Annotated in this window: 50 protein-coding genes and 1 pseudogene (1 of these 51 cut by a window edge); 36 read left to right on the top strand and 15 right to left on the bottom strand. The window is 72.4% G+C overall.

The features are described 5' to 3' along the window. Positions 1–242 precede the first annotated feature (242 nt). The 6 genes from ACZ499_RS16880 (at position 243) to ACZ499_RS16855 (ending at position 6372) form a co-directional block, all read left to right on the top strand. A complete protein-coding gene (locus ACZ499_RS16880; RefSeq protein ID WP_468675740.1) occupies positions 243–1673 on the top strand; it encodes an NAD(P)H-hydrate dehydratase in 1431 nt (476 codons plus the stop codon). A 514-nt stretch (positions 1674–2187) separates the two neighbouring features. Continuing rightward, positions 2188–3141: a L,D-transpeptidase family protein gene (locus ACZ499_RS16875; RefSeq protein ID WP_468675739.1), complete on the top strand. Its 954-nt coding sequence runs from the start codon at positions 2188–2190 to the stop codon at positions 3139–3141. A gap of 41 nt (positions 3142–3182) precedes the next feature. After that, positions 3183–4325 carry an alanine racemase gene (gene alr, locus ACZ499_RS16870; protein WP_468675812.1) on the top strand — a complete coding sequence of 381 codons (1143 nt, stop codon included), beginning with the start codon at positions 3183–3185 and terminating at the stop codon, positions 4323–4325. Positions 4326–4351: 26 nt separating this feature from the next. After that, positions 4352–5563, top strand: coding sequence for an alpha/beta fold hydrolase (locus ACZ499_RS16865; RefSeq protein WP_468675737.1), 1212 nt, complete (start codon positions 4352–4354; stop codon positions 5561–5563). Next, positions 5535–6041, top strand: coding sequence for a tRNA (adenosine(37)-N6)-threonylcarbamoyltransferase complex ATPase subunit type 1 TsaE (gene tsaE, locus ACZ499_RS16860; protein ID WP_468411273.1), 507 nt, complete (start codon positions 5535–5537; stop codon positions 6039–6041). Before ACZ499_RS16865 ends, tsaE begins: the two co-directional genes overlap by 29 nt. A gap of 151 nt (positions 6042–6192) precedes the next feature. Next, a complete protein-coding gene (locus tag ACZ499_RS16855; RefSeq protein ID WP_468675734.1) occupies positions 6193–6372 on the top strand; it encodes a hypothetical protein in 180 nt (59 codons plus the stop codon). A 74-nt stretch (positions 6373–6446) separates the two neighbouring features. Here ACZ499_RS16855 and ACZ499_RS16850 read toward each other — a convergent pair whose 3' ends face one another. Further along, the gene (locus ACZ499_RS16850) at positions 6447–7031 is read right to left on the bottom strand and encodes a hypothetical protein (protein ID WP_385544787.1); all 585 of its coding nucleotides are present in this window, start codon (positions 7029–7031) and stop codon (positions 6447–6449) included. Positions 7032–7164: 133 nt separating this feature from the next. Between ACZ499_RS16850 and tsaB the strand changes: the two genes are divergently transcribed. The 8 genes from tsaB to ACZ499_RS16810 all read left to right on the top strand — a co-directional run bounded on the left by tsaB (position 7165) and on the right by ACZ499_RS16810 (position 13173). Further along, positions 7165–7818, top strand: a complete 654-nt coding sequence (gene tsaB, locus ACZ499_RS16845) for a tRNA (adenosine(37)-N6)-threonylcarbamoyltransferase complex dimerization subunit type 1 TsaB (protein WP_468675731.1) — start codon at positions 7165–7167, stop codon at positions 7816–7818. Between the two features lie 17 nt (positions 7819–7835). Then, the gene (gene rimI, locus ACZ499_RS16840) at positions 7836–8309 is read left to right on the top strand and encodes a ribosomal protein S18-alanine N-acetyltransferase (protein ID WP_371657042.1); all 474 of its coding nucleotides are present in this window, start codon (positions 7836–7838) and stop codon (positions 8307–8309) included. Beyond that, positions 8309–9415, top strand: coding sequence for a tRNA (adenosine(37)-N6)-threonylcarbamoyltransferase complex transferase subunit TsaD (gene tsaD / locus ACZ499_RS16835; RefSeq protein ID WP_468675729.1), 1107 nt, complete (start codon positions 8309–8311; stop codon positions 9413–9415). Before rimI ends, tsaD begins: the two co-directional genes overlap by 1 nt. Further along, complete coding sequence (locus tag ACZ499_RS16830; RefSeq protein WP_385544796.1) at positions 9412–9678, top strand: hypothetical protein; 267 nt, start codon at positions 9412–9414, stop codon at positions 9676–9678. The genes tsaD and ACZ499_RS16830 overlap by 4 nt, the downstream gene beginning before the upstream one ends. 61 nt (positions 9679–9739) lie before the next feature. After that, the gene (locus ACZ499_RS16825) at positions 9740–10600 is read left to right on the top strand and encodes a polysaccharide deacetylase family protein (RefSeq protein WP_468675728.1); all 861 of its coding nucleotides are present in this window, start codon (positions 9740–9742) and stop codon (positions 10598–10600) included. 288 nt (positions 10601–10888) lie between these two features. Further along, on the top strand, positions 10889–11245 hold the full coding sequence (locus ACZ499_RS16820) for a YciI family protein (RefSeq protein WP_468675726.1): 357 nt from the start codon (positions 10889–10891) through the stop codon (positions 11243–11245). Between the two features lie 81 nt (positions 11246–11326). Then, positions 11327–12571 (top strand): RNA polymerase sigma factor, encoded by a 1245-nt coding sequence (locus tag ACZ499_RS16815; RefSeq protein WP_468675724.1) that lies wholly within the window; start codon positions 11327–11329, stop codon positions 12569–12571. Positions 12572–12684: 113 nt separating this feature from the next. After that, positions 12685–13173 (top strand): VOC family protein, encoded by a 489-nt coding sequence (locus ACZ499_RS16810; protein WP_468411288.1) that lies wholly within the window; start codon positions 12685–12687, stop codon positions 13171–13173. Positions 13174–13220: 47 nt separating this feature from the next. On the opposite strand, the gene ACZ499_RS16805 is transcribed toward ACZ499_RS16810, so the two are convergent. Next, positions 13221–13904 (bottom strand): imine reductase family protein, encoded by a 684-nt coding sequence (locus ACZ499_RS16805; RefSeq protein WP_468675721.1) that lies wholly within the window; start codon positions 13902–13904, stop codon positions 13221–13223. A 54-nt stretch (positions 13905–13958) separates the two neighbouring features. On the opposite strand from ACZ499_RS16805, the gene ACZ499_RS16800 reads away from it, so the two are divergent. Together ACZ499_RS16800 and ACZ499_RS16795 are read left to right on the top strand one after the other, a co-directional pair. Then, entirely contained in the window at positions 13959–14588 is a 630-nt protein-coding gene (locus ACZ499_RS16800) for a hypothetical protein (protein ID WP_468675719.1), read from the top strand. A 46-nt stretch (positions 14589–14634) separates the two neighbouring features. Beyond that, positions 14635–15000 carry a hypothetical protein gene (locus ACZ499_RS16795; protein ID WP_385544814.1) on the top strand — a complete coding sequence of 122 codons (366 nt, stop codon included), beginning with the start codon at positions 14635–14637 and terminating at the stop codon, positions 14998–15000. Here the strand turns inward: ACZ499_RS16795 and ACZ499_RS16790 are convergent. Both ACZ499_RS16790 and ACZ499_RS16785 read right to left on the bottom strand, forming a co-directional pair. Next, positions 14984–15406 carry a hypothetical protein gene (locus ACZ499_RS16790; protein WP_468675717.1) on the bottom strand — a complete coding sequence of 141 codons (423 nt, stop codon included), beginning with the start codon at positions 15404–15406 and terminating at the stop codon, positions 14984–14986. The two genes, ACZ499_RS16795 and ACZ499_RS16790, sit on opposite strands and share 17 nt — an antisense overlap. Positions 15407–15410: 4 nt before the next feature. Further along, positions 15411–16625 carry a class I SAM-dependent methyltransferase gene (locus ACZ499_RS16785; protein ID WP_468675715.1) on the bottom strand — a complete coding sequence of 405 codons (1215 nt, stop codon included), beginning with the start codon at positions 16623–16625 and terminating at the stop codon, positions 15411–15413. 83 nt (positions 16626–16708) lie between these two features. On the opposite strand from ACZ499_RS16785, the gene ACZ499_RS16780 reads away from it, so the two are divergent. Beyond that, a complete protein-coding gene (locus ACZ499_RS16780; protein ID WP_468675713.1) occupies positions 16709–17653 on the top strand; it encodes a polysaccharide deacetylase family protein in 945 nt (314 codons plus the stop codon). Positions 17654–18337: 684 nt separating this feature from the next. Here ACZ499_RS16780 and ACZ499_RS16775 read toward each other — a convergent pair. Then, the gene (locus ACZ499_RS16775; RefSeq protein WP_468675811.1) at positions 18338–19759 is read right to left on the bottom strand and encodes an FtsW/RodA/SpoVE family cell cycle protein; all 1422 of its coding nucleotides are present in this window, start codon (positions 19757–19759) and stop codon (positions 18338–18340) included. Positions 19760–20152: 393 nt separating this feature from the next. On the opposite strand from ACZ499_RS16775, the gene groES reads away from it, so the two are divergent. Both groES and groL read left to right on the top strand, forming a co-directional pair. Beyond that, on the top strand, positions 20153–20461 hold the full coding sequence (groES, locus tag ACZ499_RS16770) for a co-chaperone GroES (RefSeq protein ID WP_344075001.1): 309 nt from the start codon (positions 20153–20155) through the stop codon (positions 20459–20461). 114 nt (positions 20462–20575) lie between these two features. Then, positions 20576–22204 carry a chaperonin GroEL gene (gene groL / locus ACZ499_RS16765; protein WP_468411298.1) on the top strand — a complete coding sequence of 543 codons (1629 nt, stop codon included), beginning with the start codon at positions 20576–20578 and terminating at the stop codon, positions 22202–22204. Positions 22205–22355: 151 nt separating this feature from the next. Here the strand turns inward: groL and ACZ499_RS16760 are convergent, their stop codons facing one another. The 3 genes and pseudogenes from ACZ499_RS16760 to ACZ499_RS16750 all read right to left on the bottom strand — a co-directional run. Continuing rightward, positions 22356–23048 (bottom strand): ester cyclase, encoded by a 693-nt coding sequence (locus tag ACZ499_RS16760; RefSeq protein WP_468675711.1) that lies wholly within the window; start codon positions 23046–23048, stop codon positions 22356–22358. Positions 23049–23152: 104 nt separating this feature from the next. After that, positions 23153–24181, bottom strand: coding sequence for a hydroxyacid dehydrogenase (locus tag ACZ499_RS16755; protein ID WP_468675709.1), 1029 nt, complete (start codon positions 24179–24181; stop codon positions 23153–23155). 62 nt (positions 24182–24243) lie between these two features. Beyond that, positions 24244–24879, bottom strand: a pseudogene (locus tag ACZ499_RS16750) (carbohydrate ABC transporter permease); the annotation flags it as partial. Positions 24880–24943: 64 nt separating this feature from the next. On the opposite strand from ACZ499_RS16750, the gene ACZ499_RS16745 reads away from it, so the two are divergent. Beyond that, positions 24944–25324 (top strand): hypothetical protein, encoded by a 381-nt coding sequence (locus ACZ499_RS16745; protein WP_468675707.1) that lies wholly within the window; start codon positions 24944–24946, stop codon positions 25322–25324. Here the strand turns inward: ACZ499_RS16745 and ACZ499_RS16740 are convergent. Both ACZ499_RS16740 and ACZ499_RS16735 read right to left on the bottom strand, forming a co-directional pair. Then, positions 25287–26060 carry an SDR family NAD(P)-dependent oxidoreductase gene (locus ACZ499_RS16740; RefSeq protein WP_468411302.1) on the bottom strand — a complete coding sequence of 258 codons (774 nt, stop codon included), beginning with the start codon at positions 26058–26060 and terminating at the stop codon, positions 25287–25289. The genes ACZ499_RS16745 and ACZ499_RS16740 overlap by 38 nt on opposite strands. Positions 26061–26109: 49 nt before the next feature. Beyond that, positions 26110–26790, bottom strand: a complete 681-nt coding sequence (locus tag ACZ499_RS16735; RefSeq protein WP_468675705.1) for an MOSC domain-containing protein — start codon at positions 26788–26790, stop codon at positions 26110–26112. A gap of 82 nt (positions 26791–26872) precedes the next feature. On the opposite strand from ACZ499_RS16735, the gene ACZ499_RS16730 reads away from it, so the two are divergent. Beyond that, positions 26873–27769 carry a LysR family transcriptional regulator gene (locus tag ACZ499_RS16730; RefSeq protein ID WP_371654245.1) on the top strand — a complete coding sequence of 299 codons (897 nt, stop codon included), beginning with the start codon at positions 26873–26875 and terminating at the stop codon, positions 27767–27769. Between the two features lie 205 nt (positions 27770–27974). On the opposite strand, the gene ACZ499_RS16725 is transcribed toward ACZ499_RS16730, so the two are convergent. Next, the gene (locus ACZ499_RS16725) at positions 27975–28307 is read right to left on the bottom strand and encodes a WhiB family transcriptional regulator (protein WP_468675702.1); all 333 of its coding nucleotides are present in this window, start codon (positions 28305–28307) and stop codon (positions 27975–27977) included. Positions 28308–28713: 406 nt separating this feature from the next. Here ACZ499_RS16725 and ACZ499_RS16720 point away from each other — a divergent pair, with 406 nt between their 5' ends. The 4 genes from ACZ499_RS16720 (at position 28714) to ACZ499_RS16705 (ending at position 33163) form a co-directional block, all read left to right on the top strand. Beyond that, entirely contained in the window at positions 28714–29325 is a 612-nt protein-coding gene (locus ACZ499_RS16720; RefSeq protein ID WP_003948568.1) for a response regulator transcription factor, read from the top strand. Positions 29326–29580: 255 nt separating this feature from the next. Further along, the gene (locus ACZ499_RS16715) at positions 29581–30156 is read left to right on the top strand and encodes a sigma-70 family RNA polymerase sigma factor (protein WP_371654246.1); all 576 of its coding nucleotides are present in this window, start codon (positions 29581–29583) and stop codon (positions 30154–30156) included. Positions 30157–30401: 245 nt separating this feature from the next. Continuing rightward, positions 30402–31907: an IMP dehydrogenase gene (gene guaB, locus ACZ499_RS16710; RefSeq protein WP_468675699.1), complete on the top strand. Its 1506-nt coding sequence runs from the start codon at positions 30402–30404 to the stop codon at positions 31905–31907. Between the two features lie 131 nt (positions 31908–32038). Further along, a complete protein-coding gene (locus ACZ499_RS16705; RefSeq protein WP_468411310.1) occupies positions 32039–33163 on the top strand; it encodes a GuaB3 family IMP dehydrogenase-related protein in 1125 nt (374 codons plus the stop codon). Positions 33164–33257: 94 nt separating this feature from the next. Here ACZ499_RS16705 and ACZ499_RS16700 read toward each other — a convergent pair whose 3' ends face one another. Both ACZ499_RS16700 and ACZ499_RS16695 read right to left on the bottom strand, forming a co-directional pair. Continuing rightward, complete coding sequence (locus ACZ499_RS16700) at positions 33258–33743, bottom strand: hypothetical protein (RefSeq protein WP_385546962.1); 486 nt, start codon at positions 33741–33743, stop codon at positions 33258–33260. A 109-nt stretch (positions 33744–33852) separates the two neighbouring features. Next, the gene (locus ACZ499_RS16695) at positions 33853–35097 is read right to left on the bottom strand and encodes a nucleotide sugar dehydrogenase (RefSeq protein WP_468675698.1); all 1245 of its coding nucleotides are present in this window, start codon (positions 35095–35097) and stop codon (positions 33853–33855) included. Positions 35098–35316: 219 nt separating this feature from the next. Here ACZ499_RS16695 and ACZ499_RS16690 point away from each other — a divergent pair, with 219 nt between their 5' ends. Next, entirely contained in the window at positions 35317–37023 is a 1707-nt protein-coding gene (locus tag ACZ499_RS16690) for a glycerol-3-phosphate dehydrogenase/oxidase (protein WP_468675696.1), read from the top strand. Here ACZ499_RS16690 and ACZ499_RS16685 read toward each other — a convergent pair. Then, the gene (locus tag ACZ499_RS16685) at positions 37020–38117 is read right to left on the bottom strand and encodes a serine hydrolase domain-containing protein (RefSeq protein ID WP_468675695.1); all 1098 of its coding nucleotides are present in this window, start codon (positions 38115–38117) and stop codon (positions 37020–37022) included. The genes ACZ499_RS16690 and ACZ499_RS16685 overlap by 4 nt on opposite strands. A 248-nt stretch (positions 38118–38365) precedes the next feature. Between ACZ499_RS16685 and ACZ499_RS16680 the strand changes: the two genes are divergently transcribed. The 8 genes from ACZ499_RS16680 to ACZ499_RS16645 all read left to right on the top strand — a co-directional run bounded on the left by ACZ499_RS16680 (position 38366) and on the right by ACZ499_RS16645 (position 52893). Continuing rightward, a complete protein-coding gene (locus ACZ499_RS16680; protein ID WP_468675692.1) occupies positions 38366–40369 on the top strand; it encodes a serine/threonine-protein kinase in 2004 nt (667 codons plus the stop codon). 106 nt (positions 40370–40475) lie between these two features. After that, positions 40476–43577, top strand: coding sequence for a protein kinase (locus tag ACZ499_RS16675; RefSeq protein ID WP_468675689.1), 3102 nt, complete (start codon positions 40476–40478; stop codon positions 43575–43577). A 178-nt stretch (positions 43578–43755) separates the two neighbouring features. Next, complete coding sequence (locus tag ACZ499_RS16670; RefSeq protein ID WP_468675809.1) at positions 43756–45345, top strand: serine/threonine-protein kinase; 1590 nt, start codon at positions 43756–43758, stop codon at positions 45343–45345. Positions 45346–45498: 153 nt separating this feature from the next. Continuing rightward, complete coding sequence (locus ACZ499_RS16665) at positions 45499–47070, top strand: serine/threonine-protein kinase (protein WP_468675687.1); 1572 nt, start codon at positions 45499–45501, stop codon at positions 47068–47070. Positions 47071–47162: 92 nt separating this feature from the next. Next, complete coding sequence (locus ACZ499_RS16660; RefSeq protein ID WP_468675686.1) at positions 47163–48827, top strand: serine/threonine-protein kinase; 1665 nt, start codon at positions 47163–47165, stop codon at positions 48825–48827. 129 nt (positions 48828–48956) lie between these two features. After that, positions 48957–50573, top strand: coding sequence for a succinic semialdehyde dehydrogenase (locus ACZ499_RS16655; protein WP_468675684.1), 1617 nt, complete (start codon positions 48957–48959; stop codon positions 50571–50573). A gap of 54 nt (positions 50574–50627) precedes the next feature. Next, on the top strand, positions 50628–52451 hold the full coding sequence (locus tag ACZ499_RS16650) for a GMC family oxidoreductase N-terminal domain-containing protein (RefSeq protein ID WP_468675682.1): 1824 nt from the start codon (positions 50628–50630) through the stop codon (positions 52449–52451). Between the two features lie 316 nt (positions 52452–52767). After that, a complete protein-coding gene (locus ACZ499_RS16645; protein WP_468675680.1) occupies positions 52768–52893 on the top strand; it encodes a hypothetical protein in 126 nt (41 codons plus the stop codon). A 324-nt stretch (positions 52894–53217) separates the two neighbouring features. On the opposite strand, the gene ACZ499_RS16640 is transcribed toward ACZ499_RS16645, so the two are convergent. After that, complete coding sequence (locus ACZ499_RS16640) at positions 53218–53505, bottom strand: chorismate mutase (protein ID WP_468675679.1); 288 nt, start codon at positions 53503–53505, stop codon at positions 53218–53220. Between the two features lie 308 nt (positions 53506–53813). Between ACZ499_RS16640 and guaA the strand changes: the two genes are divergently transcribed. After that, positions 53814–55400, top strand: a complete 1587-nt coding sequence (gene guaA, locus ACZ499_RS16635; RefSeq protein WP_468675677.1) for a glutamine-hydrolyzing GMP synthase — start codon at positions 53814–53816, stop codon at positions 55398–55400. A gap of 181 nt (positions 55401–55581) precedes the next feature. After that, positions 55582–56270 carry the 5' portion of a class II aldolase/adducin family protein gene (locus ACZ499_RS16630; RefSeq protein WP_468675676.1) on the top strand. The gene runs 127 nt beyond the window's last position, so 689 of the gene's 816 nt are visible here — the first part of the coding sequence; its start codon is at positions 55582–55584; its stop codon lies beyond the right edge, outside the window.

Genomic DNA, 56270 nt, shown 5'->3' with positions numbered 1-56270 from the left:
CTGGTCCCGTTTTTTTTTTGTGTTTTGTGTTTTTATCCACCCCTTCCCCCCCCCCCCTCCCCACCCACGCGGCGGGGGGGGAACTGCGCGAGCAGCCCCCACCGACCCGCAGACGAACCCCGCACCCCCCGGAGGGCTCCGCGGGGAACTGCGCGACCAGCCGCCACCGACCCTCAGACGAACACCGGGCCCACTGCATCGCCGGGGTGGCACGAGGGAGCGGGATTCGGAAGGGTGGACCCATGCGTATCGCCTATCGCGTCGAGACTGTCCGTGCCGCCGAGCAGGAGCTCATGGCCCGCCTCCCCGAAGGCGCCCTCATGCAGCGCGCCGCCGCCGGTCTGGCCGCTGCCTGTGCGGGGATTCTCGGGCGGGTGTACGGCGCCCGCGTCGTCGTCCTCGCGGGCAGCGGCGACAACGGCGGTGACGCGCTGTACGCCGGGGCCCGGCTGGCCCGGCGCGGCGCGGGTGTCAGTGCCGTGCTGCTCGCCCCCGACCGCGCCCACCCCGACGGCCTCGCCGCGTTCCGGCGCGCGGGCGGGCGGGTGGCGGACGACCCGTACGACGTGCTCGCCGGCGCCGACCTCGTCCTCGACGGCATCACCGGCATCGGCGGCCACGGCGGTCTGCGCCCCGACGCCGTCCCCGTGACCCGTGCGGCCCGTGGGTCGAACGCCCTCATCGTCGCCGTCGACCTCCCCAGCGGGATCGAGGCCGACAGCGGGGAAGTCCTGGGGGAGGCGCTGCACGCCGACGCGACCGTGACCTTCGGCGCGTACAAGCCGGGCCTGCTCGTCGACCCCGCGTACGCGTACACCGGCGCCGTCCGCCTCGTCGACATCGGCCTCGAACCCCACCTTCCCTCCGTACCGGACTGCGAGGCGCTGCAGCACGCCGACGTGGCGCAGCTGCTGCCGGTGCCGACGGGGGAGAGCGACAAGTACCGGCGCGGGGTCGTCGGCATCGTCGCCGGGTCCGCGCGCTACCCCGGCGCCGCCGTGCTCGCGGTGGCGGGCGCGCTGCACGGCGGGGCGGGGGCCGTCCGGTACGTCGGGGACGCCGCCGACGACGTCATCGCCCGCTTCCCCGAGACGCTGGTCTCGGCGGGGCCCCCGGCGAAGGCGGGCCGCGTCCAGGCCTGGGTCGTCGGCCCCGGCCTCGGGGACGCCCCGGGGGTCGAGGATGTCCTCGCCGCGGACGTTCCCGTGCTGGTCGACGCGGACGGGCTGCGCGGCCTGGACCCGGCGGCGGTACGGGCGAGGACCGCGCCGACCCTGCTCACCCCGCACGCGGGGGAGGCGGCGGCGCTGCTCGGGGTGAGCCGGGCGGAGGTGGAGGGCGCACGGCTCCACTCCGTACGCGAACTGGCCGACCGGTACGGCGCGACCGTCCTCCTCAAGGGTTCGACCACGCTCGTCGCCGATCCGGGCGGCCGCGCGCCGGTCCGGGTCAACCCGACGGGTACGCCCTGGCTCGCCACGGCGGGCAGCGGCGACGTCCTCTCCGGCCTGGCGGGCTCCCTGCTGGCCGCGGGCCTCTCCGCCCGGGACGCGGGCTCGGTCGCGGCGTACCTCCACGGCCTGTCCGCCCGCCACGCCGCGAACGCGGCCCCCCTGACGGCATCGGCCGTCGCCTCGTCCCTGACGGACGCCTGGCGCGACGTCTACGCCTGATCCCCGGGCGGCCGGGTTCGTCTGCGGGCCGGTGGGGGCTGGTCGCGCTGTTCCCCGCGCCCCTTCTTGGCCCGGTGTTCGCCTGCGGGCCCGGTGGAGGTTGCTCGCGCCCACGCGGCGGAGCCGCGCAACGTCACAGCCCCGCGCCCCTGGAGGGCGGGGCCTGCGACCCCTGCCCATCGCCACCGGCCGCCCCCAACCCCCCAGGGGCGGGGGAACTGCGCGACCAGCCACAGACAGCCCGCAGACGAACGGGGACCGGGGCGGAGCCCCGAAGCGGGGTGCAGGGGCCGCAGGCCCCGCCAAGGGTGCAGGCCCCGCCAAGGGTGCAGGCCCCGCCAAGGGTGCAGGGGGCGTAGCCCCAGTCCGGGGTCCGGGGCGCAGCGCCCGGGAAAATCACCTCACCCCCCACCCACCCCCGGAGGGTTCGGGGAAGGGGCGGGGTGGGGGAAACAAAGCCCGCCCACCCGCGCGGCACCCCCCACACCCCACCCCCCACCGCTTCGCTGACCCCATGAGCGAACGACACCCCCGCCCCGGCCGACGCAAACGCACCGCCGTCCACCTCGCCCTCGCCCTCGCCGCCTCCCTCACCCTCTGCGGCGCCTACCCCGTCCCGCCGCACCCCGGCCCCGGCCCGAGCCCCGCCGCCCCGGCCCCCGCACCCCCCACCCCCGGGAGTCCCGTCCCCGCCGACTCGCTCGTGCCGGGCGAGCCGCGGGCACCGGGGCAGGTCGCGTATCTCATGGACACGCCCGACCAAGTGCTGCCGCCGCTCGTCTACGAGCCCACCGCCGCCGAGGAGGCCGTCGAGCCCGCGGCGCCCGCGGCGGGTGTGGAGCGGATCGTCGAGTACGTGCCCGGCAACGAGGTCGGCACCGCCGCGTGCAGCCGGCAGGCCGGGCCGTACCAGCGGCAGGTCGAACGGTGGCTGAAGCTGGCGGCCGACGGGAAGCAGTCAGCCGCCGACTGCGCCGCGATCCGCCGCTTCCAGACCGATCACGGCATCCGGCCGAACAGCGGCTTCGCCGGGCCCGCCACCTGGGGCACCATGCGGCTGCTCTCGGCCCGGGCCAACCCCAACGCCGCCGGCCGCTGCCCGGTCCGCAAGAGCCGGATCGCCTGCGTCGACCTCGACCGGCAGCTCATGTGGGTGCAGAACCGTACAAAAGTCACCTTCGGGCCCGTCGTCATTCGCAGCGGGCGGCCCGGGTACGCCACCCGTACCGGCACCTACCCCGTCTACTGGCGGCACAAGAACCACTGGTCGACCATCTACCACGCGCCCATGCCGTACGCCCAGTTCTTCAGCGGAGGGCAGGCGTTCCATGCCATTTACGACAACATCTACTCCACCGTCGGGTCGCGCGGATGCGTCAATCTGACCTACTCGGACGCCAAGCGGCTGTGGGGCGCGCTCGCCAAGGGTGACCCGGTGCACATCTGGGGGCACAGGCCCGGCGCCTGAGCCGGGGGCTCAGCTCTGAGAGACTGGGCGCGATGACCGCGATGACTCAGACAGTGCACACGCGAGCCCGCGCCGAGATCGATCTGGCCGCCCTGCGCGCCAACGTCCGTGCGCTGCGCGCCCGTACCCCCGGCGCGCAGCTCATGGCTGTCGTGAAGGCGGACGCGTACGGGCACGGCGCCGTGCCGTGCGCCCGGGCCGCGATCGAGGCGGGCGCCGCCTGGGTCGGCACGGCCACCCCGCACGAGGCCCTGGCGCTGCGCGCGGCCGGGATCGGCGGGCGGATGCTCTGCTGGCTGTGGACGCCCGGCGGGCCCTGGCGCGAGGCCATCGAGGCCGACATCGATGTATCGGTGAGTGGGTTGTGGGCCCTGCGGGAAGTCACCGAAGCCGCTCGCGCCGCCGGGTGCGTCGCCCGGGTCCAGCTCAAGGCCGACACCGGGCTCGGGCGCAACGGGTGCCAGCCCGCCGACTGGCCCGAGCTCGTCCAGGCGGCCCTCGCGGCCCCCGAGGTCCGTGTCACCGGCCTCTGGTCGCACTTCGCCTGTGCCGACGAGCCCGGTCACCCCTCCATCGCCGCCCAGCTCACCCTCTTCCGTGAGCTGGTGGCGTACGCCGAGAAGGAGGGGATCGAGCCCGAGGTGCGGCACATCGCCAACTCCCCGGCCACCCTCACCCTCCCCGAGGCGCACTTCGACCTCGTACGGACCGGGATCGCCATGTACGGGATCTCCCCCGCGCCCGAGCTCGGCACCCCGGGCGACTTCGGGCTGCGGCCGGTGATGACGCTCGCCGCGTCCGTGGCGCTGGCCAAGCAGGTCCCGGCGGGCCACGGCGTCAGCTACGGGCACCACTACGTCACCGAGCGCGAGACGACCCTCGCGCTGGTTCCGCTCGGCTACGCGGACGGCATCCCGCGGCACGCCTCCGGGCGCGGGCCCGTGCTCCTCGGGGGTCGGGTGCGGACGGTGGCGGGCCGGGTGGCCATGGACCAGTTCGTGGTCGACCTCGAAGGGGACACCGTCGAGCCGGGCGCGGAGGCGGTCCTGTTCGGGCCGGGCGACCGGGGCGAGCCGAGCGCCGAGGACTGGGCGCGGGCCGCGGACACCATCGCGTACGAGATCGTCACCCGGATCGGTTCGCGAGTGCCGCGCGTCCATCTGAACGAGAATTCCGACAGCTGAACCCGCGGACCACAAGGAGCGGCACGGTGAGCGAGACCAGCACGGGGGACGTGGCGCAGGCGGCCGTGGGCAGCTGGCGCCTGGCGGGTCTGGCCGGGGCCGCGATAGGCGTGGTCGCGGCGGGGGCCGCCGCCGGGGTCGCGGTCGAGCGGCTCACCGTCGGGCGCGGCATGCGCAAGAAGGCGCGCCTGGCGCTGGACGCGGCGGGGCCGTACGGCGCGCTGCGCGGCATGCCGGGGTGCGCGTACTCCGACGACGGCACCGAGCTCTACTACGAGACCGACGAGGCCGAGCCGTCCGCCAAGGTCAACGGGGCGCGCAAGCGGCGGCTGTTCGGCCGCAAGGCGCCCGCGCCCGTCACCGTCGTCTTCTCGCACGGCTTCTGTCTGAGCCAGGACGCCTGGCACTTCCAGCGGGCCGCGCTGCGCGGGGTCGTCCGGACCGTCCACTGGGACCAGCGCAGCCACGGCCGCTCGGCGCGCGGTGAGGCGCAGGCGCAGGGCAGGCCCGTCACCATCGACCAGCTGGGCCGCGACCTCAAGGCGGTGCTCGACGCGGCCGCCCCCGAGGGGCCGCTGGTGCTCGTGGGGCACTCGATGGGCGGCATGACGGTGATGGCGCTCGCCGACCAGTACCCGGAGCTGATCCGCGACCGGGTCGTCGGCGTCGCCTTCGTCGGCACGTCCTCGGGCAGGCTGGGCGAGGTCAGCTACGGGCTGCCGGTGGCGGGGGTGAACGCGGTGCGCCGCATCCTGCCCGGCGTGCTGAAGGCGCTCGGCTCGCAGGCGGAGCTGGTGGAGCGGGGGCGGCGGGCCACGGCCGACCTCTTCGCCGGGATGATCAAGCGGTACTCGTTCTCCTCCAAGGACGTGGACCCGGCGGTGGCCCGGTTCGCGGAGCGGATGATCGAGGGGACGCCGATCGACGTGGTGGCGGAGTTCTACCCGGCCTTCGACGACCACGACAAGGAGGCGGCGCTCCAGGTCTTCGCCGAGGTGCCCGCGCTCGTCCTGGCCGGCGACCGCGACCTGGTCACGCCCAGCTCGCACAGCGAGTCCATCGCGGACCTGCTGCCCGACGCCGAGCTGGTCATCGTCCCGGACGGCGGGCACCTGGTGATGCTGGAGCACCCCGAGACGGTCACCGACCGGCTGGCGGACCTGCTGGTGCGGGTCGGGGCGGTGCCGGAGGCGACTAACGTTGGCACGTATGGAAGCACCGCACAGCCAGGCCACTGACGCCACGACCCGGCTCACCCTCGACTCCCCCGCCGAGATGCAGGAGTTGGGCCGCAAGATCGCCAAACTGCTCCGCCCGGGCGACCTCGTCCTGCTCACCGGCGAGCTCGGCGCGGGAAAGACGACGCTGGCGCGCGGCCTCGGCGAGGGCCTCGGGGTGCGCGGCGCGGTGACCTCCCCCACCTTCGTGATCGCCCGGGTCCACCCGTCCCTGACCGGCGGCCCGGCTCTGGTGCACGTGGACGCGTACCGGCTGGGCGGCGGTCTGGACGAGATGGAGGACCTGGACCTCGACGTCTCGCTGCCGGACTCCGTGGTGGTCGTGGAGTGGGGCGACGGCAAGGTGGAGGAGCTCTCCGACGACCGGCTGCACGTGGTCATCGACCGGGTGGTCGGCGAGACGGACGACGACCGCCGGGTGGTGACCGTGGCCGGTCTGGGTACGCGGTGGTGGGGAGCCGGGATCGAGGGCTTGTAGCCGCCGTGGCCGGGCGGGGCGCGTGGGAGACGTACGTTCCGACAAGCCGTCGGTAAAATGTTGCGCGGGTCCCGCCGGGCGTGGTCACATGGTAGGAGAGACCTGGTTAGGTCTACCTAACCACGCCTTCTCCAGGAGCCGGGAGGCCGCCATGACCGTATCGGAGCGCGAAGCGCAGCCGCGGCGTACGCAGGGTGTGTCCATGAGCGATCTGCTGGCCTCCTGCGCGGCAGCGAGCGCCGTCTCGACCCCGCCGAAGCGGGCGGAGCCGGATGCGACCGAGTCGCCCGAGGCGGCCGAGGAGAGCGGCGCACGCCGCGACGCCGCCTGACCCGTATCGCTCTTTCGGGTGTTTCTGACGGTATGGACGTCAAGGCGTGGGCACGGGGGCCGCTGCCGTGCGGGCTACGGCACCACGACGATCTTCGAGCCGATCGTGGCGAACGTCCACAGCGCGTTGCCGTCCTCGCGCTTCATCCGGATGCCGCCGGTGCGCTTGCTCGGGTCCGGGCTGGCCACCTTGCCGTTGACGGCCGCGCTGAAACCGATCGTCACGGAGTCGACGGTGGCGAACCGTACGACGTGCTCGATCTGCACCCCGTCCGAGCCGGGGACGGACGCGGCCCGTGAGGTCACCGCGTAGTTACCGGGCTTGGGGCTGACCGTCGACGGCGTGACCTCGAAGGTCTTGGGCGCCAGGCCCTTGAGCGTCTTGGTGCCGACCAGCCAGACGCGCTTGCCGCCCAGCGAGTACACGACGCGCGGGCCGACGCCGGAGTTCTCCGGCAGCGCCGTCACGTTCTTCGCGGGCACCTTGCCCTTGGGCGATGCCGCCGCCGAGGAGCTCGGGGCGGGCGAGACGGTGACGCCGGGCGCGGCCAGATCGGCCGCGGAGGGGGCGTTCGCCGACGCCTGGTAGGCGAGGAAGCCGACCGCCGCGAGTGCCGCCGCGGTGAGCCCGGCCACAAATCCCGAGCTGCTCCTTGCCACCTGACTCGCCCCTTTCGTACGTACAGGCTTGCGGATCTACAAGCCTGCGGTCATATCTGCGGCTGACGGTAGCAGCCGGGGGCGGCCGGGGCGGGACGCCGTGCCCCCGGCGCCGTGGCCGTAGGCTGTTCGCGTGCTCTTGCTCGCCGTTGATACCGCCACCCCCGCCGTGACCGTCGCCCTGCACGACGGCACGGACGTCGTCGCCGAGACCAGCCGGGTGGACGCCCGCCGCCACGGGGAGCTGCTGCTGCCCGCCGTCCACCAGGTGCTCGCGGACGCCGGGCTCACGCTCGACGCCGTCACGGACCTGGTCGTCGGGGTCGGCCCCGGCCCGTACACGGGACTGCGCGTCGGCCTGGTGACGGCCGTGACCTTCGGCTCGGTGCTCGGGGTGCCCGTCCACGGCCTGTGCACGCTCGACGGCCTCGCCTACGCCTCCGGCATCGAGGAGCCGTTCGTCGTCGCCACCGACGCGCGCCGCAAAGAGGTCTACTGGGCCCGCTACGACGACTTCCGCACCCGCGTGAGCGAGCCGTCCGTCGACCGCCCCGCCGACATCGCCGAGCAGGTCGCCGGAGTCCCGGTGGTCGGCGCGGGCGCGGTCCTCTACCCGGAGGCGTTCCCGGACGCCCGCGGGCCCGAGCACCAGTCGGCGGCGGCGCTCGCCTCGCTGGCGGCGGAGAGGCTGGCGGCGGGCGCGGAGTTCCTGGCGCCGGTGCCGCTGTATCTGCGCCGCCCGGACGCGCAGGTCCCCAAGAACTACAAGGTGGTCACTCCCCAGTGAGCGTCGTGCTCCGTGAGATGCGCTGGTGGGACATAGAACCGGTGCTCGCGCTCGAACACGACCTGTTCCCCGAGGACGCCTGGTCGGCGGGGATGTTCTGGTCGGAGCTCGCGCACGCCAGGGGGCCCGGCGCGACCCGGCGCTATGTGGTGGCGGAGGACGGCTCGGGCCGGCTGGTCGGCTACGCGGGCCTCGCGGCCGCGGGCGGCCTCGGTGACGTCCAGACCATCGCCGCGGCCCGCGACCAGTGGGGCACGGGCCTCGGCGCCCGGCTCCTGACCGACCTGCTCAAGCACGCCACCGCCTTCGAGTGCGACGAGGTCCTGCTCGAAGTACGGGTGGACAACAAACGGGCCCAGAAGCTCTACGAGCGCTTCGGCTTCGAGCCCATCGGATTCCGGCGGGGCTACTACCAGCCGGGCAACATCGACGCGCTCGTGATGCGCCTGATCGTCCAGGAACACGACCGAGAAACAGAAGAGACTGACTGATGGCTGACGAACCGCTGGTACTCGGCATCGAGACCTCCTGCGACGAGACCGGCGTCGGCATCGTGCGCGGCACGACGCTGCTCGCCGACGCCGTCGCGTCCAGCGTGGACACCCACGCCCGGTTCGGCGGCGTGGTGCCCGAGATCGCCTCGCGCGCGCACCTGGAGGCGATGGTCCCCACCATCGAGCGCGCCCTGAAGACGGCCGGGATCTCCGCCCGGGACCTCGACGGCATCGCGGTGACGGCCGGGCCGGGCCTGGCGGGCGCGCTGCTCGTCGGCGTCTCGGCCGCCAAGGCGTACGCGTACGCCCTGAACAAGCCGCTGTACGGCGTGAACCACCTGGCCTCGCACATCTGCGTCGACCAGCTGGAGCACGGGCCGCTGCCCGAACCCACGATGGCGCTGCTGGTCAGCGGCGGCCACTCCTCGCTGCTGCTCGCGCCCGACATCACCGCGGACGTCCGCCCGATGGGCGCGACGATCGACGATGCGGCGGGCGAGGCGTTCGACAAGATCGCGCGCGTGCTCGACCTGGGCTTCCCCGGCGGCCCGGTGATCGACCGGCTCGCCAAGGAGGGCGACCCGGCGGCGATCGCGTTCCCGCGCGGTCTGAGCGGCTCGCGCGACCCGGCGTACGACTTCTCCTTCTCGGGGCTGAAGACGGCCGTGGCCCGCTGGATCGAGGCGAAGCGGAACGCGGGCGAGGAGGTGCCGGTGCGGGACGTGGCCGCCTCCTTCCAGGAGGCCGTGGTCGACGTCCTGACCCGCAAGGCCGTACGGGCCTGCAAGGACGAGGGCGTGGACCACCTGATGATCGGCGGCGGCGTCGCGGCCAACTCGCGGCTGCGGGCGCTCGCCCAGGAGCGGTGCGAGAAGGCGGGCATCCGGCTGCGGGTGCCGCGGCCCGGTCTGTGCACGGACAACGGGGCGATGGTGGCGGCGCTCGGCGCGGAGATGGTGGCGCGCAACCGGCCCGCCTCGGACCTGGACCTGTCGGCGGACTCCTCGCTGCCGGTGACGGACCCTCACGTGCCGGGCACGCAGGGCCACGCGCACGACCACGACCACGTGCACGAGGTCAGCAAGGAGAACCTGTACCCGTGACGGTCGCGCTGATGTGGGAGGCGCGGGCGGTCCAGGGCCGCGGCGGGGAACTCCTCGCCTGGGCCCGGGCCCAGCCGCTGCCGTACGAGCCGGTGCGCCGGGAGGTCTTCGCGGCGCCCCAGGACCGGGTCCTTGTGATCACCTGGTGGGAGGCGTCGTACGACGCGGAGCTGCCGGAACTTCCGGAGCCGGATGGGGAGTTGGTGACCCGGGCGGTCCACCGCTGGCGCTTCGAGTCACTCGGAGTGGAACCTCGGGCCTGAATTCTGCATCGATCTGTACGCAGAGGGCGTATCGGTCGGCGGTTCGGGGTTGGTTCACACAGTGGGTAAGAAGAGCGCGGCAGCGGCGGGACTGGTTCTGTCCGGGGTGCTGCTGGCCACGGGCTGCTCGTCGTCGGACAGTTCCGGGAGCGGCCCGGCCAGGACCGGCGGCAGCGGTACGGCGCCCACCCCCTCCGCACCCGCCTCCGGCCCCGCCCAGGGCGCGGAGGACGGCGTCGCGAGCGCGGCCGCGTACCGCAAATGGGGCCTCAAGCCGCTGCCCGCGGCTCCGGCGCCGCCCGCGCAGAAGCCGGTGAAGGCGAAGCCCGGGGAGGTCCCGGTGATCAGTGACATCCCCACGAAGCAGAAGATCGTCTTCGTGACGTTCGACGACGGGGCCGAGAAGGACCCCAAGTTCGTGGAGATGATGCGGGACTTGAGGATTCCCTTCACGATGTTCCTCACCGACGCGGCGATCAGCAGTGACAAGGGCTACTTCAAGCCGCTCCAGCAGCTCGGCAACGCCGTCCAGAACCACACCTTGACGCACCCCAACATGCGGACCGAGACCGGCTCCCAGCAGCAGCACCAGATATGCGGCCAGCAGGAGAAGCTGACCAAGGAGTACGGCAAGGCCCCCCGGCTCTTCCGGCCCCCGTACGGCAACTGGAACGAGGGGACGCGCGCGGCGGCCAAGGCCTGCGGGATCCAGTCGATCGTGCTGTGGCGCGAGTCGATGCAGATCCAGAACATGCAGTACCAGCGCGGCGACAAGAAGCTCCACCCCGGCGACATCATCCTGGCCCACTTCCGCGGCAGGAGTGAGCTCAAGGGCCACACGATGACCGAGATGACGGCGAACATGCTCCGCCACATCCAGGAACAGGGCTTCGCGGTGGCGCGCCTGGAGGACTACGTCTAGGGCCTGTCCGGCGGATCTGGTCGCCCGCGAGGTGCCTGCGTCTTTCGGTCCTGGTGACCCCGCGTCCCAGACAAGATCCGCCGAACAGGCCATAGGCCTGCGACCTGCTGAGCGGCCCGTCGTGCGGCCGGCCCGTCGTGCGGCCGGGCGGCCGGGCGGAAAAAAATCTTCGGAAGAAATCCGCGGGTCGTGTCGAATCCGCGTCCGGCCGTTCGACGTATGAGTGAGAGGCGGGGAACAGCCCCGCAACGACCCTTCCGGACTTCCGGACGTTTTGAGGAGAACACCATGCCGCGCTACCTGTCGATGGTCCGCATCAACGAGGCCGACGCCCCCGCCGAGGGCCCGAGCGCCGAGCTGATGGAGCGGATGGGCAGTCTGATCGAGGAGATGACCAAGGCCGGGGTCCTGCTCGACACCGCCGGGCTCACCCCCACCGCCCAGGGCACCAGGGTCACCTGGTCGGGCGGGAAGCTCTCGACGACCGATGGGCCGTTCACCGAGGCCAAGGAGGTCGTCGGCGGCTACGCGCTCATGCAGTGCAAGGACAAGGCCGAGGCGATCGAATGGGCCAAGCGGTTCCTGACGATCCACGAGGAGCACTGGACGGTCACCTCCGAGATCCGCGAGATCTTCGAGGGCTGAGCACGGCCGAGCGCCCTTCGGGCCGCTGTGCTCACGGCCGCCGATTGCCGACGCGCCGCTCGGATGCTCTGATGACTGCCCGTGAGCACAGAAAAGGACGCGGTCGAAGCCGTCTTCCGGATCGAGTCCCCGCGCGTCATCGCGGCCGTCGCCCGGATCGTCCGGGACGTCGGCATCGCCGAGGAGCTGGCGCAGGACGCGATGGTCGCCGCCCTGGAGCGGTGGCCGGAGACAGGGGTACCGGACAACCCGGGTGCCTGGCTCACGGCCACCGCCAGGCACCGGGCCGTCGACCTGGTGCGCCGCCGCGAGGCGTACGCGCGCAAGCTCGCCGAGATCGGCCGCGACCTCGACGAGGCGGTGGCGGAGCCGGAGTTCGCGGCCGCCGAGGACCCGGACGCGATCGACGACGACCTGCTCCGGCTGATCTTCACCGCCTGCCACCCGGTGCTCTCCACCGAGGCGCGCATCGCCCTGACGCTGCGGCTGCTCGGCGGGCTGACCACCGACGAGATCGCCCGCGCGTTCCTCGCCCAGGAGTCGGCCGTCGCCCAGCGGATCTCCCGCGCCAAGCGGTCGCTGGCCGGGGCGGGGGTGCCGTTCGAGGTGCCGTACGGCCCGGAGCGCGCCGCGCGGCTCGCGTCCGTCCTGGAGGTCATCTACCTCGTCTTCAACGAGGGCTACTCGGCGACGGCCGGTGACGACCTCGTGCGCCCGGCGCTGTGCGAGGACGCGCTGCGGCTCGCACGGGTGCTGGCCGGGCTCGTGCCCGAGGAGCCCGAGGTCCACGCGCTGGCCGCGCTCCTGGAGATCCAGGCGTCGCGGACGCACACGCGCACGGACGCGACGGGCGCCCCCGTGCTGCTCGCCGACCAGAACCGCTCCCGCTGGAACCGGCTCCTGATCCGGCGCGGCTTCGCGGCGCTGACCCGCGCGGGCGAACTCGGCGGCGCCCCCGGCCCGTACGCGCTCCAGGCCGCCATCGCCGCCTGCCACGCACAGGCCGCCTCCTACGAGGAGACCGACTGGGCGGCGATCGCCACGCTCTACCGGCGGCTCGCGGCGATCGCCCCCTCCCCGGTGGTGGAGCTGAACCGGGCGGTCGCCGTGTCGATGGCCGAAGGCCCCGGGGCGGGCCTCGCGATCGTGGACGCCCTCGCCGCCGACCCGGCCCTGCGCGGCTACCACCTGCTGCCCAGCGTCCGGGGCGACCTGCTCGAACGCCTCGGGCGTACGGAGGAGGCCCGCGCGGAGTTCACCCGCGCGGCGGAGCTGACGCGCAACGAACGCGAGCGGGAGCTGCTGCGGGCACGCGCGGCGGGCTGAGATCCGGGCGGCGGAGGCGGGGCGCGGCGATGAGTTTCGGGGGCGGCCCCGGTCTACCCTCCAGACCCGCCGGCACCCGCGCCGGAGGGGCCGGTCGAGAGGGAGGCACCTCCATGTCCGCTCAGAAGATCACGACGTTCCTGTGGTTCGACGACCAGGCCGAGGAGGCCGCGAAGTTCTACGTCTCCGTCTTCGGCGGGGACGCGCGGATCGTCGAGACCACGCGGTACACGGAGTCGTTCGGGGACCAGGCGGGCTCGGTGATGACGGTCGTCTTCGTGCTGGCCGGCCAGGAGTACACGGCGCTCAACGGCGGCAAGCAGGACTGGTCGTTCAACGAGTCGATCTCGCTGTCCGTCGACTGTGAGTCCCAGGAGGAGGTCGACGACCTCTGGGCCAAGCTGACCGCCGACGGCGGCGAGGCGGGGCCGTGCGGCTGGCTGAAGGACAAGTACGGCCTGTCCTGGCAGATCGTCCCGCGCGCCATGCGCGAGATGCTCGCCTCGGACGACCGGGCGGCGGTGGACCGCACGGTGGGCGTGATGATGAAGATGGGGAAGCTGGACGTGGCGGCGCTGCGGGCGGCGTACGAGGCGAAGTAGGGGCGCGGGGGTTGCGCAGGGTTGAGGGGCCCGGAGTTGAGGGCCGCTCACGGCCGGTGCAGCAGCTCCACCACACCGGCCAGGCCCTCGTCGCCGTGCCCGTCCGCGACACGGCGGCGCATCAGCTCGAAGAGCGGGGCGAGCGGTTCGGTGCTCACGCCCTGGGCGCGGCCGAGCTCGCCGAGCGCGTCGTGGGCGACCTGCATGGCGAGGTCGGATCCGGCCGCCGGGTACGCGCCCTCGGCGGCCTGGGCCGCCATCTTCGGCAGGGCGCCGGTCATGGCGTGCGGCCACGGGACGAGCAGCGCGGTCGTGAACTCCTCCACGTCCGCGCCCGCCGACCGCACCAGCGCCGCCGACTGGAGGAACCCGGCGAACATCCCGTATATGCCGGTGAGCAGCGCCAGGTCGCACAGCGGGGCCCGGCCCGCGTCGTCGCCCGGACAGACCGCGCGGCCGGACACCTTCAGCACCTCGCGGTGCGCCTCGAAGGCGGGGGTGGAGCCGCTGTAGAGCGCGAGGGCTTCCGGGCGGCCGATCATCGCGGGGACGGCCATGATGCAGCCGTCGAGGTAGTCGGAGTCCAACGCCGGTACCTTTTCGGCCAGTTCGCGGGCCCCGTCCGGCGACCCGTTGGTGAGGTTCACGACGACGCGCCCGCGCAGGGCGTCCTGGGCGGCGTCGACGAGGGTGTGCACATCGGCGTACCCGAGGACGCAGAAGACCACCACGCGTATGGCTGAGTGCGGGGGTGAGCTCCCGGGGGCGCCGGTAATCTCATGCTCATGTCACCCCGCACGCCCCTGCCGCCACCCCCGCCCCCGGTCGAGATCCGTGCCTGGCCCGACCGGGACGCCCTGCTCGTGGACCGCGCGGGTGTCCTGAACGACCTGGTGGCACGGCAGTTGGGGCCGGGTCGGATCGCGGCGCACTGGGGCTGGGCGGTGCTGCTCGCCACCGGCTGGGCGTTCGTGGGGACGGCGGTCATCGCCTTCACCGAGGCGCTGGACGTGCTGTCGATGCTGTTCGGTGTGATCTGCCTGGTGATCGGGCTGGGCGCGGTGGTGCCGACGGCAGTGGCGATCGTGGCGGGCCTGCGCAAGGACGCCAGGATCCGCCGACTGCTCGCTCAGTGGGCCGAGTTGGACCGCCACCCGGCGACCGACGCCGGGCTGCGCGCGCCGGGGCTGAGCCTGGCGTGGCTGCTGCCTGGCGGGCTGATGTGCGCGCTCGGCCTGTTCGTGTGCGTGACGGTCCCGGCGGCGGCGCGGCCGGGCCACGACACGTACGGCATGGTGGTCCTGACGATGGGCCTGGGCCTGGTGTGCTGGCTGACGGGCCTGATCGCCGTCACCAAGGCGCTCGCCCACCGCCGTTGGGCCCTACGTCTCCTGCCGCCCGCGCACCTATCCTGAACACACGTGCGTACGCCGCACGGTCTCCGGGGGAAAGGCGGCAAAGATGGAATGGTACTGGTGGGTCCTCATAGTCTTCTGGATGGGAGGCTTCGGCTGGGCGGCCGACACGGGCCGCACGGCCCTGCGCACCCGCCACGAGCGCAAGCTCGAACGCCTGGAAGCGGCCAAGCGGGAACGCCTCGCCCTTGAGGCGGCCCACCGCCCCCCGGAGCCGGTCTGCGGCTGCACCCACCACCTCGCCAAGCACGACAAGCAGGGCAAGTGCCACGAGCGCGTCGAGGTCCCGGTCGCGTGGGACGAGTCCAAGCACCCGGTCCGCTACGAGTCGGGCCAGTGCAACTGCCAGCAGTACGTGGGGCCGCAGCCGCTGTCCCAGGTGTTCGCGGAGGAGCTCACGGACTTGGCGTAGGCCAGGACCACCCCTTCCAGGGTGCCGACGGCCCCGCCGTCTCGTCGCCGGGCTCGGGCCCACGCCGGTCGGTCACCGCGCTGTCGGTACGGGGCACGCGTGCTTCCGCAGGGTGTCCCCGCCGGGTCGGTGTCTTCGGCGGCCGACGACAGCTTTCCCGGAATTCCTGGGGAGCGCCGTCGACGGCGTTGTGCTCCAGGAGGTCCCCGAGGACGTCCAGCAGGGCCGCCGGGGTGCGGACGGGGCAGTTGTGGCTCGCTGTCTGCGAGGTGGCGATCAGTCGGCCGTATCGGCGGATCTCGTCGTCCAGGGACAGCGTTCCCTGCGGCACTTGCGCCCTGATGGCCAGATCGAGGAGGTGCGCCACCGGGCCGCCGGTGAGCAGGGCCGCCGCGTACGACTGCACGGGGTCACCCCTGCCGTACGGGCCGGCCGATCAGCATCGTCGGGGCCCCCGCCACCCGTGTCAGGAACACCGTGGCCGAGCCGCGCCCCTGGAGCTTCATCTTGCGGCGCAGTTCCTCCGGTTCGACCGCCGAGCCGCGCTTCTTGACCGTCAGGACGCCGACCCCGCGCTCCCGCAGCAGCGCCTTCAGCTTCTTCATGTTGAAGGGGAGTTCGTCGGTGATCTCGTACGCGGTGGTGAACGGCGAATCGTACGGCTCGTCGCTCGTCACGTACGCGATGGTCTCGTCGATGAGGCGGCCGTCGCACGCCCTGACGATGTCGGCGACGAGGTGCGCGCGGATGACCGCGCCGTCCGGCTCGTACAGGTAGCGCCCGACCGGCCCGACCGGCGGCGCGGGCAGCGGCGCGGGCGCCCGCAGGGTGGCCTCGGCCGGGAGCAGGGTGGCGCGGACCGTGCCGGGCGTACGGGCGTGCGCGGGGGCGTGCGCGCCCCCGAACCACAGCACCGCCTCCTTCACATCGCCCCCGTCCGAGATCCACTCCGCCTCGGCCTCCGGCGGGACCGACTCGTGGGGGATGCCGGGGGCGATCTTCAGGGCGGCGAAGGGGGCCTTCCGGGCCGCGCCGACCGCCCAGGAGAGCGGGGGCGAGTACGCCTCGGGGTCGAAGATCCGGCCGCGCCCGCCCCGCCGTGCCGGGTCGACGAACACCGCGTCCCACCCCGACGTGTCCACGTCCGTCACGTCCGCGCACCGCACCTCGATCAGCTCCGCGAGGCCCAGCGCCGTAGCGTTCGCGCGGGCGACCTCCGCCGTGAGCTCGTCGCGGTCCACCGCGAGGACGGAGATGCCCGCCCGGGCGAGGGCCAGCGCGTCGCCGCCGATGCCGCAGCACAGATCGGCCACGCCCCGTACGCCCTGGGCGGCGAAGACCCGGGCGCGGTAGGCGGCCACCGACGCGCGCGTCGACTGCTCGACGCCGTTGGGCGTGAAGAACATCCGGTACGCGTCGTCCGCGCCGAACTTCGCGACCGCGCGCTGCCGCAGCCGCGCCTGGGCCAGGGCCGCCGAGACCAGCTCGGGGGCGTACGTCCGGCGCAGCCGGGTCGCCACCGCCAGCTCCTGGGACGGGTCGTAGTCGCGGAGCGAGTCCAGCAGGCCCGTGCCCTCGGGGGTGAGCAGGGTGCGGAAGGTGTCGAGGTCGTTCACCCGCCCCATTGTGGGCCAGGCGGGGGACGGTGCGCGTCCGGTGACGGGTGTCGCCTCCGGTATACCGCCCCGCGCTGACAGGATGCGGCGCCATGCAGCTCGTACGACAAAAGGAAGACTTCAGGCGCGGTGGTGTGCCGAAAGCGCCGCTCGTTCTGGTGGCCGGGCTCGTCGCCACCGCGCTCGCCTCCGGGTGCGCCGCCGAGGACACCCCCACCGGCCGGCCCGGGCACGGCGACAAGGCCGCCGCCGGGCCGCAGGCCTACGAGAACGACGCCGCCCGCGCCCTCGCCGGCTACTCCGCCCACCTCAAGGAGGCCCAGGCCGCCCGCGTCGTCGCCGCCAAGAAGTGGAAACTGGCCAAGGTGCCGCTGGCCGCGCCCGCCCCGCCCGCCGTCAAACCGAAGATCACCAACCGGCCCGGCTTCGAGACGGACGGCGGTGACTCCCTGCCGCCCGTGTTCACGACCGTGCCGACCAAGGACCGGATCGTTTTCCTCACCATCGACGACGGGGCCGAGAAGGACCCCGCGCTGCTGAAGATGATGCGGGAACTGCGCATCCCGTACAGCGCGTTCCTCAGCGACTATCTCGTACGCACCGACTACCCGTACTTCAAGCGGATGCAGGGCCTGGGCGTCACGCTCAACAACCACACGCTCAACCACCGCTATATGCCCGCGCTCTCGTACGAGGAGCAGCGGCACGAGATCTGCGACCAGCAGGACAAGATCGGGAAATGGGCGGGCAAGCGGCCCCGGCTCTTCCGGCCGCCGTACGGCAACTACAACGAGGACACCCTGCGCGCGGCCCAGTCGTGCGGCGTCAAGGCCGTGCCGTTGTGGGCGGCGGAGGCGTTCCCCGACCACATGGAGTGGCGCGAGTGGGACCGGGATCTGCATCCCGGGGACATTGTGCTCACGCACTTCCGGGGGCGGGAGGACTGGAAGGGGACGATGCCGGACATGATCAGGCAGGTCATGAAGGTCATCACGGACAAGGGGTATGCGGTGGCCAGGCTGGAGGATTACGTCTGATGCCCGTGGGGGCGGGGGCGGTTTCCCCCACCCCGCCCGTTCCCGCTGTGACATGTGCGGCTCCGCCGCGTGGCCTCCGGGGGTGGGTGGGGGCTGAGGTGGGCCTCCCGGGGGCTGCGCCCCCGGTACCCGGGGGGCGTCCCCCCGGACCCGGTTTTGGCGGGGGGCGCCCCCCCCTGCACCCCTGGCGGGCCTGCACCTCTGGCGGGGCCTGCACCTCTGGCGGGGCCTGCGGCACCCTGCTCCCCGCTTCGGGGCTCCGCCCCGGCCCCCGGCACGGGGGTGGGTGGGCTACCTGGCCCGGGGGCGCGGCCCCCGGCCCCCGCTCTCGGGGCTCCGCCCCGGACCCCGCTCCTCAAACGCCGGAGGGGCTGAGTTCTGCCCGGGCCCAGCTCCTTCGCACGCCGGGACGGGCTGAATCTGGCCGGGCCCAGCTCCTCGCACCCCGGAGGGGCTGGATGCCCCGAGCCCCCTTCTGCCTTAAGGGGCGCGGGGAACTGCGCGACCAGCCCCCACCCGCCCGCAGAGAAAGAACACGCTCCCCGGGAGCCCGCCCGGCCCGAGCTCCGCATCCCCCTCAGGGGCGCGGGGAACTGCGCGACCAGCCACAGACATCCCGCAGACGCCTCACCCCGCACCCCCCGGAGGGACTGCGCGACCAGCCACAGACATCCCGCAGACGCCTCACCCCGCACCCCCAGACGCCCGCCGCCTCCCCGCCCCATCGCTCACCCGGATCAGCAACGCGATCATCACCCAGTTCGCCACCAGCGACGATCCCCCCTTGGCCAGGAACGGAAGTGCCTTGCCCGTGAGGGGGATCAGGCCGGTCACCCCGCCGACCACCACGAACACCTGGAGCGCCAGCGCCGCCGCCAAACCCGTCGCCAGGAGTTTGCCGAACGCGTCGTGGGCCGCCAGGGCCGTCCGCAGGCCCCGCTGGACCAGTAGTCCGTACAGCAGGAGCACCGCCATCACCCCGGCCATGCCCAGCTCCTCCCCGACCGTGGTCAGGATGAAGTCGCTGCGCCCCGCGAAGCCGACCAGTTCGGGGTGGCCCTCGCCGAGGCCCGTGCCGGTCATCCCGCCGCTGCCGAAGCTGAAGAGCCCCTGCGCCAGTTGGTCTGAGACCAGGCCGGGCGGGCGCTGATCCAGCGGCAGGAAGACGTCGAAGGGGTGCAGCCAGGCCACGATCCGGCCCTTGACGTGCGGCTCGGTCGAGCCGACGACGTACGCCCCGGCGGCCGCCAGCAGCACCCCGCACACGACCCAACTGGTGCGCTCGGTCGCCACGTACAGCATGACCACGAAGAGCCCGAAGAAGATCAGCGACGTGCCCAGGTCGCGTTCGAAGACGAGCACCAGCAGGCTCAGCACCCAGATCGCCACCAGCGGCGCCATCTGGCGGCCCGGCGGCAGCCGGACGCCCAGGACCTTGCGGCCGGTGAGCGCCAGCGAGTCGCGGTGGACCACCAGATAGCCCGCGAAGAACACCGTGATCATGATCTTCACGAACTCGCCGGGCTGGAGCGAGAACGGGCCGAGATAGACCCACCGCTTGGCGCCGTACGTGTCCGCCCCGAAGAACGACGGTGCCATCAGGAGGATCAGCGCCACCGCCATCGAGACATATATGTAGCGCTGAAGGCGCCGGTGGTCGCGCAGCAGCACCACGGTCAGCAGGCAGCCCGCGAGCCCGATGACCGTCCACACCAGCTGCCCCGACGCGGTGGGCGCCGACTTGAACGCCTTCGCGTACGCCGGGTCGAGCCGGTAGAGCAGCACCAGGCCCAGTCCGGACAGGAGCACCGCGAGGGGCAGGATCAGCGGGTCCGCGTACGCCGCGAACCTGCGTACGGTCAGATGCCCGGCCAGTGACATCAGCGTCATGCTGACCGCGAACTCGGCCGTGGCGCGCGGCAGCCCGCCCGTCATCGCCGCCGACACGCAGGCGTGGCCGCCGACCGTGACGACCACGACCAGCGCCAGCAGCAGCGCCTCGGTGCGGCGGCGGGCGGACGCGAGCGCCCGTCCCGGCCCGGCCTCACCGTGGCCGTCGTCGAAGTCGCCGTCCGTGCGGGGCCCTGTTCCCGTACCCGTACGCATCGTCCTCATCGGCCCGACCCTAGGGACCCTTTCGTCTGGATGGCGACGGTTTTTCCGAAACGAGCCGTGTCGCGAAGTCCACAGGGGCAGGGGCGAACCAGATGGGTGAATTCGCCGTCGGCCCGGGCCGGGGGGCTCGGAGGGGGCTCGAAGGGGGAGTCGGGCGCCCCGGCGAAGAGGCCGCGCCGCACCTGCGAAATCCGGTCGCCACAGCCGTCGGCTTGGCACTCCGCTTGACCGAGTGCTAATCGCCGTCCTAGTCTCAGGTCTGGCACTCCCCACTGGAGAGTGCCAACACAGCGACGGGCAGGTCCGGCACCCGCGACGACGGATCCACCTGGTCGCCACCCAAACAGTTAACCCCGTGAGATCTCCGAAGGGGGAGACCGGATCGTGACGACCGCCAGCTCCAAGGTTGCCATCAAGCCGCTCGAGGACCGCATTGTGGTCCAGCCGCTCGACGCCGAGCAGACCACGGCCTCCGGCCTGGTCATTCCGGACACCGCCAAGGAGAAGCCCCAGGAGGGCGTCGTCCTGGCCGTGGGTCCGGGCCGGATCGAGGACGGCAAGCGCGTCGAGCTCGACGTCTCCGTCGGCGACGTCGTGCTCTACAGCAAGTACGGCGGCACCGAGGTGAAGTACAACGGCGAGGAGTACCTCGTCCTCTCGGCCCGCGACGTGCTCGCGATCATCGAGAAGTAATTCATCTCGAAGCGAATGCTTCTGAGCTGCGCCCCTGGCCGCCCCGCTGACAGCCGGGCGGCGAGGGGCGCAGTTTTCGTATCACCGAGTTTCCGAGAGGGCTGAACCGCTCCCATGGCGAAGATCCTGAAGTTCGACGAGGACGCCCGTCGCGCCCTTGAGCGCGGCGTCAACAAGCTTGCCGACACTGTGAAGGTGACGATCGGTCCCAAGGGCCGCAACGTCGTCATCGACAAGAAGTTCGGCGCCCCCACCATCACCAACGACGGTGTCACGATCGCCCGCGAGGTCGAGCTCGACGACCCGTACGAGAACCTGGGCGCCCAGCTCGTGAAGGAGGTGGCGACCAAGACCAACGACATCGCGGGTGACGGCACCACCACCGCCACCGTGCTGGCCCAGGCGCTGGTCCGCGAGGGCCTGCGCAACGTCGCCGCCGGCGCCTCCCCGGCCGCCCTGAAGAAGGGCATCGACGCGGCCGTCAAGGCCGTCTCGGAGGAGCTGCTCGCCACCGCGCGTCCGATCGAGGACAAGTCCGACATCGCCGCCGTGGCCGCGCTCTCCGCGCAGGACACCCAGGTCGGCGAGCTCATCGCCGAGGCGATGGACAAGGTCGGCAAGGACGGTGTCATCACCGTCGAGGAGTCCAACACCTTCGGCCTGGAGCTGGAGTTCACCGAGGGCATGGCCTTCGACAAGGGCTACCTCTCGCCGTACATGGTCTCCGACCAGGAGCGTATGGAGGCCGTCCTCGACGACCCGTACATCCTGATCAACCAGGGCAAGATCTCCTCGATCCAGGACCTGCTGCCGCTCCTGGAGAAGGTCATCCAGGCCGGCGCCTCCAAGCCGCTCCTGATCATCGCCGAGGACGTCGAGGGCGAGGCCCTGTCGACCCTGGTCGTCAACAAGATCCGCGGCACGTTCAACGCCGTGGCCGTCAAGGCCCCGGGCTTCGGCGACCGCCGCAAGGCGATGCTGCAGGACATGGCCACCCTCACCGGTGCCACCGTCATCGCCGAGGAGGTCGGCCTCAAGCTCGACCAGGCCGGTCTGGACGTGCTGGGCTCGGCCCGCCGCGTCACGATCACCAAGGACGACACGACCGTCGTCGACGGTGGCGGCAGCCACGAGGACGTCGTCGGCCGCGTCAACCAGATCAAGGCCGAGATCGAGTCCACGGACTCCGACTGGGACCGCGAGAAGCTCCAGGAGCGCCTCGCGAAGCTCGCCGGCGGCGTGTGCGTGATCAAGGTCGGCGCCGCCACCGAGGTGGAGCTGAAGGAGAAGAAGCACCGTCTGGAGGACGCCATCTCCGCGACCCGCGCCGCGGTCGAGGAGGGCATCGTCTCCGGTGGTGGCTCCGCGCTCGTCCACGCCGTCAAGGTCCTGGAGGGCAACCTCGGCCTGACCGGCGACGAGGCCACGGGTGTCGCGGTCGTCCGCCGCGCCGCGGTCGAGCCGCTGCGCTGGATCGCCGAGAACGCCGGGCTTGAGGGCTACGTCATCACCTCGAAGGTGGCGGAGCTGGAGAAGGGCAACGGCTTCAACGCCGCCACCGGCGAGTACGGCGACCTGGTCAAGGCCGGCGTCATCGACCCGGTCAAGGTGACGCGCTCCGCCCTGGAGAACGCCGCCTCCATCGCCTCCCTGCTGCTCACGACCGAGACCCTGGTCGTCGAGAAGCCGGCCGAGGACGAGGGCGACGCCGGTCACGGCCACGGTCACGGCCACAGCCACTGACCTGCTGTGACGCGCTGACGTCGTACGACGCGTGAAGGCCCCCGTCCCCGGGGATTCCCGGGGACGGGGGCCTTCGGCGTCGGTCGGAGCGCTCCGAGGCTCAGGTCGCTGCGAGGTTCAGACCGTTTCGAGGTTCAGGCCGTTCCGAGGTTCAGACCGCTCCGAGCTGCTTCATCAGGCCCAGCGCGTCCTCGTGCCACCAGCCCTCCTGGATCTTGCCGTCCTTGCAGCGGAAGACCGTGGTGCCGGTCATGGTGCACACCTTGCCGGTGGGCGCGATGCCCATGAAATCGCCCTTGTGGGTGCCGGTCCAGGTCCACAGTGTCACCACGTCGTCGCCCTCGCAGATCTGCCGGTCGAGCGAGAAGGTGAAGTCGAACGCCTCCCGCCACCCGCTGACGTCGCTGCGGATGACGTCGGCCCCGACGACGGTCTCCTCGTCCTTGATGATGTCGTGGTCGGCGTAGTCGGCCGCGAACACCTCGTTGACGGCGTCGAGGTTGCCCCCGACGGCGATCTCGTGGAAGAACCGGCGGACGGTTGCGGCGTTCAACTGCTCGTCGCGGACCACATCGAGGTCGGTGAAGGTGGGCATGCCGTCGCAGAGAGCCACCATCTCCTCGAAGATACGGTTCGTCTCCGGGAGCTTGGAGTTCGCCATGGCCTCGTCGTACGAGGGGAATTCGACGACCTCGACGAAGTGCGACCCGTCGGCGCGGTCCTTGCCGATGAGGCCGCGGGTGGCGGTCCGCTTGCCCTTGGTCTGTTCGACCCACCGGTCCATGAGCTGGTCCAGGTCGTCGAAGTGCTCGGTCTTGAAGTCGATTATCTGTGCGAATTTCATGGCGTCTCCCGGTGCTGCGGTTCCCTGTGCTGCGGGCCAGGTGAGATGCGTCCATTTTAGTGTGATTTGACCGATCTGGTGTGGGGCGGCCGAGCCGGGCCCGCTCAGGCCGAGTGGCGCAGGGCCGCCGCGTGGACGGGGTCCGCGAACGGAGTCCCGGCCGCGAACCGCTCCACCTCGTCCAGCGCCAGGTCCGCCATCCGGTGCAGCTCGTTGCCGAGCGACCCGGCGATGTGCGGGGTCAGCAGGACGTTGGGCAGGTCGTACAACGGGCTCTCGCGGGACGGGAGTTCGGGCTCGGTGACGTCCAGTACGGCATGGAGGCGGCCGGAGAGGAGCTCGCCGAGCAGAGCCGCCCCGTCCACCAGGGAGCCGCGCGCGGTGTTGACCAGCGTCGCCCCGTCCGGCATCGCGGCCAGCTGACGGGCGCCGATCATGCGCTCGGTGGCCGGGAGCTGCGGCGCGTGGACGGAGACGACGCTGCTGCGGGCGCACAGCTCGTCCAGGGCGACGAGCTCGACGCCCAGCCGGGCCGCCTCGGCCGCAGCTACGTACGGGTCGTGGAGCAGGACCCGGAAGTCGAAGGGGCGCAGCAGCTCGATCACCCGGCGGCCGATCCGGGAGGCGCCGACCAGGCCGACCGTCCGGTGGTAGTTCCCGATGCCGTCACCCTCGCGCAGCCAGTCGTGCGGGGCGCGCAGCTCCGCGTACCGCTGGGCCGAGGCCAGGACGCGCTTGCCCGCGAAGAGGATCGCGGCCAGCGTGTACTCGGCGACCGGCAGCGCGTTGGCCGCCGCCGCCGAGGTCACCGCGAGGCCCCGCTCCCAGCACGCCTCGGTGATGTGGTGCTTCACCGACCCGGCGGCGTGCACGACGGCCCGCAGCCGGGGCGCCGAGGCCAGCACCTCGGCGGTGAGCGGCGGCGCGCCCCAGCAGGTCAGCAGCACTTCGGCCTCGGCCAGCGCCGCCGCCACGGCCCGTGCGGGCGCGACGAGCTCATGGGCGACGAGGTACGGGTCGGTACGGGCGAGCGCGGCGAGGCGGGCGCGGTGCCGCTCGGCGAGCAGGCGCTCGGCGATCCCGGGGCCCATGGCGAGGAGGACGGCGGGGCGGTTGTCAGTGGCGTGGTGCATGGTGGAACTCGGGCTCCTCACGGGGGCGTTGTCCATGGGTAACCGGCTGTGCGTCCGTCCGGTCACTTGACGCTGCCCGCCGTGAGGCCTGCCTTCCAGTGCCGCTGGAGGGCGACGAAGGCGACGACGAGGGGGAGGACGGCGACGAGGGAGCCGGTGACGACGAGGGGGTAGAAGGCGGGCTCGGCGTGGGTGTTGGAGTTCCACGCGTACAGACCGAGGCTCAGCGGGAAGAGCTTCTGGTCCGAGAGCATCACCAGGGGGAGGAAGAAGTTGTTCCAGATCGCGGTGAACTGGAAGAGGAACACGGTGACGAACCCGGGCATGACCATCCGGAGCCCGATCGACCAGAAGGCGCGCAGCTCGCCGGCCCCGTCGATCCGCGCCGCCTCCAGCGCCTCGTCGGGGATATGGCTCGCGCTGAACACCCGGGAGAGGTAGACCCCGAAGGGGTTCACCAGGACGGGGACCAGCACCGACCAGTAGGTGTTGACCAGCCCCGCCTTGCTGGCGAGCAGATACATCGGCAGCGCGAGCGCGGTCGACGGCACGAGCGCGCCGAGCAGGACCACCCCGAACAGCTTCTCCTTGCGGAAGCGGTACTTGTCGAAGGCGCACCCGGCGGCGACGCTGATCAGCGCGCAGACGAGAGCGCCCCCGCCCGCGTACAGCAGGGAGTTGAGGTACCAGCGCAGATAACTCGTCCACGGCCGCGCCGAGGTCCGCGCCCACCTGGTCGACGGCGCCCCGCCCGGCACCCGGGTGCGCCAGACGGGGTGGGTCGTCACCCGCCCGGACGAGACCGGGCAGTCGCATGCCGTCGAGGGGTACGAGTCCCACGCGCGCGTAGTGGCCGCCGGGTCCACGCTGTTCGGCCCGCGCTCACACGTGGCCGTGCTCGACGGGGCGACCGGGGACGGCCCGTCCCTCTTCGTCGCGCTCGCCTCGCTCACGGGAGAGGAGCACCCGGTCCCGCTGTCCGACCTGGTCACGCGTATCCGGGTCGAAGGTCACACGGTCCGGGTGACCTGGCCCGACGGCGCCACGGCCGAGCTCGCAGTCGACGGCAACGCCGCCGAGCCCGCGCCCGGTGACGGCAGTCGCCTCACTGCGGGCCGTACTTGCGGCCCGTCCGGGACGTGACCCCGCCCAGGAGACCACGCGGGGCCAGCTTCACCACACCCATCAGCGCCTTGTAGCGCGGGTCCGGGATCGACAGCGTCTTCCCGCGCGCGAGGTCGGAGAGCGCCGCCGACACCAGCTTGTCGGCGTCCAGCCACAGCCAGCCGGGGATGTTGTCGGTGCCCATCCCGGCCCGCTGGTGGAACTCCGTCCGGACGAAGCCCGGGCACAGCGCCATCAGCCGCACCCCCGACCCCGCCAGGTCGCGCGCCGCGCCCTGGGTGAACTGCACGACCCACGCCTTGGACGCGCCGTAGGTCCCGCGCGGCACGAACGCGGCGACCGAGGCGACGTTGACGACCCCGCCGCGCCCGCGCTCGCGCATGCCCTCGGTCGCGGCCGACGTCAGCCGCAGCACCGCTTCGATGTGCACCTTCAGCATCTTGAGCTCGTCGGCCATGGACACGTCCAGATAGCGGCCCTTGTTGCCGAACCCCGCGTTGTTGACCAGCAGGTCGACCGGCTTGCGGCGCTCCGCGAGCCGCGCCTCGACCGCCGCGATGCCGTCCTCCGTGGACAGGTCGGCGGACAGCACCTCGACCTCCACGCCGTGCCGGTCGTGCAACTCGGTGGCCTGCTCCCGCAGCCGCTTGTCGTCGCGGGCGACAAGCACCAGATCGTGCCCGTCCCTGGCCAGCTGCCGCGCGAACGCGGCCCCGATGCCCGCCGTCGCTCCCGTAATCAGTGCAGTCGTCATACGCGCACGTTAATGCCCAGACGTGACAGCGGTGTGACGCCCTGTCCGGTCAGGAAGCCCGCCGGCCGGCCTGCTGCTCCAGGTACTTACGTACCTTGTCGTGGGACTCCGGCGCCATCGCCTCGCCCGCCGCAAGGGTGTGCGGCATCAGCTCCCGTTCGGTGGTGAACGCGCGGAACCAGAACGCCACCGACACCTCGTGCGCGGGCCGGTGGACGACCTCGATCGCGTCGCCCCCGCGGATCTCGCCCTCCTCGATCACCCGGAGGTAGGCGCCGGGGGCCGCGGCCTGGGTGAACCGCTTGACCCACCCCTGCTCGTCCAGGGCGCCCGCGAACGTACGGCAGGGAATGCGCGCGCAGGAGACCTCCAGGACCACGTCCGGGCCTATCCGCCAGCGCTCGCCGATCCGGGCGTCGCTGACGTCGATGCCGTACGTGGTGAGGTTCTCTCCGAAGATCCCGCCCGGCAGCTCGCGGCCCAGCTCCTTCTCCCAGGCGTCGAGATCCTCGCGCGCGTAGGCGTAGACGGCCTGGTGGTCGCCGCCGTGATGGCGGCTGTCGCACACGTCGTCGCCCGCGACACCGCTGGCGCCCACGCCCTTGGGGCCGGGCCGGAAGATCCGTACGGAGCCCTCCACCGGGCGCTTGCCGATGCCGGTGAGACCGCCCTCGGCGTCGGTGTACCCGACGACCGTGGCGCGCCCCGTGTTCACAGACAGAAGTTTCATGAGGCGCAACGCTAACCCCAACTGTCTCAAAGCAGCTACGCAACATCGCGCGAGATACCCAAGCACCCCTTATGCTCGGAGGGTGATCGAGGCCCGTCATCTCCGCGTCCTGCGCGCCGTCGCCGCCACCGGCTCCTTCTCGGCTGCCGCGCGCGAGCTCGGCTGTACCCAGCCCGCCGTCAGCCAGCAGATGAAGGCCCTCGAAGCGTCCGCGGGCACCCCGCTGCTCATCCGCACCGGCCGCGAGACCCGGCTCACCCAGGCCGGCGAGGTCCTGGTGCGCCACGCCTCCGGCATCCTCGCGGGCCTCACCGCCGCCGAGGAGGAGGTCGCGGCCATCGCGGGCCTGCGCGCGGGCCGGGTCCGGCTCGTCTCCTTCCCCAGCGGCTCCTCCACCCTGGTGCCCAGCGCGCTGGCCGCGCTGCGCGCCGCCCACCCCGGCACCCGGGTCTCCCTGGTCGAGGCCGAGCCGCCGCGCTCGGTGGAGATGCTGCGCGAGGGCGACTGCGACATCGCGCTCGCCTTCCGGTACGGGGCGGCCACCGCGGAGGAGTGGGACGACCTCGTCGTACGGCCGCTGCTGATCGACCGCCTGGTCGGGCTCGTCCCCGACGGCCACCGGCTGGCCGAGAGCGGCACGGTCGACATCCGCGACCTCGCCGACGAGCCGTGGATCGCGGGCTGCCCGCGCTGCCGGCGTCAACTGGTCGACGTCTGCGAGGAGTCCGGCTTCACCCCGCGCATCGACTTCGCCACGGACGACTACCCGGCGGTGATCGGCCTGGTCGGGGCGGGGCTCGGGGTCGCGGTGCTGCCGGAGCTGGCGATCGCCTCGGTGCGCCCCAAGGGAGCCCGTACGGTCACGGTGGAGCCCGCTGTGGAGCGCGAGATCGTCGCGCTCACGCTGCCCGATCTGGCCAGGGTCCCGGCCGTCGCGGCCACCCTGGACCAGCTGGCTGGAGCCGCCGCCCGCAACTGAGCGGTGGCGGGCGTCCGGGTGCGCGTCACCGCCGCGGGAAGCGGCCTCCCGTGGCCCTCCTGCGGCCTCCTCAAGGATGCCTCCGCGCTGCTGCCCCGCCGCTGATGCTCGGCGATGTTGTCTTGGGTGCTGTTGTCCGGCGCTGATGTCCGGTGCTGCGCCATACGGCGCAGGAACGTTTCTGCGAATTCCGGCACGGCCTGCGTCAGCCGTGGCCCCGCTCGCCCGGCGCTCCCGCGCTCGCCGCCGTCACCAGCCGGTGGCGCGCCCTGCCCATCAGCTCTTCGCGCTCGTCCTCCGTGAGTCCGCCCCACACTCCGTAGGGCTCGCGGACCGCCAGGGCGTGCGCCGCGCACTGGGCGCGCACCGGGCAGCGCATGCACACCTCTTTCGCCGAGTTCTCGCGCGCACTCCTGGCCGCGCCGCGTTCGCCCTCCGGGTGGAAGAAGAGGGAGCTGTCGACCCCGCGGCATGCGGCGAGGAGCTGCCAGTCCCACAGATCGGCGTTGGGTCCGGGAAGGCGGGAGAAATCTGCCATTGCTCATGTCCCCTTGAAGCCGTGCCTGAAGCGGATGGGCCGGGTACCCCGGATCACTGGGGTGTACCGACGAACGTACATCTACGGTGTAAGTAGATGTAAATATGACTCATTGCGAATCTAGCCACAGACACCAGAAAAAGGGAAGAAAAGCCGCTAAATGGGGCATACCTCCGGGCGTAGGACGGGCAACCCCTGATGTGCGCCCGGCGCACACGCTTCCTCACGTAGAGTGCCGAAGGCCCCCGTCTGACCCGTAACTCTTTCGAGTGACCGTCGTTGAGAGTGCGGAGCGGTTGAAAGAACAAGCGCTCGGGCAGGTGTCCGAGAGCGTCAATCGCACAGGTGACGATACGTAACCAGCCTGGAGGCTCAAGGTGACGCGCATCAGCTGCGGAGGGCGGCCATGACATCCGTCCTCGTCTGCGACGACTCCCCGCTTGCCCGAGAGGCGCTCCGACGTGCGGTAGCGACCGTGCCGGGCGTCGAGCGTGTGACGACGGCGGCCAACGGCGAGGAAGTCCTCCGCCGCTGGGGTGCCGACCGCTCGGACCTCATTCTGATGGACGTACGCATGCCCGGTCTGGGCGGCGTGGAGACCGTCCGGCGGCTGCTGTCCGCCGACCCCGGCGCCCGCATCATCATGCTGACGGTCGCCGAGGACCTCGACGGGGTGGCGCTCGCCGTCGCCGCCGGGGCCCGGGGCTATCTGCACAAGGACGCCTCGCGCGCGGAGCTGCGCGCGACCGTCACGCAGGCGCTCGCCGATCCGACCTGGCGGCTGGCTCCGCGCAGACTGCGCTCGGCCGAGATGGGCGCGGCGCCCACGCTCACCGCGCGCGAGATCCAGGTGCTTGAGGGCATGAGCCACGGCCGGTCCAACGCCGAGATCGGGCGCGAGCTCTTCCTCTCGGAGGACACCGTGAAGACGCACGCGAGGCGGCTGTTCAAGAAACTCGGCGCCTCGGACCGGGCGCACGCCGTGGCGCTCGGTTTCCGCTGGGGGCTGGTGCGCTGACCTGCCCGCGGAGTGGTCGGCCGGATCCCCGTCCGTCGTCGGCGGACGGGTCCGACCCCCTGCTCCGTGGAGCGGCGTGTGACGCTTCGCGCGCGATGCCGCATCCTTGAAGGTGTGGAGTTCCTCGGGGACGAGTCGGTCGAGCGGGAGGGGAGGGCGCAGGAGATGACTTCCGGCGCACCTGCTCATAACGCTTCGGTGCACAACTATGGACGCGGTGCCACGGATTCTGCGACGCCGGGGCACCATGGATCGATGCGCGACGACGAGCCAACGGTGATCGGTGCACTCGTTCACCGTGCCGTCGACGGCGACGAACAGGCCACGCATGATCTTCTGGCCCATGTTCATCCGCTCGCACTGCGCTACTGCCGCACCCGGCTGAACCGTCTGCCGGGTGATGCTCGCCACTTCGTGGAGGATCTCGCGCAGGAGGTCTGCGTCGCCGTGCTCATGGCACTGCCGCGCTATCGGGACACCGGCAGGCCTTTCGAGGCCTTCGTGTTCGCCATCGCCTCGCACAAGGTCGCCGACCTTCAGCGGGCCGCGATGCGCCACCCGGGTTCCACGGCGGTGCCCTCGGACGAGATGCCCGAGCGGCCCGACGACTCGCTGGGCCCCGAGGAGCGCGCACTGCTCAGCAGCGACGCCGCGTGGGCCAAGAAGCTGCTCGCCAACCTGCCGGAGAACCAGCGCGAACTGCTGGTGCTGCGGGTCGCCGTCGGCCTCACCGCCGAGGAGACCGGCCAGATGCTCGGGATGTCGCCGGGCGCGGTCCGGGTCGCCCAGCACCGGGCGCTCAGCCGTCTGAGGGCGCTCGCCGAGCAGTGACGTCACCCGGTGGGCCGTGATGCCACCGGGGTTGCGCGCTGATGCATCCGGTGCGCGGGGGCCGCCGGACGCGCAACTTCGCGCCGTCACGCGCGCGCAGCCGCGCTTTCGCGCGCTCAGCCTCACCTCACCTCACGTACGTGTGAACGTCCAAAGAATTCGGTTGATCTTGTTCATGGAATGAGACACCGCGCCAGCCCGTTAGCATGGACATCCGCACCGATCAAGGCCATGGGGAAGGTGTCATGACTGCAAACGTCGACGGAGTGCCCGACAAATTCGCGATGCTCGGGCTGACGTACGACGACGTGCTGCTGCTGCCGGGCGCGTCCGACATGGCGCCCGACCAGATCGACACTTCCTCGTACCTCTCGAAGAACGTGAAGGTGAACGTCCCGCTGCTGTCCGCGGCGATGGACAAGGTCACCGAGGCGCGCATGGCCATCGCGATGGCCCGCCAGGGCGGCGCCGGTGTCCTCCACCGCAACCTCTCGATCGAGGACCAGGCCAACCAGGTCGACCTGGTGAAGCGCTCCGAGTCCGGGATGGTGACCGACCCGATCACGGTCCACCCGGACGCGACGCTGCGCGAGGCCGACGAGCTGTGCGCCAAGTTCCGCATCAGCGGCGTGCCGGTCACCGACCCGGCGGGCAAGCTGCTCGGCATCGTCACCAACCGCGACATGGCCTTCGAGTCCGACCGCTCGCGCCAGGTGCGCGAGGTCATGACCCCGATGCCGCTGGTCACCGGCAAGGTCGGCATCTCCGGTGTGGACGCGATGGAGCTGCTGCGCCGCCACAAGATCGAGAAGCTGCCGCTCGTCGACGACGCGGGCATCCTCAAGGGCCTCATCACGGTCAAGGACTTCGTCAAGGCCGAGCAGTACCCGAACGCGGCCAAGGACAAGGGCGGCCGGCTCGTAGTCGGCGCCGCCGTCGGTGTCGCGGGCGACGCCTACGAGCGCGCCCAGGCGCTGATCGAGGTGGGCGTCGACTTCATCGTCGTCGACACCGCCCACGGCCACTCCCGGCTGGTCGGCGACATGGTCGCCAAGATCAAGTCGAACGCGGCGGGCGTCGACGTCATCGGCGGCAACATCGCCACCCGCGACGGCGCCCAGGCGCTGATCGACGCGGGCGTCGACGGCATCAAGGTAGGCGTCGGCCCCGGCTCCATCTGTACGACCCGTGTCGTCGCCGGCATCGGCGTCCCGCAGGTCACCGCCATCTACGAGGCCTCGGTCGCCGCCAAGGCCGCAGGCGTCCCGGTCATCGGCGACGGCGGCCTGCAGTACTCGGGCGACATCGCCAAGGCCCTGGTCGCGGGCGCCGACACGGTGATGCTCGGCTCGCTCCTGGCGGGCTGCGAGGAGTCCCCGGGCGAGCTGCTCTTCATCAACGGCAAGCAGTTCAAGTCCTACCGGGGCATGGGCTCGCTCGGCGCGATGCAGTCCCGCGGCGACCGCAAGTCCTTCTCCAAGGACCGCTACTTCCAGGAGGGCGTCGCCTCCGACGAGAAGCTGGTCCCCGAGGGCATCGAGGGCCAGGTGCCCTACCGCGGCCCGCTCTCCGCGGTCGTCCACCAGCTGGTCGGCGGTCTGCGCCAGTCGATGTTCTACGTCGGCGGCCGGACCGTACCGGAGCTTCAGACGAACGGCCGGTTCGTCCGGATCACCTCGGCGGGCCTCAAGGAGAGCCACCCGCACGACATCCAGATGACGGTCGAGGCGCCGAACTACACCAGGCGCTGACCACGCCCACGCGCGCGTGAACCGAGTGAGGGGCGGCCCCGGATTTCCGGGGCCGCCCCTCGCCCGTATGTCGGGGACACACATGTCGGGGATACTGGGACCGCAGACGTAGAGGGAAAGGCCCACACAACGTGACTGAGATCGAGATCGGGCGCGGCAAGCGCGGCCGCAGGGCGTACGCGTTCGACGACATCGCCATCGTCCCGAGCCGGCGCACCCGGGACCCGAAGGAGGTCTCGATCGCCTGGCAGATCGACGCCTACCGGTTCGAGCTGCCGTTCCTGGCCGCCCCGATGGACTCGGTCGTGTCGCCGCAGACCGCGATCCGCATCGGTGAGCTCGGCGGTCTGGGCGTGCTCAACCTCGAAGGCCTGTGGACCCGGTACGAGGACCCGCAGCCGCTGCTCGACGAGATCGACCAGCTGGACGAGGACGCCGCCACCCGCCGCCTCCAGGAGATCTACGCGGCCCCGATCAAGGAAGAGCTGATCGGGCAGCGCATCAAGGAGGTGCGCGACTCCGGTGTGGTCACCGCGGCCGCCCTCTCGCCGCAGCGCACGGCGCAGTTCTCCAAGGCCGTCGTGGACGCGGGCGTCGACATCTTCGTCATCCGCGGCACGACCGTCTCGGCGGAGCACGTCTCGGGCGCGGCCGAGCCGCTCAACCTCAAGCAGTTCATCTACGAGCTGGACGTCCCGGTGATCGTCGGCGGCTGCGCCACGTACACCGCGGCCCTGCACCTGATGCGCACCGGCGCGGCCGGCGTCCTGGTGGGCTTCGGCGGCGGCGCCGCGCACACCACGCGCAACGTGCTCGGCATCCAGGTCCCGATGGCCACCGCCGTCGCCGACGTGGCCGCGGCCCGCCGTGACTACATGGACGAGTCCGGCGGCCGGTACGTGCACGTGATCGCGGACGGCGGTGTCGGCTGGTCCGGCGACCTGCCCAAGGCGATCGCCTGCGGCGCCGACGCCGTGATGATCGGCTCCCCGCTGGCCCGCGCCACGGACGCGCCCGGCAAGGGCCACCACTGGGGCATGGAGGCCGTCCACGAGGACGTGCCGCGCGGCAAGCTGGTCGACCTGGGCATCGTGGGCACCACCGAGGAGATCCTCACCGGCCCGTCGCACATCCCGGACGGCTCGATGAACTTCTTCGGCGCCCTGCGCCGCTCGATGGCCACCACCGGCTACAGCGAGCTCAAGGAGTTCCAGCGCGTCGAGGTGACGGTGGCGGACGCGCAGCACAAGCGCTGACGCCCGCCGTGCGCGTACGTCTCCCACGTACGTAGTACGTAAGTGAAAGGGCCCGGACCGTTCGACGGTCCGGGCCCTCTCGCGTGTACGGCGGTTACGCGGCGGCCTTCTTGGCGCCGGAGAACGCGGCGGCCGCGGCGATCGCGAAGAACAGGAACGTCATCGGGTCGGCGTCGGACTTCCAGGCCTCGTTCACGACGTCGAGGTGCTGGAACAGCAGTTCCGAGAGGCTGACGGGGAAGTGCTTGGAGATGAGGATGGCCTCACCGACCAGCTGGCCCGCGTAGACGGAGCCGAGGGCGAGGACCGCGCCGAGCACCGGCAGGGCGGGGTTGCGCCCGCCGACCTTGCCCGAGGCCCAGCCGATCAGGAAGCCGACACCGACGGCCGCGTAGCCGATCTCGTGCTTGGTGGCGCCGACGATCGCGCCGTAGACGCCCGCGCAGACGATGGCGGCGGCGATCGCGGTGATCAGCCCGCCGGCGAAGTTGTCGCGGACCGGGGCCGGCGGCGGGACAGGCGCGAAGCCCGGGAACTCCGGCTGGGGCTGCTGCTGCGGTGGCGGAAAGGACTGGCTCATCTTCGGATCCCCCCGAGGTAAGTGAACGCACGAGCCCGTGAATGCGCACGGCTGTGCGATCGGGCGACCCGAAGAGTAGCAACCGGCCGAGTGCGGCGGAGGCCGGATTTCAGAGTCGGTGCGCGGCGCCCCCGGGCGTGACGCCGCGGGTGTCGAGCAGTAGTTGGGCCTTGACCGACAGCCCCTGGAGGTCGTACGTGCGGTGCTGCTGGAGCAGCACCGTGAGGTCGGCGTGGGCGGCGGCCTCGTAGAGCGAGTCCGCGCGCGGTACGGGCTGGTCGCGCACGCGCCAGTCCGGGACGTACGGGTCGTGGTAGCTCACCGCCGCGCCGAGGTCGATGAGCCGCCCCGCGATCTCGGCGGCCGGGGAGCCCTCCAGATCGGCGAGGTCGGGCTTGTAGGTGACGCCGAGCAGCAGTACGCGCGCGCCCCGGGCGGACTTGCCGTGCTCGTTCAGGAGCGTGGTGGAGCGCTGGATGACGTACTGCGGCATGTGCGCGTTGATCTCCCGGGCCAGCCCCACCATCCGCAGGCCCGTGTATGGCAGCGGGGTCGGGTCGAGCGGCACGCCGTGGCCGCCGACGCCCGGACCCGGGCGGAACGGCTGGAAGCCGAACGGCTTGGTCTCGGCGCACCGGATCACGTCCCACAGGTCCACGCCCATGTCGTGGCAGAGCACCGCCATCTCGTTGACCAGCGCGATGTTGACCTGGCGGTAGTTGGTCTCCAGGAGCTTGGCCATCTCGGCCTCGCGGGTGCCGCGCGCGCGGACGACCTTGTCGGTGATCCGGCCGTAGAACGCGGCGGCGGACTCGGTGCAGGCGGGGGTGAGACCGCCGATGACCTTGGGGGTGGTGGCGAAGCCGTGGGTGCGGCTGCCGGGTTCGAGGCGGCCGGGGGAGTATGCGAGGTGGAAGTCGCGCCCGGCCCGCAGCCCCGAGCCTTCTTCGAGCAGCGGGCGCAGGAAGTCCTCGGTGGTGCCGGGGTAGGCGGCGGACTCCAGGATCACCGTGGTGTGCGGGCGCAGCCGGGCCGCGAGCGTGCGGGCCGCGTCGGCGACGGCGCCGAGGTCCAGGGTCCGGTCCGCGCCGAGCGGGGTGGGGGCGCAGATCACGGCGGTACGGACCCGGCCGAGCTCGGCCGGGTCGGTGGCGGTCTTGAAGCCCCCCGAGAGCATCCGGCGCAGCTCGGCGGCGGTCAGGGCGCCGTCGACCGGGGGGCGGCCCGCGCGGAGTTCGGCGAGGACGCGGGGGTCGGTGTCATGGCCGACGGTCTCGATGCCGGCGGCGGCAGCGGCCTGGGCGAGGGGCAGGCCGAGGTGGCCGAGTCCGATGACAGCGAGGTCTGCGGGCATCCGGGTGACCGTCCTTCCCATAACCGGAGGGGACATGGCGCGCAAGCCCTGTGGACAGAACAGGCGGACGCAATGTCAGACTAAGAGTAAATATGACCGTTATGCCGTATTGCGGGCCCGGGGTTGCCCGAGTGTTGTCCACAGGCGGTGGCCGATGTCGGTGGTCGCGTCCAGAATCGAGTGTGTGAGCCAGACCACCCCGATCAACGGGAGGCATCCGTGAGGACAGCGACACTGGGACCGGTGCAGCGCGCCGAGGCGCTCGCCGCGATGGCAGAGCGCGAGCTCGACGTGCTGGTCGTCGGCGGCGGGGTGGTCGGCGCGGGCACCGCGCTGGACGCCGTGACCCGAGGGCTCTCGACCGGCATCGTCGAGGCGCGGGACTGGGCCTCGGGCACGTCCAGCCGGTCGAGCAAGCTGATCCACGGCGGGCTGCGCTATTTGGAGATGCTGGACTTCGCGCTGGTCCGTGAGGCGCTGAAGGAGCGCGGACTGCTCCTGGGGCGCCTCGCCCCGCACCTGGTGAAACCGGTGCCGTTCCTCTACCCGCTCCAGCGCAAGGGATGGGAGCGGTGGTACGCGGGATCGGGCGTGGCGTTGTACGACGCGATGTCGGTCTCGTCCGGCCACGGCCGGGGCCTGCCGGTCCACCGCCACCTATCCCGCCGCAGCGCGCTGCGGGTCGCGCCCTGCCTGAAGAGGGAAGCGCTGGTCGGGGCGCTGCAGTACTACGACGCGCAGATGGACGACGCCCGCTTCGTGGCCACACTGGTGCGGACGGCCGCGAGTTACGGGGCGCAGGCCGCCAACCGGGCCCGGGTGACCGGGTTCCTGCGCGAGGGTGAGCGGGTGGTCGGGGCGCGGGTGCGCGACGTGGAGGGCGGCGGGGAGTACGAGATCCGCGCCAAACAGATCGTCAACGCGACGGGGGTGTGGACGGACGACACCCAGGCGATGGTCGGCGAGCGCGGCCAGTTCCACGTCCGGGCCTCCAAGGGCATCCATCTGGTGGTGCCCAAGGACCGGATCCACTCCACGACCGGGCTCATCCTGCGCACCGAGAAGTCGGTGCTCTTCGTGATCCCCTGGGGGCGCCACTGGATCGTGGGCACGACCGACACGGACTGGGACCTGGACAAGGCCCACCCCGCCGCCTCCAGCGCGGACATCGACTACCTCCTCGAACACGTCAACTCGGTACTCGCGGTGCCTCTGACCCGGGACGACGTCCAGGGGGTCTACGCGGGCCTGCGTCCGCTGCTCGCCGGGGAGTCGGACGCCACCAGCAAGCTCTCCCGCGAGCACACGGTGGCGCACCCGGTGCCGGGCCTCGTGGTCATCGCCGGTGGCAAGTACACGACGTACCGGGTGATGGCGAAGGACGCGGTGGACGAGGCGGTGCACGGCCTGGACCAGCGGGTCGCGGACTGCGTCACCGAGGACGTGCCCCTGCTCGGCGCGGAGGGCTACCGGGCGCTGTGGAACGCGCGCGCGAGGATCGCCGCGCGCACCGGGATCCATGTGGTCCGCGTGGAGCACCTGTTGAACCGGTACGGATCGCTGACCGAGGACCTCATCGAGCTGATCGTGGCCGACCCGTCGCTGGGGGAGCCGCTCGGCGCGGCGGAGGACTATCTGCGGGCCGAGATCGTCTACGCCGCCTCGCATGAGGGCGCCCGCCACCTCGATGACGTCCTGACCCGGCGCACCCGGATCTCCATCGAGACCTTCGACCGGGGCACGCGGTCGGCCCGGGAGTGCGCGGAGCTGATGGCGCCGGTCCTCGGTTGGGACAAGAAGCAGATCGAGAAGGAGGTGGAGCACTACGAGAAGAGGGTGGAGGCGGAGCGCGAGTCGCAGCGCCAGCCGGACGACCTGACGGCGGACGCGGCGCGGCTGGGGGCGCCGGACATCGTGCCGATCTAGGGAGAAACCGGGGCGACGGACAAGCCCTGGCGGACAGTCGGGCAGAACTCGGCGTCGAGTAGCGAGAGTTCGAGGGAGGGGCTGATGGCGATGTCCGTGTTGATGCGGAAAACGGCGGTGTGGCGGCCGTCGGCGGTGGCCGCCGCGCGGACCAGGCTGCCGGATATATGCCCGTTGTGGCCCCAGACGGTGAGGCCGCAGGAGAGCCGCTGCGGGTAGACACCGAGGCCGTAGACGCCGTGGGTGGCGGCGGTGTCGAGCAGTTCGCGCTGCTGGGGCGCGGGCAGCAGGGCACCGCCGAGCAGGGCCGCGTAGAAGCGGCTCAGATCGGCGAGGGTCGATATGAGTTCACCGGCGGCGCCGGCCCGGCGCGGGTCGAGGTCGGTGACGTCGCGGCCGTCGGGGGAGTACGCGCGGCTGTGCGGGGTGGGGAGCGTGGTGCGGGCACCCGGGAAGGAGGTGCCGGTGAGACGGAGGGGGGTGATGATGCGGCGTTCGGCCTCGGTGGCATACGTATGGCCGGTGACCTGCTGAACGACCATGCCGAGGACGACGTAGTTGGTGTTGGAGTAGGCGTAGGTACCGAGCGGCCTGGGGGAGTGGGCGAGCGCGGTGCGGACGGCTTGTGAGGGGGTGAGTGGAACCGGGACGGTGCTGTCGGCCGTGTAGGGGAACAGACCGCTGGTGTGGGAGAGCAAGGAGCGCAGGGTGAGGTGGCGGCCGTCGTTTCCATGGCCGCGTATCAGGCCCGGCAGATGCTGTTCCACCGGGTCGTCGAGGCGCAGCCTGCCCTCGGCGGCGAGCTGGAGCACCACCGTCGCGACGAAGGACTTGGTGACGCTGCCCGCCCGGAAGCGGTCGTCGCGGCCGAGCCCGGATCCGGCCGTGCCGAAGCGGGAGCGGTGGCCGTCGTCGGTGAGCAGCGCGGCGGCCGGGGCGCCCGTACCGTCGATCAGCCGTGCCAGCGCTGTGGCCTGCGGGTCTTTCAGGCCGGCGTGGTCCGGGCGGCCCGGCTCGCCCGGCAGCATCGGCGTGCCCAGACCGCAGAGCGCCACGGTCAGGGGCACGGCGAGCAGTGCCCGGAGTGTCGGCATGGTGGTGGTCCCCCTTCCGGAGCCATCTTGGCGGACGGCGGACCCGGGACAATCATTGGTCCCGACGTGAGAGACAATGGACGCTCTGCCAGGGCGGGTGCCGCTCCCCCGGGGGCCAACCCCCGGACCCCCGGCAGGAGAAGCAGGTCGGAGCGGTGAACCGGGCCGCCTCACGAGGCAAGTTGCGGGGAACCGTCGGCCGGGACGCGGTCGGTGCGGGCGCGGATCAGGGATCGCAGAGGGGACGCATGTCGGAGGCGGAGCAGTCGCGGGAGCCCCAGCGGGACGAGCGGAAGGAGTCCGGCGGTAAAGCCGAGGGCCGGCTCCTGGCCGATCGGTACCGGCTCGGGGATGTGCTCGGCCGTGGAGGCATGGGTACGGTCTGGCGTGCCGTCGACGAGACGCTGGGCCGTACCGTCGCCGTCAAGGAGCTGCGCTTTCCCAGCAGCATCGACGACGAGGAGAAGCGCCGGCTGATCACGCGCACCCTGCGCGAGGCCAAGGCGATCGCCCGGATCCGCAACACCAGCGCGGTGACGGTCTACGACGTCGTGGACGAGGACGACCGGCCGTGGATCGTCATGGAGCTCGTCGAGGGCAAGTCGCTCGCCGAAGCTGTGCGCGAGGACGGGGTGCTGACGCCGCGCCGGGCCGCGGAGGTCGGGCTCGCCATCCTCGACGTGCTGCGCTCCGCCCACCGCGAGGGCATCCTGCACCGCGATGTGAAGCCGTCCAACGTGCTGATCGCCGAGGACGGCCGGGTCGTGCTCACCGACTTCGGCATCGCCCAGGTCGAGGGCGACCCGTCCATCACCTCGACGGGCATGCTCGTCGGCGCGCCCTCGTACATCTCGCCGGAGCGCGCCCGCGGCCACAAGCCCGGCCCGGCCGCCGACCTGTGGTCGCTGGGCGGCTTGCTCTACGCGTGCGTGGAGGGCGTCCCGCCGTACGACAAGGGCTCCGCGATCGCGACGCTCACCGCGGTGATGACCGAGCCGGTGGACCCGCCGACGAACGCGGGACCGCTCCTGGAGAAGGTCATCTACGGGCTGCTCGCCAAGGACCCCGAGCAGCGGCTCGACAACGAGGCGGCGCGTGCGCTGCTCACCGAGGTGCTCCACGCCCCGGAGCAGACCGTGCGGGCGCAGCCGGTGTCGTCCGAGGTGACCCGCGTCGTCGCGCTGCCCCCCGTGCCCGGCGAGCCCAAGGGCGACGCGGGTGCCAAGGCCAAGGAGGTGGCCGACGCGGCCGCCGACCGGATGCGCGGCGCGTTCAAGTCCGTGCGGAACGCGGCGGCGGCCGCGCAGACCACGGCCAAGGAGAAGGCGAAGGACAAGGCGGCGGCCAGGACGGCCGCCAAGCCGCTCGACTCCGCCGGGTCGGCGTCCGTCGCGCCGTCGGCGCCGTCCGGGCCGCCCGCGCCGGTGCGGGCCCCGCTCACCGATGTCGTCCCGCGCCGGACGCTGGTGATCATCGCGGTCGTGGCGGCGCTGGCCGTGCTCGGGACCGTGCTCGCGGTCGCGTTCAGCGGCGGCGATGACGACAAGGGCAAGGGCGGCAAGAGCGACAACAAGGCGTCGAGCGGCGCCACCGCGGGCGGCGACGGCAGCGGCAAGGGCAAGACAGGCGGCGCCCAGGGCACCGGTCAGGGCAACGGCCAGCAGCAGGGACAGGGGCAGACCCAGACCCAGGGCCAGAGCGGCGGCAGGACCTCCACATCCCCCCAGACCCCCGGGCCCGGGTCCGGTTCCGGGTCCGGTTCCGGTTCCGGGGGCAACGGGGCGGGCGCCGGGCTGCCCAGCGGGTATTCCACGGTCACCGACGCCGACTTCCACTTCTCCATGGCCATGCCCGCCGGGTTCCACCGCACCGGCATAGCCGGGTCCAACTCCGGCGGCATATACAGCGCCAACGGCGGCTTCCCGCGCATCCAGGTCGACTTCAACGCCAAGCCGACCGACGACGCCCGGCGGGCCTGGCTGGAGCTCGCCGGCGCGGTCGCCGGGAGCAGCAGTAACTACCACCTGCTGGGCATCCAGAAGGTCGACTACAAGGGGTACCCGACGGTCGCCGACTGGCAGTTCGAGCGGGACCAGAGCGGCGAGCGGGTACGGATACTCAACCGCGGCTTCAAGGTCGACGGGTCGCACGGCTACGCCATCATGGTCACCTGCAAGACGGCCGAGTGGGACGCCGACGCGTGCGCGACGCTGCGCAAGACGGCGTTCGACACGTTCAGCCCCAAGGACTGAGCAGGCCACGTATCGTGAGAGCTCGCGGACCGTACGCAGCCACAATGGGCCGGTAATCGACCGGAATTGACGGGTTCGGGGGAACAGCGCGCTGTGGGGAGGCGTCGTGGACGACTACGCGGGTCGGGTGCTCGCTGACCGCTACCGGCTGCCGCTGCCTTCCTCCGACGAGTACGAGCCGTTCGAGACCCGGGCTTTCGACACCTACAGCGGCCAGGAAGTCCTGGTGCGGCAGGTGCCGTTGCCGGAGGTCGTGGACGCGGAGGTGCAGGGCGCGGACGGGCGGTACGGGGACGGGTACGGCGACGGAGCGGCGCGGCGGCCCGCGGACCCCGCCCTGCGGCGTGCGATCGAGGCGGCCCAGGCGGCCGCGCAGATCCCCGACCACCCCCGGCTCGACCAGGTCTTCGACGTCTTCGCGGAGGACGGCTCGCTGTGGATCGTCAGCGAGCTCGTCATGGCCCGGCCGCTGGCCGCGCTCCTCGCCCAGCAGCCGATGGCGCCGTACCGGGCGGCGGAGGTCGCCTCCGACGTACTGACCGCGCTGCGCGTGCTGCACGCGCACGGCTGGACGCACCGCAACATCACCGAGCGCACGGTGTTGATATGCGACGACGGCCGCGTGATGCTGACCGGCCTGGCGGCCGGCGCGGCGGAGGAGGCGCTCTGCGGCTACGTGGTGATGCCGCCGCCGCTCGGTGAGGAGAGCGACGACTTCGGCGTGCCGGGGGCGACGGGGGCGGCTGACGACGCCGAGGCCGCGTGGTCGGGTGCCCCGGACTCGGGCCCGGGCTCCGCAGGCTCCCCGGGCTCCGCAGGCTCCCCGGACTTCGGCGGCCCGGACGCGCCCGGCGACCTCTACGACGACCGGGACCGGTCCTCCGGCACTCCGGACCGGCTGCCCGGCGACCCGTACGGAGCCCCCTACGGCGGCCCTGACCGGCCCGCCGCCGACCCCGGCCGCCCCGCCGGGACTCACCCCGACACGCACCTCGGCCCGGCCGCCCAGGCGGCCCCCGCGCCGCACCCCGCCCCCCTGCCCTCGACCAGAGCGCCGGCTCTGCCCGCGGGGTGGTCTCCGGCGGGGCCGAGCGGCGAGGAGCAGGGTGGTGGCCGGGGCGGGCAGCCGGGGGCTGAGCAGGGCGGGGCGCCCGCGTCCCGTTCCGGGGCGTCCTCGGAGGTCGCGCGGGCCGGGGCCATCGCGGCGTACCGGGCCGGGGCGCGGGCCGCCGCGCGCGTGGGCGACGACGGGGCCGCGCTGCCGGTGCCGCGGCCCGAGCTCACCCAGGCCGAGCTGGAGGGCGTCTGGCGCGACGCCGCCGACCGGGGCATGTACGACCCGGTGAGCGGTACCCGGGTGCCGCGTACGCCTGCGGGGGCAGCGGGGACGTCCTCGGCGGCCAGTCCGTACGCCGTGGAGGAGGGCCCGGACTCGGGGCGTACGCGGCGTGCGTACGACCCGGTCACCGGGCGCTGGGTCGCGCGCCCCGCGCAGCCCAGCCCGACCGGCGCCCACCCCGAGACCTCCGCCCACCCGACGGACACGCACCCCGAGACCCCGCACGCCCAACGCCCCCATGCCCCGACCCCGCACCCCCAACTCCCGCGTCTCGAAGTCCCGCACGCGCAGCCCACGCAGCCCGCGCACTCCGACGCGTCCCGGACCGGCGGGCACCCCCGGCCTCCCGCCACCACCGGGCCGCGGCCCTCCGCCGAGCCGCGGCCCGCGCTCCCGCACGCGACCGGGGCCGGGGCCGAGGCGTTGCGGGCCGATGCCCAGCGGCAGACGCATGTCAGCGCGCCCGTGCCCGCCCGGGAGGGCGGCTGGGAGGCGGCCGTGCCCCAGCGGCACGGGGGCGGGTACCGGGGCCCCGCCACGCGGCTCGCCGCCGAGCGGGCGCGGCAGACGCGGATCGCCGTCGTCGGGGCCGTCACCGAGCGGTGGGCGCCCGAGCAGGCCGGGCCCGTGCACGAGAACTGGCGCCTGGCGCCACCGATCGGGCCCGCCACCGATCTGTGGGCGCTGGGCGCGCTGCTCTTCCGGGCCGTGCAGGGGCACGCGCCGTACCCGGAGGAGAGCGCCGTCGAGCTGGTGCAGATGGTGTGCGGCGAGCCGCCCGCGTTCGCCGAGGAGTGCGGCCCGCTGAGGCCGGTCGTCGAGTCGCTGCTGCGCCAGGACCCCACCGAGCGCCCGGACTTCGAGGAGCTGCGCGGCTGGCTGCGCTCGATCGTGCGGTCCGCGCCCGAGCCGGACGCGGGCACCGAGGTCGTCCCGCTGCCCGCGCCCGACGCGACCCGGCTGCCGATCGTGCGCCGCCGGGGCGAGCTCGTCCGGCGCCGTCGCGGGGCCTCCGGTGAGCACGGCCGCCACCGCCAGCAGCGGCGTACGCAGCCCCGCAGGCCCGAGCGGCGGCCCGCGCCCGAGGTGTCCGAGGGGCCGCGTCAGGCCAGGCTGCGCTCGGCGGAGTCCCGCACGCCCAAGTCCCGCCAGTCCGCCACGCGTGCGCGTACGCGCGCGCCCCGCTCGCTCGGCCGCACCCTCGTCCTGCTCGTCCTGTTACTCCTGGCCGCCGCGCTCGCGTACGCCGTGTTCTTCATGCCCAAGTCCGGGACGAAGGACAAGGGCAGGGCCGACAACGGGGGCGCCCCGTCGGCCCGTACGAGTACGAGCGCGCCGACGCCCAGCACCTCTCCTCGCAGTGGTACGCCCTCGACGCCGCGGACGCAGACCACCGCGCCCGGCGGACAGCCGCCCGCCAAGGGGTATGTGCTGCGCACCGACCCTGAGGGGTTCCGGACCGCGGTCGATCCCTCCTTCCAGCGGCGGCCCATCAACGACGCCGGACAAGTCCGTTATGTCGGTGGCGACTTCACTCTGCTCCTGGTGCCCGGCCGGGACGCGGTCAAGGACGTCGGCGACGACCCGCTCGCGTACCAGCGGGACAAGGAGCGCGAGCTCCAGCCGTTCCGGGACTCGGCCTGGGCCACCGCGACGGGGCTGCGGCGGGTCGACATTGGCCGGAAAGTGACTGCCGAGGGGCAGTTCACCTGGCGGGACAGCACTGGCCGGACAGTTTACGTACGCAATCAAGTCATGGTTATCAATGGCCGATATCACCTCGTCGTGGTCATCGGTCCGGAGCCGCAGCGGGACAAGGTGACGGAGATCTACACCCAGGCCACGGCCGCTTACAGCGCCACTCGTTGACGCTTCACAGGTTGCCTCAGACACATACCTCTTGGTAGGTGCGGCACAAGGTGCCCCCGAGGTTCCCTGGCCGGAATCCGCTCCGTAACCTTGCCCCTTAAGGACCGGCCGGGCGGGGGACGTGGAACAGAACCAGAGCAACAGCGGCAAGGGCGCGGAAGCGGTGGCGACAGGGCTGCTGCTGGCCGGGCGCTACCGGCTCGGCGACACCATCGGCCGCGGCGGCATGGGCAAGGTCTGGCGCGCCCACGACGAGGTCCTGCACCGCACGGTGGCAGTCAAGGAGCTGACCGCCGCGCTGTACGTGGCGGAGGCCGACCGCGTCGTGCTGCACGCGCGTACGCAGAAGGAGGCGCGGGCCGCGGCCCGCATCACCCACCCCGGGGTGGTCACCGTCCATGACGTGCTCGACCACGACAACCGCCCCTGGATCGTGATGCAGTACGTCGACGGGCCCTCGCTCGCCGACGCCGTGAAGGCCTCCGAGACCGGGCGGATCGAGGCCCGCGAGGCCGCCCGCATCGGACTGCACGTCCTGGGCGCCCTGCGCGCCGCGCATGCCGCGGGCGTGCTGCACCGCGACGTCAAGCCCGGCAACGTGCTGCTCGCCCGGGACGCGCGCGTGCTGCTCACGGACTTCGGGATCGCCGCCATCGAGGGCGACGCCACGATCACCCGGACCGGTGAACTCGTCGGCTCCATCGACTATCTGGCGCCCGAGCGGGTACGAGGAGGACAGCCCGGTCCCGCCTCCGACCTGTGGTCCCTCGGCGCCACGCTGTACGCGGCCGTCCAGGGCGAGTCGCCCTTCCGCCGCTCCTCGCCCATCTCCACCATGCAGGCGGTGGTGAACGAGGAGCCGCCGCCCGCCACGCACGCGGGCGCGCTGGCGCCGGTGATCACGGCACTGCTTCGCAAGGAGCCCGAGGACCGCCCCTCGGTCGAAGAGGCCGAGCGGATGTTCCTGGAGGCGATGGAGGGACGCGAGCCGAAGGCGGCGCACGAGTACGTGCCGACCCGTCAGGTCTCCGAGTCCGAACTGCGGGCCGCCACGGCCCCGGCGGGGACCTCCGGGACGGTTCGCACCCCCGCTCCCGAGGCGGTCGCTCCCGCCCCCGCTCCCGCCCGCCCCGCCCCCAGAAGGCGCGGGCGGACCATCGCCCTGGTGGTCGCGCTCGCTGCCGTCCTCGGCGGTGCGGCCGGTCTCGCCGCCCTGAAGTACCGCGACAGCGGCGGCGGCTCGGCGACCACCACCACGACCCGTTCGCCGGTCGCCAAGCCGGACAAGACGGCCAAGGGCGACGCGTCCGTGCCCGACGGCTGGAAGCGGGTGAAGGACCCGGCCGGGTTCAGCCTCTTCGTGCCGGAGGGCTGGCGGCGCCAGATGTTCGGGAAGGAGACCGACTACACGCCGGACAACGGCCGTCACTACATACGCGTCAGCATCGGCAAGCCCGACTTCGAGAACCCGTACACGCACCAGCTGGACCTGGAGAAGACGCTGAAGAAGCGGGTGCCCACGTACCAGCGGGTGATGCTGAAGCCGAACACTTTCCGGGATCAGGTGAACTCCTCGCTCTGGGAGTTCACCTTTGTGGAGAAGACGCGCTTCCCGGGCAAGCGGCACGCGATTGACCAGATGTACTTCGCCGACAACGGCGCTGTCGAGTACGCGATCTACATGTCCGGGCCGGAGTCCGACTGGGCGACCACCCGCGAGCAGTTCGACACGGTGCTGCGCGGCTGGCGGCCGCCGCCGCTGAACTGAGCGGACGCGCGCCCCCGTCGCGCGCCCCCGCCCCTCGCGCCCGCCCCCTCTTCCCGCGCCCGCCCGGTCGATTCCGTCTCGTGACCTCGCACCCCGCTCCGGCGCGGCCCCGTGCGGCATGATGGCCACAGGACCAATGAGCGAGGGGAAGCGGTGCCCGCACCAGCCAGTGATCCGCGTGGTGGCGCGGCCGAGGACCGTCTCATCGCCGGGCGTTACCGGCCGACGGCCCGGCTCGGCCGTGGTGGCATGGGCACCGTCTGGCGCGCCACCGACCAGCTCCTGGGCCGCCAGGTCGCCGTCAAGGAGCTGCACCTCGACGGCGGCGCCCCCGCCACCGCGGCGCTGCGCGAGGCGCGTGCCGTGGCGCAGTTCAAGCATCCGCACGTCATCGTCGTCCACGACGTCGTCGAGCAGGACGGGCGCTCGTACATCGTGATGGAGCTGGTCGAGGGCGGCTCGCTCGCCGACCGGCTGCGCGGCAGCGGCCCGGTCGACGCCCGCGAGGCGGCCCGGATCGGCATCGCGCTGCTGGGCGCGCTGAGCACCGCACACCGCCAGGGCGTGCTCCACCGCGACCTCAAGCCCGCCAACGTCCTCCTGGAGGAGGGCACCGGCCGGGTCGTGCTCACCGACTTCGGCATCGCGCAGCTGCCGGGGTCCACCACGATCAGCGAGGACGGGGCCTTCGTCGGCTCGCCCGAGTACACCTCGCCTGAGCGGATGCAGGGCGGCGCCGCCGGGCCCGAGTCCGATCTGTGGTCCCTCGGCGTGCTGCTGTGCGCCGCCCTGAGCGGCGAATCCCCTTTCCGCCGCGACTCGTTGGGCGGCGTGCTGCACGCGGTGGTCACCGACGAGATCCGCCCGCCGCAGGCCGCCGAACCGCTGCTGCCGGTCGTGCGCGGACTGCTTGAGCGCGACCCCGGGCGCAGGCTCGCCGCCGACGAGGCGCGGGAGCTGCTGCGCGCGTACGTGGCGACCGGCTCCACCCCCGTCGCGCCGAGGCACTACACACCGACCGAGCGGGTCGCCGTGGCGCAGCCGGGGAGCGGGTCCCGGACCAGGACCGCGCTGATCGCGGCGGCCCTGGTCGTCGTCCTCGGCGGCGCGGGCGCGACCGCCGCGGTGCTGCTGAGCGACGACGACGGCGGACGGGCCCGGGTCACGGCGGGCGGCGGCGGGACGACGGCGACGGTCACCGCGTCCTCCTCGGTGAAGCCGGGGCCGCCCGGCCCCACGGTGACGGTCACGCGCGCCGACGAGCCGGCCCCGGCCGGCACCGCCCCCGCCGGGTACCGCCACGTCCGCGACCCGGACGGCTTCCGCCTCACGGTCCCGGCGGGCTACGTCCGTACCACCGACGACAGGCGCGTCTTCTACGTGTCGCCGGACGGGGCCTTCCGGCTGGGCATCCGGCTGCAGAACTCCGTCTCCGGCGGCCCGCTCGGCATCATGCGGGACGCCGACGCCAACGGGCCCTCCACCAACCCCGGGTACCGGGGCGGCAAGGTCGTCGCCACCACCCACCAGGGCCATGACGCGGCACTGTGGGAGTTCAGCTGGAACGGCTTCAGCACCACCGAGGGGCCCCGGCACACCTACGACGAGTGCTGGGACGAGAACGGGAAGATGTACGACGTGTGGGTCTCTGCGCCGGTCGCGCGGCTCGACGAGGCCAAGCGGCACTTCGACACCGCGCTCGACTCCTTCACGCCGTCGGCCTGATCCGTCCGCCTCCGCCCGTGGCCGTGTCACGGGTCCGCATCCCTCACGCCCCTCGGTTGGTGCCGGCACGGGCCGTTCGACAGGATGTGCGCATGACGAACGATGGGGGACGGGCACACGAGCCCACCAGCTACGACCTCCGGCCGCCGCAGTCCGTACCGCAGGAGCAGCCGGTGCCCGGGCGGCCGGCCGTACCGCGGCAGTACGAGGCGACGCAGGAGGTCGTCGGCGGAGACGGGAAGCCGGGGTCCGGCGCGGGCCGGATCCTCGGTGGCCGCTACCGGCTCGTCGACCGCCTCGGCCACGGCGGGATGGGCACGGTCTGGCGGGCCCACGACGAGGTGGTGGACCGCGACGTGGCGGTCAAGGAGCCGCTCGTGCCGGACCACTTGGGCGAGCGCGAGCGGACCACGGTCCATCTGCGGATGCAGCGTGAGGCGCGGGCCGCCGCCCGGATCGACCACCCCTCCGTGGTCACCGTGCACGATGTGGTCGTCGAGGACGGCAAGCCGTGGATCGTCATGGAGCTGGTGCGCGGCCACTCGATGGCCGACCGGCTCCAGGAGGGCACCCTCGACCTCCGCGAGGCCGCCCGGATCGGGCTCGCGGTGCTCGGCGCGCTCTCCGCCGCGCACGAGGCGGGCGTCCTGCACCGCGATGTGAAGCCCGCCAACGTCCTGCTGGGGCGCGGCGACCGGGTCGTGCTGACCGACTTCGGCATCGCCCAGGTCGAGGGCGAGCAGGGCCTCACCGAGACCGGGGGGTTCGTCGGCTCGCCCGAGTACATCGCCCCGGAGCGGGTGCTCGGCCAGCGGCCGGGCCCGGAGTCCGACCTCTGGTCGCTCGGTGTGGTGCTGTACGCGGCGGTCGAGGGCGTGTCCCCGTACCGGCGCAGCAACACCCCCGCCACCCTCCAGGCGGTCCTGTCCGCCGAGCCGCAGATGCCGGCGAGGGGCTCGGGCGCCTTCGGCACGCTGGTGATGCAGCTGCTGCGCAAGGACCCGGCGGCCCGCCCGGCGCCCGCCGAGATCCGCCAGACCCTGGAGTCGTTCGCCCACCCGGCGCCCGCCTCGGCCGCGGCGACCCGGCTGCTCGCCGACGCGGGTGCGGGCCCGGCCGGGGGCCTGCGCGCCTGGGTCCCGCCGGTCCTGGCCCGCAGCCGGCGCGCCCGGTACGGCCTGGGCGGCGGGGTGCTCGCGGTGGCGGCCGCGCTGGTGCTCGCCCTCGTCCAGCCGTTCAGCGGCGAAGGGCTGCCGTCCGGCTGGCAGGTGCGGCCGGAGACCGAAGTGCTCGGCGCGGACGTGGCGGTGCCCGGCGACTACAGGCGGGCGCAGCCCGAGAAGATCGGAGACGCGCTCGCGTACTACGACCCCAGCGGCATCTTCGAGATCGACTTCTGGCGCACCGACCCCGAGAGCGAGAAGGACGCGGTCGGGCGCTCGGCCACCGACTGGGAGGCGTACTACGCCGAAGGCGGTCACGCGAAGACGGAGATGAAGGACGCCGACGTGACCTCCAAGAAGACCAGGTTCCAGGGCAACGAGGCCGCCGAGCTGGTCACCGACTACGTTCCGTACAGCACTTCGTCGAGTGACACCGACCCGTACCACTTCAAGTACTTCGAGCTGCTCGTCCCCGGCGAGGGCTCGACCTACTGGAAGATGCGGGTGAAGGCACCCGCCGAAGGACAGGCCGCGCAGGACGGCGAAAAGCTGTTCGCACAGGTGCGTGACGGGCTGAAAATACACAACCTCTGAGGCGGTTCTCCGGGCACAACGCGCTGATCAGCGCTTATGTCGCCAGTGGTCGCTGGCGCGGTGGTGAGGGTTCCGAAAAGTGTTACCGGCGGGTACCCAAACCGCCGTGCCCGGCATACGCTCGCTCCCATGACGGACTCGCAGGCCACGCCCACCAGCACCCGTACGAACCCGGTCGCCGCCGCCCCGGCGGGCGCCCGCACCGCCGCCGATGTGGTCACCCCGGAGGTGGTCGCCAAGCTCACCCGGGGAGTGGCCGGCTCCGGTCGTACGGCCAACCACACGCCGTTCACCGGCGAGAAGCTGGCGGACCTGCCCGAGTCCACGCCCGACGATGTCGCCGGGGCCTTCGCCCGCGCCCGCGCGGCCCAGCCCGCCTGGGCCGCGACCCCGGCCCGGCAGCGCGCCGCCGTCCTGCTGCGCTTCCACGACCTGGTCCTCGACCGCCAGGCCGAGGTCCTCGACCTCATCCAGCTGGAGACCGGCAAGGCCCGCCTCCACGCGCACGAGGAGGTCCAGGCCGTCGCCGTGGCCGCGCGCCACTACGGCCGCAAGGCGCCCGCGTATCTGCGGCCCAAGCGGCACACCGGCGTGGTGCCGACCCTCACCAAGGTCACCGAACTGCGCCAGCCGCGCGGGGTGGTGGGGCAGATCGCGCCCTGGAACTACCCGTTCGAGCTGTCCGTCGGCGACGCGCTGCCCGCCTTCGTCTCCGGCAACGCCGTGGTGATGAAGCCCGACACCGAGACCGCGCTCACCGCGCTGTGGGCCCGTGACCTCCTGATAGAGGCCGGGCTGCCCGCCGAGGTGTTCCAGGTGGTGCTCGGTGAGGGCCCGGTCGTCGGTCCCGAGGTCGTCAAGCACGCCGACTACGTCTCCTTCACCGGCTCGACCCGCACCGGCCGCGAGGTCGCCCAGGGCGCGGCGGCCCGACTGGTCGGCGTCTCGCTGGAGTTGGGCGGCAAGAACGCGATGCTGGTGCTGCGCGACGCCGATGTGGAGAAGGCGGCGGCCGGAGCGGTCCGCGCCTGCTTCTCCTCGGCGGGCCAGCTCTGCATCTCCATCGAGCGGCTGTACGTCCACGAGTCGGTCGCGGACGCCTTCGTCGAGCGGTTCGCCGCCCGCACCAAGGCGATGCGGCTCGGCAACTCCCTCGCGTACGGCGCCGACATGGGCTCGCTGGTCGGCGAGCGCCAGCTGGAGACCGTGACCCGGCACGTCGAGGAGGCCGTCGCCAAGGGCGCCCGGCTGGTCGCGGGCGGCGTCGCCCGCCCCGACATCGGCCCGCTCTTCTACGAGCCGACGATCCTCGACGGGGTCGAGGCCCCGATGGCCGTCTGCACCGAGGAGACCTTCGGCCCGGTCGTCTCCATCTACCGGTTCACCGACGAGGACGAGGTGATCGAGGCCGCCAACGCGACCCCGTACGGCCTCAACTCCTCGGTCTGGACGAAGGATTCGCGGCGCGGCCACGAGGTCGCCGCGCGGCTGCGCACCGGCACGGTCAACATCAACGAGGGGTACGCCCCGGCGTACGGCAGCGTCCAGTCCCCGATGGGCGGCATGAAGGACTCCGGCCTCGGCCGCCGCCACGGCTCCGAGGGCATCCTCAAGTACACCGAGGCCCAGACCGTCGCCCAGCAGCGGATCCTGCCGCTCGCGCCGTCGTTCGGGATGGACGACGAGAAGTACGCCGCGTTCATGAGCCGCAGCCTCAAGGCGATGAAGGCCCTGCGCCTGCGCTGACCCCCTCCGCTTCCCGTTCCGCCCCGCCCTTTCTGTTTCGTACGAGGAGAGCCGATGCCCCAGGAGACGCGCGCCCGGAACCAGGGACTCCCGGAAGACGACGAGGCGTACGACTACGACGTGCTGGTCGTCGGCTCCGGCTTCGGAGGCTCGGTGACGGCCCTGCGCCTGACCGAGAAGGGCTACCGGGTGGGGGTCCTGGAGGCGGGCCGGCGCTTCACGCCCGCCACGCTGCCCAAGAACTCCTGGGACATCAAGAACTATCTCTGGGCGCCGAAGCTGGGGATGTACGGGATCCAGCGCATCCATCTGCTCGGCAACGTGATGGTGCTCGCGGGCGCGGGCGTCGGCGGCGGGTCGCTGAACTACGCCAACACCCTCTACGTACCGCCGAAGCAGTTCTTCGACGACCCGCAGTGGAAGGACATCACCGACTGGCAGGAGGAGCTGACCCCGTACTACGAGCAGGCCAAGCGCATGCTCGGGGTCCGGCTCAACCCGACCATGACCCCCTCCGACGTCCACCTCAAGGCCGCCGCGCAGCGGATGGGCGTGGGTGACACCTTCCACATGGCGCCAGTGGGCGTCTTCTTCGGGGACGGGGAGGACGCGGAGGGCACGGTGAAGGCGAGGCCGGGGGAGTCGGTCGCCGACCCGTACTTCGGCGGCGCGGGCCCGGCTCGCAAGGCGTGCACCGAGTGCGGCGAGTGCATGACGGGCTGCCGCCACGGCGCGAAGAACACCCTCAACGAGAACTACCTCTACCTCGCCGAGAAGGCGGGCGCGGTGGTGCACCCGATGACGACGGCCGTCTCGGTCACCGACGACTCGCAGGGCGGGTACGCGGTCGCCACGCTGCCCACGGACAACCGCAAGAAGGGCGCGGGCCGCCTCTTCAAGGCGCGGCGCGTCGTGATCGCGGCCGGGACGTACGGCACCCAGACCCTGCTGCACCGGATGCGCTCGGGCGGCCAGCTGCCGTACGTGTCCAAGCGGCTCGGTGAGCTGACCCGCACCAACTCCGAGGCGCTGGTGGGGGCGCAGACCAACAACCGCCGCTACCGCAAGGCGCACGGCGCGGCCAAGGCGGACTTCACCCGTGGCGTCGCCATCACGTCCTCGGTCCACCCCGACGAGAACACCCACATCGAGCCGGTCCGCTACGGCCGGGGCTCGAACGCGATGGGCGGCATGTCGATCCTCCAGGTGCCGTACGCGGAGGGCTCCTCGGCGGCGCTGGGCTGGCTGGCGAACGCGGTGAAGCACCCGGGGCTGCTTGCCCGCTCGCTCAGCAACCACCGCTGGTCGGAGCGGACCATCATCGGCCTCGTCATGCAGTCCCTGGACAACTCGCTGACGACGTATCTGAAGCCGGACGGCGTCGGCAAGGGCCTGCTCACCGCCCGTCAGGGCCACGGCGCGCCCAACCCGAAGCAGATCCGGGCGGCCTCCCGGGCGGCGACCGAGCTCGCCGCCGAGATCAACGGCTTCGCCGGCTCGAACGTCGGCGAGCTGATGGGCACCCCGCTGACCGCGCACTTCCTGGGCGGCTGCCCGATCGGCGCGTCGGCGGAGGAGGGCGTGATCGACCCGTACCACCGCCTCTACGGGCACCCGGGCATCTCGGTGGTCGACGGCGCCGCCGTCTCGGCGAACCTGGGCGTCAACCCGTCGCTGACGATCACGGCGCAGGCCGAGCGGGCGATGTCGCTGTGGCCGAACAAGGGCGAGGCCGACCCGCGCCCGGCCCAGGGCCAGCCGTACGTACGGGTCGAGGCCGTGGCGCCGAAGGCTCCGGCGGTCCCGGCGGACGCGTTCGGCGCGCTGCGGCTGCCGTTCCTGGGGATGCCGGCGGTGCCGCCGAAGAGCGCCGAGTAGGTCAACTTCGGCCAAACGGAAACGAGGAGCGCTGCACCCCCCTCCGAGTGCAGCGCTCCTCGCTCGTCCGTGGGCCGCGCGCCGAACAAGGCGGGGCCGTTGGTTCCACAGGGATGACCTGCCAATCCTGTCAATGGTTGTCCCAGGACTCACAGAATTCTTATGTGCTCCCTGTCACACCGGTGGCGCGGGAGCGTTCGAATCACGCCAAAAGCGGAGGACAGGGCAACCGGTCGGCAGCGGCCGCGTCCGGACAGCACGAAGGGCCCCGCATCGGGTCATCCGTCCTGGGGATGGCTCGCGGGGGGCCTTGGCCGTGAGCACCGACGTCAGGGCGGCGTCTGTGCTGCGGGAGGTGGCGCCGGGGGTAGCGCCGCTGGTGGACGAGCGCCGGGTGGCCGGTCCCGGCGCGCCGGGGCGCGCGGGTGGTATCGACCACTGACGGTCGCTCTGTGCAGTGATGGGGTGACGTGTCGCTGCATCGTGAAGGGTGGGCTGCGGAGCGCACAACCGTCTGGGCCGGATGCGGCCGGCCCCGGGCGTCCCCGGAGCCGACCGCTTTTAAGGGGTGACCGGGCTGCTGTCCCCTGCCGACCGGTCACGCGCGCTGGGGCGAGGTCCCACGACGTGCCAGTCAGCACGTCACACGCTCCAGCGGAGCCACGCGTGGTTTTTTCGGGCCCGCCCCTGGCTGACACGGACACCCTGCCCAACGAAGCGGGGCACCGGCCGGTCACGGCGCCGGACGGGTGAGGCTGTGCCGAACTCAGATCCGGCCCCGGCAGAGCTCCAGCATCGTCATCGCGAGCGCGGTGCCGGGCTTGCCGAGGGCGTCGCGGTAGTGGGCGAGGACCTCCATCTCGCGGTTCAGGTTCACCCGGCGCCCGCCGGAGGCGATCCGGGACTCCTGGATGACGGCCGAGACGGCCATCCGTTCCTGGATCAGGCCGATGATGCGGTCGTCGATCGCGTCGATGCGCTCCCGGGCGCCGGTGATCACGGAGGCGGCCTCGTCGGTGCGGGCGCCGGTCTTTTCGATCTGGGTGACAGACATGTGTGGGGCTCCTCGGGTGTCGGGTGCCCCGGAGCGGCAAGGCCCGGAAATGACAGAACGCCCCGGGCCTTGTCGGCCCGGGGCGCCTGGGAAGTCGCTTGTCAGATGCTCAAGCAGCACGACCATGGCAGCCGGACGGGCCGGTGCCATAGGTAAAGACGAAGGTCTGGTGCTTGAGCATGGCGACAGTATGGACCCGTGCCGCAGGGCGGGGCCAATCCCGGTTCGGATGGTGAGACGAAGGCGCCCGGCTCGCGCCCCGGTAGAATCGACAAATACCGACCCCTCCCACCGCCGGAAGGCCGCCAGTGTCCTCAGCGTCCCCCGCTGCCGCGCCCGACGTCGTACTCGTCGTCGACTTCGGCGCCCAGTACGCCCAGCTCATCGCCCGCCGCGTCCGTGAGGCCCGGGTCTACAGCGAGATCGTGCCGAGCACGATGCCCGTGGCCGAGATGCTGGCCAAGAACCCGAAGGCGATCATCCTCTCGGGCGGCCCCTCGTCCGTGTACGCGGAGGGCGCCCCGCGCCTGGACCGCGCGCTCTTCGAGGCCGGCGTCCCCGTCTTCGGCATGTGCTACGGCTTCCAGCTGATGGCGACGACCCTCGGCGGCACGGTCGACGACAACGGCGCGCGCGAGTACGGCCGCACGCCGCTGCACGTCACCAAGGTCGGCTCCACGCTCTTCGAGGGCACGCCCGCCGAGCAGTCGGTGTGGATGTCGCACGGCGACGCCTGCTCGGCCGCGCCCGAGGGCTTCACCGTCACCGCGTCCACGGACGTCGTACCGGTCGCCGCCTTCGAGAACGACGAGAAGAAGCTGTACGGCGTGCAGTACCACCCCGAGGTGCTGCACTCCACGCACGGCCAGCAGATCCTTGAGCACTTCCTCTACCGGGGCGCGGGCATCGAGCCGACCTGGACGACGCACAACGTCGTGGAGGAGCAGATCGCCCTCATCCGCGAGCAGGTCGGCGCCAAGCGCGCCATCTGCGGCCTGTCCGGCGGCGTGGACTCCGCGGTCGCCGCGGCCCTCGTCCAGAAGGCCATCGGCTCCCAGCTGACCTGCGTCTACGTCGACCACGGCCTGATGCGCAAGGGCGAGACCGAGCAGGTCGAGAAGGACTTCGTGGCCGCCACCGGCGTCCAGCTGAAGGTCGTCGACGCGCAGGAGCGATTCCTCACCGCGCTCGCCGGCGTCTCCGACCCGGAGACCAAGCGGAAGATCATCGGCCGCGAGTTCATCCGCGTCTTCGAGCAGGCCCAGGCCGAGATCGTGGCCGAGGGCGCGGGCCACGGCGAAGAGGTCGCCTTCCTTGTGCAGGGAACCCTGTACCCGGACGTCGTCGAGTCCGGCGGCGGCACCGGCACCGCGAACATCAAGTCGCACCACAACGTGGGCGGGCTCCCGGAGGACCTGGAGTTCGAACTCGTCGAGCCGCTGCGCAAGCTGTTCAAGGACGAGGTCCGCATGGTCGGCCAGGAACTCGGCCTGCCGGAGGAGATCGTCCAGCGCCAGCCGTTCCCCGGCCCCGGCCTCGGCATCCGAATCGTCGGCGAGGTCACCAAGGACCGCCTCGACCTGCTGCGCGAGGCCGACGCCATCGCCCGTGAGGAGCTGACGGCGGCCGGTCTGGACCGCGAGATCTGGCAGTGCCCGGTCGTGCTGCTCGCGGACGTCCGCAGCGTCGGCGTCCAGGGCGACGGCCGCACCTACGGCCACCCGATCGTGCTGCGCCCGGTCTCGTCCGAGGACGCCATGACGGCGGACTGGACGCGTATGCCGTACGACGTGCTGGCGAAGATCTCGACGCGCATCACCAACGAGGTCGCCGACGTCAACCGCGTCGTCCTCGATGTGACGAGCAAGCCCCCGGGCACCATCGAGTGGGAGTGACTCCGGCCGGTGCCCGTCTCCGCCGACGCGGAGGTGAACCGCCGCCGGGCACCCTCGCGCGGGAGTAGGGCTCCCCGCAGCCGATCAGCGCCGCCGCACCGGGTCCCCCGGGCGGCGGCGCCGTCGTATCCGCTCCCGCACGGCTCTGTTCACCTGCGAGAACGCGCGGTAACTTCCGGCCATGACCGAGATCCCGCAGCCGTCCGGGCAACGGCCCGCCCCCGCGCCGATACCCGTCGACCGCCTCCACTTCGCCCTGCCGCCCGTCCACGCCACCCCGGCCGATGAGCGGCAGCACCGCAAGGAGCGGCTGGCGGGAGCCCTGCGGCTGTTCGCTCGGTCCGGCTGCGAGGAGGGGGTCTCCGGGCACATCTCGGCGCGCGACCCGGAGTTCGAGGACTGCTACTGGGTGAACCCGTTCGGGGTGCCGTTCGCGCGGGTCACCGCGGGCGAGCTGGTCATGGTCAACGGGGAGGGCCAGGTCGTCGAGGGCCGCTACCACGTCAACCAGGCGGCCTTCGCGGTCCACGCCCAGGTGCACCGGGCCCGCCCCGAGGTGGTCGCGGTGGCGCACACCCACTCGGTGCACGGGCGGGCGCTGGCGGCGCTCGGCGATCTGATCGAGCCGTACACCCAGGAGGCCTGCGCCTTCTTCGAGGACCACGCCCTGTTCGACGCCTATACGGGAGTCGTCGTCGACGCCGAGGAGGGGCGCCGGATCGCGGCCGCGCTCGGCCCGTACAAGGCGGTGATCCTGCGCAACCACGGGCTGCTGACCGTGGGGGACTCGGTGGACGCGGCGGCCTGGTGGTTCCTTTCGATGGAGCGGTGCAGCGAGGTGCAGCTGGCCGCGCGGGCGGCCGGGAAGCC

The organism is Streptomyces sp. NPDC031265 (assembly GCF_055570295.1).
Note: the sequence above shows the minus strand (reverse complement) of the source record. Positions and strands in the feature narration are given on the sequence as shown.

What these genes read in the sequence shown, in the direction of transcription:
- ACZ499_RS16880 (WP_468675740.1), top strand. Translation starts at nt 243, where the DNA reads ATGCGTATCGCCTATCGCGTCGAGACTGTCCGTGCCGCCGAGCAGGAG.
- ACZ499_RS16875 (WP_468675739.1), top strand. Translation starts at nt 2,188, where the DNA reads ATGAGCGAACGACACCCCCGCCCCGGCCGACGCAAACGCACCGCCGTC.
- alr (WP_468675812.1), top strand. Translation starts at nt 3,183, where the DNA reads ATGACTCAGACAGTGCACACGCGAGCCCGCGCCGAGATCGATCTGGCC.
- tsaE (WP_468411273.1), top strand. Translation starts at nt 5,535, where the DNA reads ATGGAAGCACCGCACAGCCAGGCCACTGACGCCACGACCCGGCTCACC.
- ACZ499_RS16855 (WP_468675734.1), top strand. Translation starts at nt 6,193, where the DNA reads ATGACCGTATCGGAGCGCGAAGCGCAGCCGCGGCGTACGCAGGGTGTG.
- rimI (WP_371657042.1), top strand. Translation starts at nt 7,836, where the DNA reads ATGCGCTGGTGGGACATAGAACCGGTGCTCGCGCTCGAACACGACCTG.
- tsaD (WP_468675729.1), top strand. Translation starts at nt 8,309, where the DNA reads ATGGCTGACGAACCGCTGGTACTCGGCATCGAGACCTCCTGCGACGAG.
- ACZ499_RS16820 (WP_468675726.1), top strand. Translation starts at nt 10,889, where the DNA reads ATGCCGCGCTACCTGTCGATGGTCCGCATCAACGAGGCCGACGCCCCC.
- ACZ499_RS16810 (WP_468411288.1), top strand. Translation starts at nt 12,685, where the DNA reads ATGTCCGCTCAGAAGATCACGACGTTCCTGTGGTTCGACGACCAGGCC.
- ACZ499_RS16800 (WP_468675719.1), top strand. Translation starts at nt 13,959, where the DNA reads ATGTCACCCCGCACGCCCCTGCCGCCACCCCCGCCCCCGGTCGAGATC.
- ACZ499_RS16795 (WP_385544814.1), top strand. Translation starts at nt 14,635, where the DNA reads ATGGAATGGTACTGGTGGGTCCTCATAGTCTTCTGGATGGGAGGCTTC.
- ACZ499_RS16785 (WP_468675715.1), bottom strand. Translation starts at nt 16,625, where the DNA reads ATGGGGCGGGTGAACGACCTCGACACCTTCCGCACCCTGCTCACCCCC.
- ACZ499_RS16780 (WP_468675713.1), top strand. Translation starts at nt 16,709, where the DNA reads ATGCAGCTCGTACGACAAAAGGAAGACTTCAGGCGCGGTGGTGTGCCG.
- ACZ499_RS16775 (WP_468675811.1), bottom strand. Translation starts at nt 19,759, where the DNA reads ATGCGTACGGGTACGGGAACAGGGCCCCGCACGGACGGCGACTTCGAC.
- groL (WP_468411298.1), top strand. Translation starts at nt 20,576, where the DNA reads ATGGCGAAGATCCTGAAGTTCGACGAGGACGCCCGTCGCGCCCTTGAG.
- ACZ499_RS16760 (WP_468675711.1), bottom strand. Translation starts at nt 23,048, where the DNA reads ATGAAATTCGCACAGATAATCGACTTCAAGACCGAGCACTTCGACGAC.
- ACZ499_RS16755 (WP_468675709.1), bottom strand. Translation starts at nt 24,181, where the DNA reads ATGCACCACGCCACTGACAACCGCCCCGCCGTCCTCCTCGCCATGGGC.
- ACZ499_RS16740 (WP_468411302.1), bottom strand. Translation starts at nt 26,060, where the DNA reads ATGACGACTGCACTGATTACGGGAGCGACGGCGGGCATCGGGGCCGCG.
- ACZ499_RS16735 (WP_468675705.1), bottom strand. Translation starts at nt 26,790, where the DNA reads ATGAAACTTCTGTCTGTGAACACGGGGCGCGCCACGGTCGTCGGGTAC.
- ACZ499_RS16725 (WP_468675702.1), bottom strand. Translation starts at nt 28,307, where the DNA reads ATGGCAGATTTCTCCCGCCTTCCCGGACCCAACGCCGATCTGTGGGAC.
- ACZ499_RS16720 (WP_003948568.1), top strand. Translation starts at nt 28,714, where the DNA reads ATGACATCCGTCCTCGTCTGCGACGACTCCCCGCTTGCCCGAGAGGCG.
- ACZ499_RS16715 (WP_371654246.1), top strand. Translation starts at nt 29,581, where the DNA reads ATGCGCGACGACGAGCCAACGGTGATCGGTGCACTCGTTCACCGTGCC.
- guaB (WP_468675699.1), top strand. Translation starts at nt 30,402, where the DNA reads ATGACTGCAAACGTCGACGGAGTGCCCGACAAATTCGCGATGCTCGGG.
- ACZ499_RS16700 (WP_385546962.1), bottom strand. Translation starts at nt 33,743, where the DNA reads ATGAGCCAGTCCTTTCCGCCACCGCAGCAGCAGCCCCAGCCGGAGTTC.
- ACZ499_RS16695 (WP_468675698.1), bottom strand. Translation starts at nt 35,097, where the DNA reads ATGCCCGCAGACCTCGCTGTCATCGGACTCGGCCACCTCGGCCTGCCC.
- ACZ499_RS16685 (WP_468675695.1), bottom strand. Translation starts at nt 38,117, where the DNA reads ATGCCGACACTCCGGGCACTGCTCGCCGTGCCCCTGACCGTGGCGCTC.
- ACZ499_RS16680 (WP_468675692.1), top strand. Translation starts at nt 38,366, where the DNA reads ATGTCGGAGGCGGAGCAGTCGCGGGAGCCCCAGCGGGACGAGCGGAAG.
- ACZ499_RS16660 (WP_468675686.1), top strand. Translation starts at nt 47,163, where the DNA reads ATGACGAACGATGGGGGACGGGCACACGAGCCCACCAGCTACGACCTC.
- ACZ499_RS16655 (WP_468675684.1), top strand. Translation starts at nt 48,957, where the DNA reads ATGACGGACTCGCAGGCCACGCCCACCAGCACCCGTACGAACCCGGTC.
- ACZ499_RS16650 (WP_468675682.1), top strand. Translation starts at nt 50,628, where the DNA reads ATGCCCCAGGAGACGCGCGCCCGGAACCAGGGACTCCCGGAAGACGAC.
- ACZ499_RS16640 (WP_468675679.1), bottom strand. Translation starts at nt 53,505, where the DNA reads ATGTCTGTCACCCAGATCGAAAAGACCGGCGCCCGCACCGACGAGGCC.